The following is a 57,671-nucleotide window of genomic DNA, read 5'->3' as shown; positions in this document are numbered from 1 at the left end:
CTTCGACATGACGCAGCGTGACGGGCAGCATCGCGGGCATGTTCGGCTCCGCGAAGCGTTCGATGATTCCGAAGGTGCCCGACGAGAACTTCGCGAGCGGCGGCATGGGCGCGGTGGTCGTCGCGAGCGGGAAGAGATCGGCGTTGGCGAGCGCGCGGCCGCTCACGTCTTTCAGATTCGACGGCGCTTCGATCGTCAGGCTCGCGCGCTCCGGCAGCGGCGCGGCGAACTCGATAGCGCTTATTTCGGCATCCTTGTTGTCGGCATCGAAGTGCGGCGCGACCGTGCCTTTGGGACCGCGCAAGACGAACTTCTCGGCATCGGCGCGACTGATCGGCGCGGTGAATGTGAGGCGCAAAGGGCGCAGCGGCGTGCAGGGCGCCTTCGCGTTTTCGCGCTCGCACGTGAAGCCCGCCTTGAACGGCTCGCGCACTGCGTAATCGAAGCGCTTCTCGACGTCGTTCGGCATGCCGCTCGGCCCCGTCACGCCCTGGCTGAAGACGAGTTGCATCTTGGTCGCGGACGGCAACGTTTGCCCGCACGCGAGCGTGAGCACGCGGTCGGTTTCCTTTTCATAATGAAAGTGTTCGATGAGCGCGTTGCGCGTCGCGGTGTCGGTCATGCGCACGGGAATGCGGTTGCCGAGCGCGCTCGATTCGCACCAGACGTGATCGAGCACCGAGGTTTGCGTCGCCGGACCGTTCAGGCGCAGCACGAAAACCTGATCTTCCTCAATATCGCCATAACTCGGCTCGATGCGCGTGACGAACGGCCCGCCGGTCTGGAACGTGAAGTGACTCGGACCCGCGAGCGCGTTGCCATCGACGGATTTGATGCCGGCGTTGAGATCGACCGCGCAGCGCACGCCGGGCGGCAGGTCGGCGTTGAAGTCGAAAGCCCAGGTTTTCTGGTCGATCCAGCGCGCGCTGCCCGCCGTGGCCGCAGCCGGCGCGCCGTCACACGCGAGCTTGGCCGGTGCGGCGGCGTTCGGGTTGCCGAGCGGGGTCATCGCTTCGTCGAACTTGACGACGACCTGCCTCACTTGCGCGACCTTGCCTTGCGGCGACACGCTCACGGCGCGCGCGGCATCGGCCCGATGAATCGCGACGCTGGACGCCAGCGCGGCGAGTACGGTGGTTGCGGCCAGAATCCATTTTTGTTTGTTGACGACGCGGCTCATCCACACGCTCCGGTTTTCCCCGACGCGCGATTTTACTGGAGGCCTACGGCATCCTTTCTGCGGATTGTCGGCGTATCGACGCTTTTCGACGAATTCGCCTCGCGCGGTCAGGTCGTGCCGAGATGCCGCGCGCTCACGCGCCGCCAGTAGAGCAAGAGGCCGACGCCCGCGACGCCGAGACTCAGCGAATTGGCGATCCAGAAGCCGCGCGCGCCCTGCAGCGACGCCGGAACCGCGCCGCCGACATCAAAGCCGAGCAGGTAGCCGCCGCCGAGCCCGATGCCCCACAGCGCGACCGCATAGATGGCGGTCGGCACGATGGTCACCTTGTACGCGCGCAGGATGAACGCGGTGGTGATCTGCAGCGCGTCGCAGAGGTGATAGAAGAAGATGATGAGCACGAGCGGCATCGCGGCGGCGATGACGTTCGGATCGGGCGTGTAGGCGGCGATCACGTGCGGACGCGCGGCCAGCAGCACCACGCCGTAGACGAAGGCCAGCACGCACGCCATGCCGATGCCGTGGCGCGAGATCGACGCGGCGTCGTCGAAACGCCGTGCGCCGAGCGCTTGAGACACCAGCGTCGACGATGCAATGCCGATGGAAAGCGGCGTCATGTAGAGCACCGCGCCGAGATTGCCCGCGATCTGATGGCCCGCGAGCGTCGTCGTGCCGAAGCGCGAGATGAAGAGCGCCATGAACGTGTACGACGTCACTTCGATCAGATAAGAGAGGCCCATCGGAATGCCGAGCCGCAAGAGCGCGACTTGCCGCCTGAACGCGGGCCACGTGAAGCGCGCGAAGATGCCGAACGGGCGAAAGAATTCGAACTTGACGAGCACCGCCATGCCGACGACGGCGAGCGCCCAGTTGATCAGCGTGCTCGCGAGCGCACAGCCCGGCCCGCCGAGCGCCGGCACGCCGAAGCCGCCGAAGATGAACCAGCTGTTGAGCGGGAACTTGAGCATCAGGCTGCCGACCTGCAGGAACATCACGAGGCGCGGCTTGCCTACCGCGTTCGTCAGCGAGCTATAGACGCGGAACACGAGGCTCGCCGGCAGCCCGAACGACAGAATGCGCAGATAGTCGACCGTGCGGTCGTGCAGCGCGGGCGGCGCCTTCGCGAGACTCAGCAGCGGTTCGGGAAAATAGAGCAGCGCGAAGCCGATGACGGTCAGCGCCGCGGCGAGCCACAACGCCTGGCGCGTCTCTTCGCCGATCTCGCTTTCGCGGCCCGCGCCGAAGAGCTGCCCGGCGATCGGCTGCAGCGCGACGAGAATGCCCGTCAATCCGATGTACACGGAGATGTACACCGACGAGCCCAAGCCGAGCGCGGCGAGATCGGTGGCGGAGAAGCGGCCGACCATCGCGGTATCGATCACGCCGAACGCGATTACCGCGAGCTGGCCGATCAGCACCGGCCATGCGAGCGACGCGATTCTGCGCACGTCGCTCCACATGCCGGTCGTGCCGCTGTGAAGAGGAGATATCGTGGTCATGTCCTTTATTGCGGACGGCGCAAACTTCTCGGGCGCAGCGGTTTTTTCGCCGGGGGAACCGGTCGTTCGATGCGCACGTAGAGGCGGAAGCGCTCATCGCGGTCGGCGACGCGCCGGCCTTCCCAGACGAGCTTCCATTGATACGCCGACATCGACGACGGATCGCCGTAATCCGCGCGATCCTGACGCAGGATCACGTCGCAATCTTCGTCGAACGCAAACTGCATGCCGCCGAAATACGCGAAGGTGGCGATTTGCGCATCGCCGAGCCGCGCGGGCGAAATGCAGTTGTAGTCGGGCGGCAGATGCGCGGCGATCTGCTCCGCGACATCGCGATACGTCCGGCTGTAGTTGACCACCGGCAGCCACAAGGTCATGAGCAGCACCCACATCAGCGTGGTGCCCGCGCTCGACAGCACGACGCTGCGCCACAGCACCTTCGGATGACGCGTGAGACGCCAGCGGGCCAGCATGAACCAGCAGACCGTCACCGCGACCGCGCAGATAAACGAGATCAGCTTGAATTCGGGATGGAAGCCGGGCGCGAGGCGCGCGAGATTGCGGGCCATCGGCGCGGGAAAGCCGATCATGCCGGCCGTCCATACGAGCCAGACGAGCGAGCCGATGATCGTGAAGCTCAGCATCGCGAACCAGTCGATTGCGTTGATCGCGCCGCGCTTGAGCGTCGGCAGCGCGAAGGTCGCGAGCACGGAGAGCGGCGGCAGGAGCAGCATGAAGAGCCGGTTGGTTTCGTGCGCCTGAAGCACGACCAGCACGAGCAGCGGCCCGATGATCGACAGCGGAACCGCGACGTGCGGCGAGCGGCGCATGCCGCCCCAGCTCACGAACGCCCAGATCGCGAGCGGCCACGCGGGCCACGTGAAAAGCGGCAGGTTCTTTATCGCGTAGCCGAATTCCAGCGAAGGCGGCCCCGTGAACGTATGAAAGCTGTTGCGCCACCATTGACGCAGCCACCATTCGCCGTCATCGGGGAAGAAATGTAGCGTCGGCAGCACCCAGGCGGCGATTAGCACGACCGCGACGGGCAAGCCGAAAATCAGCAGCGGCGCGGCGCGCACCTGACGCACGATGACCGTCATCGCGAGCGTGCAGAGCAGCAGCGCGAACACCAGCACCGGCGAACTCGACAGCCCGACGATGCCGATCGCCGCGCCCCAAACGAGCGCGCCGTGTATAGGCTTGTCGAGGCTGCGCACGAGGCCGTAGATGAGCATCGCGGTGCCGGCGAACTGCGCGAGCTGCGGCGTGGTTTCGTGGCCGCGCTCGGCGAGGCCGAAGCAGGCGAGCAGGATGAGCAGCGCGCCATCGGCGAGCGTGCGGCCGTAATCGCGCGGTTCCGGCTCGCCGCCGAACGCGTATTTGAAGGGCTGGGCCTCATCGCGCCGGCCGAGCAGATAGGCCGAGTACCACACGAACGCGCACGTGAGACAGAAGAGCAGTCCGGTGATGACCCGCGAGGCGTTGCTGGCATCGACCCACGGACTCAACACGCGAATAAACGATGCGCCGAGCCAGTACATCAGCGGGCCGTCGCCGGTGGCTGCCTTGCCGAGCAGGTTCGGCAGGAGCCAGTCGCGGGCGTCGCCGTTGGCCATCGTCCACATGACGCCGAAGCCCGCCGCGTCCTCGTTCTTCCAGGGATCGCGTCCGAAGAGGCCGAACGATGCGTATGTGATGCAGATGGCGAGCAGCAGCCAGCGCGGCAGGGCGCTGGTGGCGGAGGCGGTCAGACGAACGACAGATCGCATGCGAGAAGGCTTGATGGAAGGACGGGCCGTTGGGACGTGCGACGACGGTGCAGCGGGGCCGGAGCATCCGGCATTGTAGTCGTGTCGGGGTGGAGCGCGCGCGACGCGAGCCGATTGCGCAACGTTGCGCTACAGCGCTCATCGAATAACGCGCAGCGACAAAAAAGGGCAGCCGAAGCTGCCCTTTCTTTGAAACTCGAAGCCCGACTTACTTCTTGGTGGAGAAGCGTGCGAACTTGTTGTTGAACTTCTCGACGCGGCCGGCCGTGTCCATGATCTTCTGCTGGCCGGTGTAGAACGGGTGCGATTCCGACGACACTTCGATCTTCGCGAGCGGGTAGGTCTTGCCGTTGAATTCGGCGGTTTCGCGCGTCTGGATGGTCGAGCGGGTCACGAAACGGAAGTCGTTCGACATGTCGACGAACAGGACTTCGCGGTAATCCGGGTGAATGCCTTCTTTCATGGTCTTTCCTGGTATCTGGCGGTAGCCAACCCGCCGCACCGTTTTCTACGGTGGCCTTCGCGAGTCACTTGCCTGGGGTCGAAAAACGGCGATTATGCCAGAAAATCAGTCGGTTGACACTTTTCCGGTCACGCCGACGACGCAGCCAGCGCGCCGACGCCCGCCGGATCCTGCCGGTAATAACGCGCGAGCAGCCGATACAGCTCCGGGTACTCGGCCTCGAACGCCTCGGGCGTGACGAAGAGCGCCTCGCTGCACACCGCGAAAAACTCCGACGGATGATCCGCCGCATAAGGATCGATCAGCGATTCGCGCTCGAAGCGGCTCCAGCGCCGCTGCGGCACGCCATCGACGCGGGCGCAGAAGTGGTCGTAGGCGTTGTCGAACACGTCGGACCACGCGGCGTTGTCGAGCGGCGCGTGCCAGCGGCGAAAGAGCGGCGGATGCCCGTCCGCTTCGCCGTTGAGCATGTCGATCTTGTGCGCGAATTCGTGGATGACGACGTTGTACGCGTCGGACGAATCGGCCATCTGCGTGTCTTCCCACGAGAGCACGACCGGCCCGCCTTCCCACGCTTCGCCGCTCGCATCGTGCTCGATTTCATGGACGACGCCGGCTTCGTCCTCCACCGTCTTCCTGATGACGAACTCGCCCGGATACACGATCACGCCGACCCAGCCGCTATATAAGTCGAGGTCGAGATTGAGCACCGGCAGGCACGCTTGCGCGGCGATGGAAACGATCATCGCGTCGGTCAGCTCGAGCCCATGCGCGGTGGAGAATTCCTTCTGCGCGATGAAAAGGCTCGTCGTCTCGCGCAGGCGCTGGCGATCGGCGTCGCTCAGATGGCGATAGAACGGAAAGGCGTCGAGCGTGCGCTGCCAGAGCGTGTCGTCGATTGCGTACTTGCGCAGCGCGCGCTCGCGGCGTTGCGCGCCGAACCAGCGGGTGAAGAGGTTGGCCATCGGTCGGGCGGATCGGGGAAGATAAACCGGATTGTACGAAGGACTCTGCGCGCGAAAGCCAAAAAAAACCGCCTGACGATGCAGGCGGTCTTTTGTGCGTGACGCAGCGCGATGGATCAGCTTCCGCCGCGGCGCATCATGTCGAAGAACTCGGAATTGCTCTTCGTCTGACGGATCTTGTCGAGCAGGAATTCCATGGCTTCGACTTCGTCCATGTCGTGAATGAACTTGCGCAGCACCCAGACCTTCTGCAGCAGATCCGGCTTGATGAGCAGTTCTTCGCGGCGCGTGCCCGACTTGTTCAGGTTGATCGACGGATAGACGCGCTTTTCCGCGAGGCGGCGTTCCAGGTGCACTTCCATGTTGCCGGTGCCCTTGAACTCTTCGTAGATCACGTCGTCCATGCGGCTGCCGGTTTCGATCAGCGCGGTGCCGATGATCGTGAGCGAACCGCCTTCCTCGATATTGCGCGCCGCGCCGAAGAAACGCTTCGGACGCTGCAGCGCGTTGGCGTCGACACCGCCCGTCAGCACCTTGCCCGATGCCGGCACGACCGTGTTGTACGCGCGTGCGAGACGCGTGATGGAGTCGAGCAGAATCACGACATCGTGCTTCATTTCGACGAGGCGCTTCGCCTTCTCGATCACCATTTCGGCGACCTGCACGTGACGCGCGGCGGGTTCGTCGAACGTGGAGGCGATCACTTCGCCCTTCACCGAGCGCTGCATTTCCGTGACTTCTTCGGGGCGCTCGTCGATGAGCAGCACGAACAGCACGACGTCCGGATGATTCGCCTTCACCGCATGCGCGATGTGCTGCAGCATGACCGTCTTGCCCGACTTCGGCGATGCGACCAGCAAACCGCGCTGACCCTTGCCGATGGGCGCGATCATGTCGATGATGCGGCCCGTGACGTTTTCTTCGCCGCGCATTTCGCGTTCGAGCGGCAGCGGCTTGTTCGGATGCAGCGGCGTGAGGTTCTCGAACATGATCTTGTGTTTCGAGGCCTCGGGCGGCTGCCCGTTGACTTTGTCGACCTTGACGAGCGCGAAATAACGCTCGCCGTCTTTCGGCGTACGCACTTCGCCTTCGATCGTGTCGCCGGTATGCAGATTGAAACGGCGGATCTGCGACGGGCTGATATAGATATCGTCCGTACTCGCGAGATACGAAGTCTCGGGCGAGCGCAGGAAACCGAAGCCGTCCGGCAGCACTTCGAGCGTGCCGTCGCCGAAAATCGTGTCGCCCGCCTTGGCGCGCTTTTTAAGAATCGCGAACATCAATTCCTGCTTGCGCAGGCGGTTCGCATTTTCGATCTCGAGGCCATTGGCCATCTCGATCAGTGCAGACACGTGCTGAGACTTGAGCTCGGATAAATGCATACGGATTTCCCGCCAGGGAGAAGAGGTGCAACAGAAAGATTTGGGGAAGAGGTGAGCGGAACCGCTCTAGGACTTAATACTTCTTGAAGTCTTGTAATTCTAGCATAGCACACGCCGCGCGAGCCTCGGAAAGGCCGGGGGCGGGGCTTTTCAGCCGATGTTGTCGTGCGACAACATCGGCGGGTGCGATCGTACCGGAGCCGCCGCGATGAAGCGAAAGCGGCGCCGACGATGCCGTTACAGGTTGCTGTCGAGGAACGCGGTCAGTTGCGACTTCGACAACGCGCCGACCTTTTGCGCGGCGACCGCGCCGTTCTTGAACAGGATCAGCGTGGGAATGCCGCGCACGCCGAACTTGACCGGCGTGGATTGATGCTCGTCCACGTTGATCTTCGCGATCTGCAGACGATCGCCATAATCCTTGGCGACTTCGTCGAGGATCGGGGCAATCATCTTGCACGGACCGCACCACTCGGCCCAGAAGTCGAGAAGGACAGGTTTATCCGACTTGACGACGTCCTGTTCGAAAGAAGCGTCGCTGATGTGCTTGATTGATTCGCTCATTGTCTGAATACCTCAATTGAATCGAGGCCGCGTTGGAATGCTCGCCACGATACACCAAAACTGAAAAGGATTTTCGCTGCACAGGCGCAACGAACTCCGCTCTCCGGACGCCGTGCCGCCTGTCGGCGCAACTGACGGTGCAATGCGCCGGTCACGAATAAGTCATGTGCCATCTTAGCCTACTTTGCTATCCGTTGCCGATGCCCGATAGGTCGATGGCACAGCGGGCTGACATCACCGATCTGAGGGCGAAACCGCGCTGCGCAAGAGGACACCGACGGCGGGCTTCCGGGCCGTGCGCGGGGCGTGATACAATTCGACGTGACGGGCCTCCTCGCATGGTGGCGCGGTCAACCTGGTCAGGTCGGGAACGAAGCAGCCACAGCCGTTTTCCACCAGTGCCGAGGGTCGGGCTCGTCACCTTCCGCTTTTTTCTGCGCGCTTTTCTTCTGTAGTTTCTCCCCCATCTATATCGTTATCTTCGGCCCGGGCGGCGGCTTTATCGCGCGCGTTTGCGTTTTCGTCTTCGTGCCGGAAGAGACCTTCCCGACGCCTGCATCGCCCGTCCGAACGGCGTTTGCCCCAAGTCGTTGCTGATACAATTTCGCGCATGACCTATCAAGTTCTCGCACGCAAATGGCGGCCGAAATCGTTCGAGTCGCTCGTCGGCCAGGAGCATGTCGTTCGGGCGCTCACGCACGCGCTCGACGGCGGCCGCCTGCATCACGCGTATCTCTTTACAGGCACGCGCGGCGTCGGCAAGACGACGCTCTCGCGCATCTTCGCGAAGGCGCTCAACTGTGAAACCGGCGTGACGTCGAAGCCGTGCGGCGTGTGCCGCGCGTGCCGGGAAATCGACGAGGGCCGTTTCGTCGATTACGTTGAAATGGATGCGGCAAGCAACCGTGGCGTCGATGAAATGGCCGCCTTGCTGGAGCGCGCGGTCTATGCGCCCGTCGATGCGCGCTTCAAGGTCTATATGATCGACGAAGTTCACATGCTGACGAACCACGCCTTCAACGCGATGCTGAAGACGCTGGAAGAACCGCCGCCGCACGTGAAGTTCATTCTCGCGACCACCGATCCGCAGAAGATCCCGGTCACGGTGCTCTCGCGCTGCCTTCAGTTCAATCTGAAGCAGATGCCGGCGGGACATATCGTTTCGCATCTGGAGAACATTCTTCAGCAGGAGCAGATCACGTTCGAGCCGCAGGCGCTGCGGCTTTTGTCGCGCGCGGCGGACGGCAGCATGCGCGACGCGCTTTCGCTGACCGATCAGGCTATCGCGTATTCGGCGAACGAGGTCACCGAGGAAGCCGTGCGCGGCATGCTCGGCGCGCTCGATCAGAGCTATCTCATTCGCCTGATCGATGCCCTCGCCGCGAGCGATGGCGCAGGCGTGCTCGCCATCGCCGATGAAATGGCGCTGCGCAGCCTGTCGTTTTCGACGGCGCTGCAGGATCTGGCGAGCCTGCTGCATCGGATCGCATGGGCGCAGTTCGCGCCGTCGTCGGTGCTGGACGAGTGGCCGGAAGCCGCGGACATCCGGCGCTTCGCGGAAATGCTTTCCGCCGAGCACGTGCAGCTGTTCTATCAGATCGCGACGGTGGGGCGCGGCGAACTGGGCCTCGCGCCCGACGAATACGCCGGCTTCACGATGACGCTCCTGCGCATGCTGGCGTTCGAGCCGGCGGGCGGGCCGGGCGGCGGCGGAGTCGCCGTCAGCGCGCCGCAAGCGGCGAAGGGACAGCGAAGCGCCGCGCTCGCCGGATCGATGGCCGAGCGTGCGGTCGCGCCGGCGCCGGTTTCGGCGAAAGCGACGAATGTTGCAGCGGCTGATCGGCCTGAACCTGCGGCTGGCGTGAAGCCGTCGCGGGCGGAAGAGCCGGCTGCGCAAAGTGCGGCGGATGCGCCAGCCGCGGTCGCAACGGCTACTGACGCCCCGCTGGTCGTCGCGACGCGCGCAGTCGAGCAGAGTCACGCGACGGACGAACCGCCCGCCGCATCCGCGCCGCTTCCCGCAGCCGCCCGGCAGGCAGCGGACGCCGCCGCGAATCAAACGCAAAGCCCAACCGAAGCGCAGCCGGCCAATCCCGCCGTGTCGAGCGCCAGAAGCGGTGCAAGCGCCGCGCTCGAAGTGCTGCGCAGCGCGGGCATGAAGTTATCGTCGGATCGCGGGGCGCGCGGGGGATCGGCGGTTTCCGCAAATGCTCCGGCAGCCACGAAGCCCGCCGCGCCGAAGCCCGCCAGCAAGCCGGCCGTGCAAGTCCCGGTGCCGACCCCGCGTCGCGACACACCCACGCCGCCCGCCGCCGCGTCCCAACCGCAGCCCAAGGCCGCCGCGAAGGTCGTCCCGCCTTGGGAGGACATGCCGCCGGACGACTATCCGCCGGCGTTGTCGGAAGATGACTACTTCATGCCGCCCGATGACGGCTTCGTGCCCGCGTTCGACAGCGGTCCCGACGACATGCGCTTTAACGCCAGTCCCGCGCCCAAGGCCGCGCCGAAAGTCGATACGACGCCGCTGCCGCCCGCCGTGCCGCTCGATGCCCTCGGCGTCGCGGTCGAATGGGCCGCGATTGCCGTCGAACTGCCGCTCAAGGGCGTCGCTTACCAGCTCGCGTTCAATAGCGAACTGACCGCCTGCGACGCAAATTCCGTCACGCTTTCGGTCGCGGTGCAGATGTACGCCGACAACGCGCACGTCGCGAAGCTCAAGGCGGCGCTCGCCGACAAGCTCGGCCGCACGGTCGAGGTCAAGGTCGACGTCGGACCGGTGCGTCGCACCGCCGCCGCGCTCGATGCCGTCGAACGCGCGAAGCGCCAGCAGGAAGCCGAGCAGGAGATCGAGCGCGATCCGTTCGTGCAGTCGCTGATCCGCGATTTCGGCGCGAGCATCGTCGAAGGTTCGATCAAACCGCTCGCATCGGGCGCGTCCGCACAGCAGGCCCAGCAAGCACAGTAAGAAAAGGCGCGCCGCCGTACGTGGCGGCGCGCTTGTCGCCATCCGCATATCCGCTTTTCAGGAAGGAGCCGAACCATGATGAAGAACCAACTCGCCGGGCTGATGAAACAAGCTCAGCAGATGCAGGAAAACATGAAGAAGATGCAGGACCAGCTCGCGCTGATCGAAGTCGAGGGCCAGTCGGGCGCCGGTCTCGTGAAGGTGACGATGACCTGCAAGAACGACGTGAAGCGTGTGTCAATCGACCCGAGCCTGCTCGCCGACGACAAGGACATGCTCGAAGACCTCGTCGCCGCCGCGTTCAACGACGCCGTGCGCAAGGCCGAAGCCACCACGCAGGAAAAGATGAGCGGCATGACGGCCGGCATGCCGATGCCGCCCGGCTTCAAGCTGCCGTTCTAAATCCGCGCGCCTCCGAGCGGGGCGCGTCATGAGGACACATGAAACAACCTTCCGCCCTGTCGGCGCTCGTGGCAGCGCTGCGCGCGCTGCCCGGCGTCGGTCCCAAGTCGGCGCAGCGCATGGCGTATCACCTGATGCAGCACGACCGCGCGGGCGCCGAGAAGCTCGGCCAGTCGCTCTTGTTCGCGACCGAGCATCTGCGCCACTGCGAGAAGTGCAACACGTTCACCGAGGCGGCCATCTGCGAAGTCTGCCTCGACGAAGAGCGTGATCCGGCCTTGCTGTGCGTCGTCGAAACGCCCGCCGATCAGATCATGCTGGAGCAGACGCTCACGTATCGCGGGCTCTATTTCGTGCTGATGGGCAGGCTCAGCCCGCTCGACGGAATCGGTCCGAAGGAAATTCACTTCGACCGGCTCATCAACCGCGCGCTCGACGGCGTCGTGCAGGAAGTGGTGCTCGCCACCAACTTCACGAACGAAGGCGAAGCCACCGCGCATTACCTCGCGCAGACGCTCAAGTCGAAAGGGCTGAAGGTGACGCGGCTCGCGCGCGGCGTGCCGGTGGGCGGCGAACTCGAATACGTCGATGCGGGCACCATCGCGCGCGCGATGATCGATCGCCGTTCCGTATGAATCAGCAGGATCAATCCACCATGACAGAATCCGAAGCACTCGCGCTTGCCACGCATCGGCATTACAAGGGCGGGCTTTATCGCGTGATCGGCGTCGCGCGGCATTCCGAGACCGAAGAAGAAATGACGGTCTATGAACATCTCTGGCCGCATGAGCGCGGCCTGTGGGTACGGCCGACCGCGATGTTCGACGAGTCGCTCGAAGACGGCACGCCGCGCTTCAAGCCGCTCTGAAGTCGTGCAAGGAAAGGCCCTCGTGACATAAACAAATCGAACAGGCGGGCCGGTGCTCCAACACCGGAGCCGACACAAGGAGACGAGAATGACCGCAACGACCGGGCCGCTTGCCGGTGTCAAGGTGCTCGAACTGGGCACGCTCATCGCCGGGCCGTTCGCCGCGCGCTTCATGGGCGAGTTCGGCGCGGATGTCATCAAGATCGAAGATCCGAACGGCGGCGATCCGCTGCGCAAGTGGCGCAAGCTGTATCCCGAAGTGGGCGGCACGTCGCTGTGGTGGGCGGTGCAGGCGCGCAACAAGAAATCGGTGACGGTCAATCTCAAGGCGGAAGAGGGCAAGGAGATCGTGCGGCGGCTGGCGAAGGAAGCCGATATCGTCGTCGAGAACTTTCGGCCCGGTCTGCTCGAAAAGCTCGGCCTCGGCTATGAAGTCCTGTCCGCCGAGAACCCCGGCCTCGTGATGGTGCGGCTCTCCGGCTACGGGCAGACCGGGCCGTATCGCGATCGGCCGGGCTTCGGCGCGATCGCCGAATCGATGGGCGGCCTGCGTCATATCACCGGCTATCCGGATTTGCCGCCGCCGCGCATCGGCATTTCGATCGGCGATTCCATCGCGGCGCTGCACGGCGTGATCGGCGCGTTGATGGCGCTGCATCATCGGCAAGTGAACGGCGGCAAGGGGCAGGTGGTGGACGTCGCGCTCTATGAAGCCGTCTTCAACATGATGGAGAGCGTCGTGCCCGAATACGGCGTCTATGGGCTCGTGCGCGAGCGCACGGGCGCGTCGCTGCCGGGCATCGTGCCGTCGAATACGTATCCGTGCCGCGATGGAAGCATCGTGATCGGCGGCAACAGCGATCCGATCTTCAAGCGCCTGATGACCGCGATCGACCGCGCGGATCTCGCCGACGATCCCGCGCTCGCCTCCAACGATGGCCGCGTGCCGCGCACGCAGGAAATCGACGACGCCATCGCCGCCTGGCTCGCGACGCGCAGCATCGACGAAGCGCTCGCCGTGCTCAACGCCGCCGACGTGCCCGCGGGACGCATCTACAGCGTCGCCGACATGTTCGCCGATCCGCAGTACATCGCGCGCCAGATGCTGCAACGCTTTCCGTGGCAGGACGGTCGCGAGATCACGCTGCCGAACGTCACGCCGAAGCTCTCGGAAACGCCCGGCGAGACGCGCTGGCTCGGTCCTCGACTCGGTGAACATACCGATGAAGTACTTCAAACGCTTGGGTATCATCCTGACGATATCGCGCGGCTGAGAGCGGCCAAGGTCATCTAGGCGCGCACACGCCGCGCAAACGAAAAAAACATCCGGCAACGAACGTTGCAAGGAATAGGAGACGAACAACGATGAAGCGCAGAACGTTCATCGCGAGCAGCGCCGTGCTCGCGAGTGGTGCAATGTCGGGCTTGCCGCTCGCGTTTGCACAAGGCAAGCCTGAGCAGACCAAGGTTTCGATCGCGGTCGGCGGCAAGAATCTCTTCTACTATCTGCCGCTCACCATCGCGGAGCGACGCGGTTACTTCAAGGACGAAGGGCTCGAGATCGAAATCGCGGACTTCGCGGGCGGCGCGAAGGCGTTGCAGGCGGCGGTCGGCGGCAGCGCCGATGTCGTATCGGGCGCATTCGAACACACGCTTCTGTTGCAGGCGAAGAACCAGTATTTCCGCGAGTTCGTGCTGCAAGGCCGCGCGCCGCAGATCGTGCTCGCCGTATCGAAGAAGGCGATGCCGAACTACAAGTCCGTCGCGGATTTAAAGGGTAAGAAGATCGGCGTGACGGCGCCGGGATCGTCGACATCGATCATGGCGAGCTTCGTGCTCGCGAAAGCGGGGCTGAAGGCGAGCGATGTGTCGTTCATCGGCGTGGGCGCGGGAGCGGGCGCGATCGCCGCGATGCAATCCGGCCAGATCGATGCGATGGCCAACCTCGATCCCGTGATGACGAAGCTCGACCGCGCGGGCGATATCCGCATCGTCTCGGACACGCGCACGCTCGCCGATACGAAGACCGTGTTCGGCGGCAACATGCCGGCGGGCTGTCTCTATACGTCGCAGAGCTTCATCAACAAGAATCCGAACACGACGCAGGCGCTCACCAACGCGATGGTCCGCGCGCTGAAGTGGCTGCAGACGGCGTCGGGCAAGGAATTGATCGCGACGGTGCCGGAAGGCTATCTGCTCGGCGATCGCGCGCTGTATCTGGATTCGTGGCAACACGTGAAGGAAGCCATGTCGCCGGACGGGCTGATGCCGGAAGACGGCCCGGCGACGTCGCTGAAGACGCTGCAGGCGTTCGACGAAACCGTGAAGGGCAAGCCGATCGACGTCTCCAAGACGTGGACCAACGACTTCGTGAAGAAGGCGCTCGCGACCGTCAAGGCGTAAGCGATGAATTCACCGTCGACTCACGCGCTCGCGCTACAAGATGTGACCTGCACGTTCGCCTCGCGGGAGAGCCGCAAGGACCGCTACACAGCCGTCCGGGATACGAATCTCGTCATCGCGCCGGGCGAGTTCGTGTCCGTCGTCGGCCCGACGGGATGCGGCAAGTCCACGCTGCTGAACGTATCGGCGGGATTGTTGCAGCCTTCGTCGGGCTCGGTGAGCGTGTTCGGCGAGCCGCTGAAGGGCATCAACCGGCGCGCGGGCTACATGTTTCAGGCCGACGCCCTGATGCCCTGGCGCTCCGCGCTCGACAACGTGACCGCGGGCCTCGTGTTCCAGGGCGTGCCTCAGGCCGAAGCCCATGCGCGCGGCGAGGAATGGCTCAAGCGCGTGGGCTTGGGCGGCTTCGGCGACCGCTATCCGCATCAACTGTCGGGCGGCATGCGAAAGCGCGTCGCGATGGCGCAGACGCTGATTCTCGATCCCGACATCATCCTGATGGACGAGCCGTTCTCCGCGCTCGACATTCAGACGCGCCAGCTCATGGAGAACGAGTTGCTCGATCTGTGGGCCGCGAAGCGCAAGGCGGTGCTTTTCATCACGCACGATCTCGACGAGGCCATTTCGATGTCCGATCGCGTCGTCGTGCTGTCGGCGGGACCGGGGACGCATCCGATCGGCGAGTTCACGATCGACTTGCCGCGTCCGCGCGATGTCGCCGAGATTCGCTCGCATCCGCGTTTCGTGGAATTGCATGCGCAGATCTGGGGCGTGCTGCGCGAGGAAGTGCTCAAGGGTTATCAGCAGCAGTTGAGGCAAAACGATCATGTGGAATAGGCTGCGCCCGAATCGAACGAATCTGACGGCGTGGCAGTGGTTGCTGCTCGTCGCATGCTTTTTCCTGTGGTACGTGCTCACCAGTCCGACGCTCCTGCCGCCTTTCTATTTCGACGATGCGAACAAGGCCGCCTTCTTCTTCGGCGAGCCGCAGAAGGTGCTCGTGCGCATCTGGGAATGGTTCACGGGCGGCGAGATTTACATCCACTTGTGGGTGACGCTGATCGAAACGGTGCTGGCGTTCGTCATCGGCACGGTGTTCGGTCTCGGAGTCGGGCTCTGGCTCGCGCTCGCCCCGACGATGAGCGCGCTGCTCGATCCGTACATTAAGGCCGCCAACTCGATGCCGCGCGTGATTCTCGCGCCGATCTTCGCGGTGTGGTTCGGGCTCGGCATCTGGTCGAAGGTCGCGCTCGGCGTGACGCTCGTGTTTTTCATCGTGTTCTTCAACGTCTTTCAGGGCGTGAAGGAAGTGAGCCCGGTCGTGCTCGCCAACGCGCGCATGCTCGGCGCGAACCGCAAGCAGTTGTTGCGTTACGTGTATCTGCCGAGCGCGACGAGCTGGGTTTTTTCGAGCCTGCATACGTCGGTCGGGCTTGCGTTCGTGGGCTCGGTAGTGGGCGAGTATCTCGGATCGGCGCGCGGCGTCGGCTATCTGATTCTCCAGGCCGAAGGCACCTTCGATATCAACACGGTGTTCGCCGGCATTCTCGTCTTGACGGCGTTCGCGCTCGTCCTCGATGGACTCGTCGCGCTGGTCGAAAGGCGGCTGATGAAGTGGCAGCCGAAAAGCGGCGAGACGGAGAAGCTGTAAGCGTCTCGCGCCGGGCGCAATGTCGTTTTTGGCAACGAAGCGCCGGCCGGCCGGCGAGCCTTCGCGCATTGCTGTAATATGCCGCTCGACTTTCCGTGTTCGGGGTCGTGACGCACGGCCCCGTCTGGCTCCTGCTTCTGTGCGAGCTTGCATCGCCGGCACGGCGCCTTTTCATGCGATTGCGCAAGACGAGAATGAGATTGGAAACCAGCAGTGCGGTGGCAGTGGCGTTGCCGCCGCCAATCGGAGATAGCCTGATCGGGCTCGTGCTCGTCAACAATCTCATCCGCAACGGTTATCGGCCGGTCGTGTTCGGCTGGGTGGCGGAACATCTCGCGGACTGGCTTCCCGGCGTGGACGTGCGCAAACCGGAAGGCCACACGGGCGCCTTCGACACCGTGATCGAACTCTGGAAGACCGACTACGCCGCGGCGCTCAGCCGCTCGGGCCGCACGCTCAGTCTCGACCGTTTTCCCGAATACAGCGGCAGCAAGCACATGGTGGAGCGCATCGTCGATGTCGCGACGCATGTGCTGCAGCTTCGCGACGTGACGCGCTCGAACGGGCTCGTCGTGCCGGCCGGCGTCATGCGCGGCCGGTTCGCGAATCGCGTCGCCATTCATCCGACCGGCAGCCATCCTGAAAAGATGTGGGAACGCGACAAGTTCCTCGCGCTGTCGCGCGCGCTGATGCGTCGTCAACTCTTGCCCAGCTTTTTGGTTTCGCCGTCCGAAATGAGCGGCTGGGACGATGTCGCGCGCGAAGGGCACGAAGTCAACGCGCTGCCGCGTCTTGGCGATGTCGCGACGTGGATCGCCGAATCGAGCTGGTTCATCGGCAACGATTCAGGATTGGGGCATCTGGCGTCGTCGCTCGGCGTGCCGACGCTCACGCTCTTCATGCGCCGCGGCCTCGCACGGTCGTGGCGGCCGGGCTGGGGACCGGGCGCCGTGGTGCTGCCGCCCGCGCTGGTGCCGTCCGCTGCGCTCAGAGAACGGCTCTGGAAGCGGCTTTTGACCGTGCGTCGCGTGATGTCCGCCTTCAACGCCTTGCAGGGCGCGAGCGCCCGCGAAGCACATCAGGCGAGACCGGCCGCGCGGCGCGACGTGGATACGGCGCAGGCCACGATACTTCCCGACGCCTGACCCTCACATTTCGATCACGATCTTCCCGGCCACGCGACGGTTCATCATGTCGTCGAGCGCTTGCGGCGTTTCATCGAGCGCATAGCGTTTCGTCACGACGGGGCGCAGCTTGCCTGCCTTGATCCAGTCGACCATCGTGGCGAAGTCCTTGTCGGCAAGCTGCGGTTCACGGCGCATGTGATCGCCCCAGAACACGCCGACGATGCTCGCGCCTTTCAGCAGCGCGAGATTCAACGGCAGCTTCGGAATTTCCCCATTCGCGAATCCGACGACGAGATAGCGCCCGCGCCAGCCGATGCCGCGAAAGGCCGGCTCTGCATAGCCGCCGCCGACGGGATCGAATACGACATCCGGGCCTTCGCCGCCCGTCAGCGCCTTGATGCGCTCGCGCAAGTCTTCATTCGCGTAGTCGATGACATCGTCCGCGCCGTGCTCCTTGCAGAACGCGAGCTTCTCCGCGCTCGACGCCGCCGCGATCACGCGCGCGCCGACAATCTTGCCGATCTGCACCGCCGCGAGGCCGACGCCGCCCGCCGCGCCGAGCACGAGCAGCGTGTCGCCGGCCTTGAGCGCGCCGCGATCGACGAGCGCGTGGTACGACGTGCCATACGCGATGGTGAACGCGGCGGCATCGGCGAGATCGACGTCATCCGGCAGCGCGATGCACGCGCTCTCGTTCGCGCGCACCTGTTCGGCGAACGCGCCTTGCGCCGTGTACGCGGCGACGCGCATGCCGGGCCGAAAGCGCGTGACGCCCGCGCCGGCTTCGCGCACGACGCCCGCCAGCTCCGCGCCCGGCGTGAAGGGCAGCGGCGGCTTGAACTGATACTTGTTCTGAATGATCAGCACGTCCGGAAAATTGACGCTCGCTGCCTTGACGTCGATGATCACTTCGCCCGCTTCGGCATGCAGATCGGGCAGCGTCTCGATGGTCAGCGTGCTGGGTAATCCATGCTGATTGCAGCGAACGGCGCGCATAGCGTCTCCTTCGTTTTGAACACGCAGTTTATGACACAGTGAGTGCTTCGGACGAGCCGGGTGAGTCGTCCGCGCGCCATGTTTCCTCGGTTACAATCGTCGGATGCGAATCCTACTCAGCAACGACGACGGTTATCTGGCGCGCGGCATCAACGTGCTGCACGACGCCTTGCAGCCGCTCGGCGAAGTGACCGTGATGGCGCCGGAGCAGAACTGCAGCGGCTCGTCGAACTCGCTCACGCTGTCGCGGCCGTTGAGCATTCATCGCGCGGCCAACGGTTTCAATTTCGTGAACGGCACGCCGACCGATTCCGTGCATATCGCGCTCACGGGCATGCTCGACGAGCAGCCGGATCTCGTCGTGTCGGGCATCAACAACGGGCAGAACGTCGGCGAGGACACGCTGTATTCCGGCACCGTCGCCGCCGCCACCGAAGGCTTCATGTTCGGCATTCCGGCCATCGCGTTTTCGCTGGTCGGACGCGACTGGCTGCATCTCGAAGATGCGGCGCGCGTGGCGGCGGAAATGGTCGCGCATTTCCTCGATCATCCGATGCCCGGCCATCCGTTGCTGAACGTCAATATTCCCAGCTTGCCGTACGACCAGCTCGGCGAATGGCGCGTGACGCGTCTCGGCAAGCGCCATCCTTCGCAGCCTGTCATCCGCCAGACCGATCCGCGCGGCAATCCGATTTATTGGATCGGCCCCTCGGGCGATGCGCTCGACGCCAGCGAAGGCACCGACTTCCACGCCGTGGCGAACGGCTTCGTCTCCATCACGCCGCTTCAGCTCGACCTGACGCACACGAGGCTCATGGCCGAGACGCGCGAATGGGCGCGCGCCGGGAGCCGCCGCTCATGACCGACGAGCGCGCCAAGCGCTTCCCGCTGGCGCTCGCGGATCTGGTACGCGAGCCGCGCAAGCCCGCCGGCCGCGCCGATGCGTCGCGCGTGAAGCCGGCGGCGGGGGCATCGTCGGGCAAGCCGGGCGGGTTGCGGTCGGCGGCCGTTGCGCAGAAGAGCGGGGCGACTGCGCCTTCGTCTGCATCTGCGCCGGCTTTTGCATCGAAGGCGACGCCCGGCATCGCGAAACCGGTTCCCGCTACCGTACGCAGTCCCGCGCAGGCGCCGCATCCGCGCACGAGCGCACTGCGCACCGCGCAGCGCACCGTCGAGCGCGATGCCGCCAATGGCAGCGCGAACGGCGTGACCCGCAAAGGTGCGCCCAACGTCGCGCTGACGAGCACGCAGACGCTGACGTCGGAACGGGTGCGCGAGCGCATGGTCGAACGGCTGCGCGCGAACGGCATCACCGATCCGCGCGTGCTGAACGCCATGTCGGTCGTTCCGCGCCACATGTTCGTCGATCCGGGGCTCGCCGCTCAGGCTTACGAGGACGCCGCGCTGCCGATCGGTCATCACCAGACCATCTCGAAGCCGTCGGTCGTCGCGCGCATGATCGAACTCGTCGCGGCGGGGCGCACGCTCGAGAAGGTGCTGGAGATCGGCACCGGCTGCGGCTATCAGGCGGCGGTGCTGTCGCAGGTCGCGAAAGAGGTGTATTCCATCGAACGCGTTCGGCCGTTGTCCGAACGCGCGAAGCTCAATCTTCGGCCGCTGCGCGTGCCGAACATCCGGCTGCACTATGGCGACGGCCGTCTCGGTCTGCCGGCGGCGGCGCCGTTCGATGCGATCGTGATCGCATGCGCGGGCCTCGACGTGCCGCAGGCCTTGCTCGATCAACTGGCGGTCGGCGGCAAGCTCGTCGCGCCGGTCGGATCGCAGGCTGCGCAGTCGCAAGTGCTGACGCTCGTCACGCGCGTTTCGGCGACGCAGTGGCGGGAGTCGCAGCTGGATCGTGTTTTCTTTGTACCTTTAAAATCCGGAGTGATTTGACACCGATGAGTATCTTGCGTGCTTTGCGAGAAGGGAGCGCGGACGTTCGCCTGACGGCGGCGCAGCGCGGCGTCTGCGTGCTGGCGCTCTCCGTGCTGGCCGCCTGTTCGACGCGCATGGACATGGCGCCGGTGGTCGACAGAACGGGCGCACCCATTCCCACCGATGCGGCCCAGGCCGCCGCCGCCGCAAACGTTCCGCCGCCGCCCGGCTATTACCGCGTGAAACCGGGCGACACCCTATATCGGATCGCACTGGAAAACGGTCAGAATTATCACGACATCGCCGCGTGGAATAACCTGACCAACCCGAATCAGATCGAAGTGGGCCAGCTCGTGCGCGTCGCGCCTCCGGGGGCGAACCTCGCCGCCGCGACGCCTGGCGTGGCGACGGCTCCGATCGGCGGCGGCGCGGTGCAGTCGCAGCCGCTCGGCGGCGCGCAGCAGCCGGGCGTGACGGCCGGCGCAACGCCGGGTGCCGCGGCACAGCCGCCGTACTACGGTCCGAGTTCGGGCATGGGCGCGGCGCCGGGCGCAGCGGCCAGCGTGCCGGGCGTCGACAACAGTGCGGCCGCGGCCACGCAGCCGGCGTTCATCTGGCCGGCGCGCGGTCCGATCATTGGTACGTTCGACGAAGCGAAGAACAAGGGCTTGAATATCGGCGGTGCGGCGGGAGACGCGGTCAACGCTTCGGCGGATGGACGCGTCGTCTACTCCGGAAATGGGCTGCGCGGCTACGGCAATCTCATTATCATCAAGCACGACGCTACTTTTCTCACGGCATATGCACATAACCGCGCTTTGATGGTAAAAGAAGGAGACGCGGTGACTAAAGGGCAGAAGATCGCTGAGATGGGCAACAGCGATTCGGACCGTGTGATGTTGCATTTCGAAGTTCGCCGGCAGGGTAAACCTGTTGACCCACTGAAGTATTTGCCGCCGCAATAAAGCGAGCCATCATGCCGAAAACGAAGCGCCGCCTGCCGCAAGCCGAGACTGAGACGATCAGCCGACCTTTGCAAGTGTCGGCGGAAGACGGCGCTTCGGCCCATGATGACGACGCCGAGAACATCGAGGTCGATGTCGATTCCGAAGAAGAAGGCGGAAGCCGGGACAAGGGCGAACAAAGCGCCGAAAGCGCAAACGATTCCGCCCCGGACGCCGACGACTTCCGCTCGCTTCTGCAGGCCGAACTCACGGCCGACACCATTCAGCATTACCTGAACCGCATCAGCGTGAAGCCGCTGCTTACCGTCGAGGAAGAGCAGCGCTATTCGCGTCTCGCGAAGGCCGGCGAGTTCGAGGCGCGGCAGGTGATGATCGAGCGCAATCTGCGGCTGGTCGTCAGCATCGCGAAGGGATATCTGAATCGCGGCGTGCCGCTGCTCGATCTGATCGAAGAGGGCAATCTCGGCCTCATGCACGCCATCGAGAAATTCGACCCGACGCGCGGTTTCCGTTTTTCGACCTATGCCACGTGGTGGATTCGCCAGAGTATCGAACGCGCGATCATGAATCAGGCGCGCACGGTGCGGCTGCCGGTGCACGTGATCCGCGAGCTGAATCAGGTGCTGCGCGCGAAACGCCATCTGGAAAAAAATTCCGCCAATTCGAGCGATGCCGTCGCGCCCGAGCGCCGCGACGCGAGCATCGACGACATTGCGTATCTCACGGGCAAGACGCCGGAGGAAGTCACCGACATCCTCGCGCTCAACGAACACACCGCGTCGCTCGACGCGCCGCTCGATCTCGATCCAGGCAGCAGCCTGCTCGACCTGCTGTCGGACGACCAGAGCCAGTCGCCCGATGCCGAAGTGCAGCATCGCGAACTGGAATCACTTACGCGGCTGTGGCTGTCGCGTCTGTCGGACAAGCATCGTCACGTGATCGAACGACGTTTCGGACTCAATCACATCGAGCCCGCGACGCTCGAAGAACTCGCCGACGAAATGGGACTCACGCGCGAGCGCGTGCGTCAGATCCAGCAAGAGGCGCTCGTTCGGCTGAAACGCTTTTTCGCATCCAACGGCGTTCGCAAGGACGCTGTGCTTTAACGCTTTGATCGGCGCCCGGGAGGGCGTCGCATCGCCGTATTTCGCAGGATTCAATGACACCGATTCTCGTATTCGACATCGAGACGATCCCCGATGTCGACGGCATTCGCCGTCTCGAAGATTTACCCGACGACCTCTCCGACCGTGAAGTCGCGGATCACGCGTTCGCCGCGCGCCGCGAGCGTGTCGGCAACGACTTCCTGCCGCATCATCTGCAGCGCGTCGCGGCCATTTCGTGCGTGTTCCGCGACAACAACGGCTTTCGCGTGCGCTCGCTCGGCACGACGACCGACGGCGAAGCGGCGCTCATTCAGTCGTTCTATCGCGTGATCGAGAAGTACACGCCGCAACTCGTGTCCTGGAACGGCGGCGGCTTCGACCTGCCCGTGCTGCATTACCGTGCGCTCGTGCATGGCATCGCCGCGCCGCGCTACTGGGACCTGGGTCAGGACGACCGCGAGTTCAAGTTCAACAACTACATCAGCCGCTATCACATGCGGCACATCGACCTGATGGACGTGCTCGCGATGTATCAGGCGCGCGCGAACGCACCGCTCGATGCGCTCGCGAAGCTGTGCGGCTTTCCCGGCAAGCTCGGCATGGACGGCGGCAAGGTGTGGGACGCGTATTGCGACGGCCAGATCGACGAAATCCGCAACTATTGCGAGACCGATGTCGTCAACACGTATCTGATGTATTGCCGATTTCAGATGATGCGAGGCGGTTTCACGCCCGACGAGTACACGGACGAAATCAACTTCGTGAAAAACGCGCTCGCGCAGGAAGCCTCGCCGCACTGGGCCGAGTATCTCGCCGCGTTCGGACAATGACTTCGTGACGTTCGTCTACAATCTCGCATTTGCCATCACGTCAGTCAGGAAGTACGCAGGTGTCTGAAGCCGCTCGAAAAAATCCGCATCGCCGCCGTGCCGCGCCGGCGAAGTCCGTCACGCCCGATCCCTCGTTCGTCGCGCCTGAAATCGAAATCGAGTCGCTCGATATGGAAGCGCGCGGCGTCGGCCGCACGGTCAACGAGGACGGCGAGCCGGGCAAAGTGATCTTCGTCGAAGGCGCGCTTCCCGGCGAACGGGTGAGCTATTCGAGCTACCGCAAGAAGCCGAGTTTCGAGCAGGCGCAAGTCGTCAAGGTGTTGCGCGAGAGCGTGATCCGCGCGAAGCCGAAGTGCCAGTTCTTCGGCACCTGCGGCGGCTGTTCGATGCAGCATCTCGACGTGCGCGCGCAGATCGCCGTCAAGCAGCGCGTACTCGAAGACAATCTCCAGCATCTGGCGAAGCTGCGCGCCGAGACCATGTTCCGTCCGATTCACGGGCCGTCGTGGGGGTATCGCTATCGTGCGCGGCTGACGGTGCGGCACGTCGAGAAGAAGGGCGGCGTGCTCGTCGGCTTTCACGAGCGCAAGAGCAGCTATGTCGCCGACATGACGAGCTGCGAAGTGCTGCCGCCGCACGTTTCCGCGATGCTCGTGCCGCTGCGGCATCTGGTGGCGGGGCTGTCGATCCGCGATCGCATGCCGCAGATCGAACTGGCGGTGGGATCGGACGTGACGGCGCTCGTGCTGCGCATTCTCGAGCCGCTCACGGAAGCCGACGAAGCGCTGATCCGCATCTTCGCCGACGAACACAACGTGCAGTTCTGGCTGCAGCCGAAAGGTCCTGACACGGTTTATCCGTTCTATCCGCTCGACCGCGAACTGGCGTACACGCTGCCGGAATTCGATATTCGCATGCCGTTCAAGCCGACGGATTTCACGCAGGTCAATCACCAGATCAACCGCGTGCTGGTGGCGCGTGCGTTGAGCCTGCTCGCGCCGGAGCCGTCGGACCGCGTGCTCGACCTGTTCTGCGGTATCGGCAATTTCACGCTGCCGCTCGCGCGCGTGTCACGCGAGGTCGTCGGCATCGAGGGAAGCGAGGCGCTGACGGCGCGCGCGCTCGAGAACGCGAAGGCGAACGGCGTCGACGGGTACACGTCGTTCGCGTGCCGCAATCTGTTCGAAGTCACCGCCGACGATTTCCGCGCGCTCGGCGCGTTCGACAAGTTCCTGATCGATCCGCCGCGCGAGGGCGCGCTGGCGGTATCGAAGGCGCTGGCGGATATCGCGCAAAGCGGCGACGGACCGCTGCCGAAGCGCATCGTCTATGTGTCGTGCAATCCGGCGACGCTCGCGCGCGATGCAGGCCTGCTCGTCCACGAGGCGGGTTATCGCATGAAGGGCGCGGGCGTGGTCAACATGTTCCCGCATACGTCGCACGTCGAATCGATCGCCCTGTTCGAGCGCGACTGACGCATCGCCCGTTTTCAGCAGACGCAAAAAAACCGGCCCGAAGGCCGGTTTTTTCATTGCAACAGGCGTTCGCCCGATCAGTTGCGGTTGCCGCCGAAGATGCCGAGCAGCGCCAGCAGGTTCGTGAACACGTTGTACAGATCGAGGTAAATCGCGAGCGTCGCGCTGATGTAGTTCGTCTCGCCGCCGTTCACGACGCGCTGCACGTCGAACAGCATGTACGCCGAGAAGATCACGATGGCGAGCACGGAAACCGTCATCATCAATGCCGGCAGTTGCAGGAAGATGTTCGCGAACGCGGCCAGCAGAATCACCAGCACGCCCATGAACAGCCACTTGCCGAGGCCCGAGAAGTCACGCTTGCTGACCGTGGCGATGGTGGCCATCGCGGCGAAGATCACGCCCGTGCCGCCGAACGCCATCATGATGAGCTGCGGCCCATTCGAGAAGCCGAGAATGAAGCTCAGCAGCCGCGAAAGCATCAGGCCCATGAAGAAGGTGAAGCCGAGCAGGACGACTACGCCCATGCCGCTTTCCTTCGTCTTTTCGATCGCGAACATGAAACCGAACGCGATGGCCAGAAACGCGATGAAGCTCATCGCGGGGCTGGTGGCGGCGAACAGCGAGAATCCCGTCGCCACGCCGACCCAGGCGCCGAGAACCGTCGGCACCATGGAAAGCGCGAGCAGCCAGTAAGTATTGCGCAGCACCTTGTTGCGCACCTCGACCGAGGTGACACTGCCGTTACGGCCAAAGCTGTAGGGCGATTCGTTCATGGTTTCTCCTTGCTCCAATTGTCTGTCGTTCGTTCAACGGCGAGATGCGTCACATGCGGATGATACGGTCGCCGACTTAAGCCATTCTTAGCGCGTCGGCGCCGGTGATGTGGCGCCTCTAATTGCCACGCCGCCTTTTGCTCCAATATGACCCCGGCGCGCGCCGAATTCAATGGCTCGCCGCCGAATTCGACACAGTCTGCCACGGCGGTCCTCGCACCGTTTGATCCTTACGATGCCGTAAGGTTTCAATCGCAATCATACCTTGCTTCGTGCTACAATTGTCGATTCGTTTTAATCCGTAAACCGTTCATTTTTTGGAGTTTTTCATGGCGATCGAGCGCACCCTGTCGATTATCAAGCCGGACGCAGTGGCAAAGAACGTTATCGGCCAGATCTACAGCCGTTTCGAGAACGCTGGTCTGAAGATCATTGCGTCGCGCATGGTTCACCTCTCGCGCGCAGACGCGGAAAAGTTCTACGCTGTGCACGCTGCACGTCCGTTCTTCAAGGACCTCGTGGAATTCATGATCTCGGGTCCGGTCATGATCCAAGTGCTGGAAGGCGAAAACGCCATCCTGAAGAACCGTGACCTGATGGGCGCGACCGATCCGAAGAAGGCGGATAAGGGCACGATCCGCGCCGACTTCGCGGACAGCATCGACGCGAACGCCGTGCACGGCTCGGACGCGGCGGAAACGGCAGCGCAGGAAGTCGCGTTCTTCTTCCCGGGAATGAACGTCTACTCGCGTTAATCACGCCTGAGACATGCGTTGGTCGCCGCGCCGGACCAACGGCGCGGTCAATCGCGCCGAACGCAGAAATAGTTGTTAAAAAGCAGGAATTGGCGCGAACGGTCCCGGACAACGGTTTGAGCACATCGCCAAACCGGTCCGGGCTTCGCAATCTGGAAATGGCAGAACTCGACATGACGAGCAGCAGCACCGTCAATCTTCTCGATCTCGACGCCGCCGGGCTGGTCGCCTATTGCGGCAGCCTCGGCGAAAAGCCGTTTCGCGCCAAGCAATTGCAGCGCTGGATCCACCAGTTCGGTGCCGACGACTTCGACGGCATGACGGATCTCGCGAAATCGCTGCGCGAAAAACTCAAAGGCCGCGCCACGCTGGCGATGCCCGACATCATCCGCGACCACGTTTCCTCCGACGGCACGCGCAAGTGGCTGATCGACGTCGGCAACGGCAACGCGGTCGAAACCGTGTTCATCCCCGAAGAAACACGCGGCACGCTGTGCGTGTCGTCGCAGGCGGGATGCGCGGTCAACTGCCGGTTCTGTTCCACCGGCAAGCAAGGCTTCTCCCGCAATCTGACGACGGCGGAAATCATCGGCCAGCTGCGCATGGCGGAGTTCGCGCTGCGCAAGTCGCTCGGCCGCGACGTCGGTGGGCCGGGCAAGGGCGAGCGCGTCGTCACGAACGTCGTGATGATGGGCATGGGCGAGCCGATGCTCAATTACGACGCCGTCGTGCCGGCCATGCGCCTGATGCTCGACGACAACGCCTACGGCCTGTCGCGCCGGCGCGTCACGCTGTCCACGTCCGGCGTCGTGCCGATGATGGACCGGCTCGCGGCGGATTTGCCCGTCGCGCTCGCGGTGTCCCTGCACGCGCCGAACGATCCGTTGCGCGACATGCTGGTGCCGCTCAACAAGAAGTACCCGCTACGCGAGTTGATGGCCGCGTGTCAGCGCTACCTGAAGGTCGCGCCGCGCGATTTCATCACGTTCGAATACTGCATGCTGGACGGCGTCAATGACACGGAAGCGCATGCGCGCGAACTGCTCGCCGTCACGCGCGACGTGCCGTGCAAGTTCAACCTCATTCCGTTCAACCCGTTCCCGGAGTCGGGCCTGACGCGCTCGAAGAACGAGCAGATCAAGCGGTTCGCGCAGATTTTGATCGATGCGGGCGTCGTCACGACCGTGCGCAAGACGCGCGGCGACGACATCGACGCGGCGTGCGGCCAGCTCGCGGGCGCGGTGCAGGATCGCACGCGGCTTGCAGAGCGCACGAACCGCGCGGGAAGCAAGGTCATCGAGGTGCGGGCGGTCTGACGGCATCGAATAAGGTCGCCGCACCGGACGCACGCAGACAAGAATGAAGCCAGCGCTCCACAGGGCGCGCAAAGCCGAACATTTTGTTATAAAGCGGTCTGCCATAGCGCCGCAGTTGTATCGTTCAGTGCTTTTTGCACTTCACGGCGCAACAGCGCTATATAGCGATTCGATACGAGGAATTTGGGATGAGTGAGCCGCAACACCCGACGCCTTTCGGCAGTCATACCGGCGATCTTTCTGGCGATCAGCACGACGCCCGAACGCGAGTCGGCGGGGCGGCATCGGACGAGCGCCAGGCGGGGCCCCTGGACTCGCTGCCGGCAGTGGGCGCGCGTCTCGCGCAGCTTCGGCAGGCGAAGGCATGGTCGATCGACGATGTATCGGCGCGCCTGAAGGTTTCGCCGCAAAAGCTGGCCGCGCTCGAAGAAGGCGACATCAGCCATTTGCCGGACCGCACGTTCGCGGCGGGCATCGTGCGCAGCTACGCGAAGATTCTCGGCGCCGATCCGGCACCGTTCACGCAGGCGTTTCGTCGTGACGGCGTGCCGGTCGAGCACAATCTGAAGGTGCCGGCGTCGTCCGGCGCGGGTTTGCCGCGTGGGCGCGTGTCGGTGCCGCTCGGCAACTCTTCGGGCCGCAAGCGGTCGTGGCTGTGGGGCGTGGCGGCGGTGGTCGTCGTGCTCGCTGCGCTCGTCATGTGGCATACGGGCGGCGATTCTTCGGCGTGGCTGGCGCGGCTGAAGGCCGGCGCGACTTCCGCCGCGACGTCGAGCGAGAAGCCCGCCGCGTCGCAAACGGCGACGCCGGACGAAGCAGCCGCGGCCAATACCGGCGAGGCATCGCTGCCTGAAGTGGCGGCAGCGCCCGGCGAACAGCCGATGCCGCGCCCGCTGGGCACGAACGCGCTGCCGGCGTCCTCGTCGACGATCGCGGCGGTGCAGGGCGCGAGCGCCTCGGCAGCGGCTCCGGCGGCGCCGGCTCCGGCTCCCGCATCGGCGGGCAAGACTGCGGCGGCGGCGACTGCGGCATCGGCCACGGCCGCTCCGGCTGCGACGGTCGGCAGCACGGGCACGGGCGCGAATGCCATCGAACTCAAGGTGAAGGAAGACAGCTGGTTCAGCGTGCGCGGCAAGGACGGCAAGGAAGTGTTCTCCGGGCTGGTCCGCGCAGGCAGCACGCAGCGCGTTCAGGGCGAGGCGCCGTTCAAGGTGACCGTCGGCAACGCGAAGGGCGTCGAATCGCTGTCGATCGACAATCAGCCTGTCGATGCCAAGAAGTACTCCGCCGCACGCGGAAACGTCGCGCGCCTGTCGTTGCCCTAAAACGGCAACGAGAGCGGTCTAGAGTTAGCGTCGGCGGTTCAGCGCGGGAAAACGAGGGGCGTCACGGGTCGAGCCGTGCCGCCCGTTTGAGGTTTCAAACAAGCGACGGTCGCTGCGAGCGCAGCCGCCGGTTGCCAAAGGGTTTTTCGATGCAATCCGAAGCTCAATCCCTGATCAGCAGCAAGATTTGTTCGACCGAGCCGGTCTTCGGCGGTCCGTTGCCGCGCCGTTCGTCGCATGCGGTCGACGTGCGCTGGGGCGGCCAGCTCGTGACGATCGGCGGCGACGCGCCCGTGCGCGTCCAGTCGATGACCAACACCGACACCGCGGATGCCATCGGCACCGCGATCCAGATCAAGGAACTCGCGCAGGCGGGCTCCGAACTGGTGCGCATCACGGTGAACACGCCGGAAGCCGCGGCCGCCGTGCCGCATATCCGCGAGCAACTGGACCGCATGGGCGTGACGGTGCCGCTCGTCGGCGACTTCCACTACAACGGCCACTTGCTGCTGCGCGACCATCCCGCTTGCGCCGAGACGCTGTCGAAGTACCGCATCAATCCGGGCAACGTGGGTCAGGGCGCGAAGCGCGACACGCAATTCGCGCAGATGATCGAAGCCGCGATCAAGTACGAGAAGCCGGTTCGCATTGGCGTGAACTGGGGCAGTCTCGACCAGGACCTGCTCGCGCGCATGATGGACGAAAACGCCGCCCGCGCGCAGCCGTGGGAACTGCAAAGCGTGATGTACGAAGCGCTGATCCAGTCGGCGATCGGCTCGGCGGAACGCGCTGTCGAACTCGGGCTGGGCCGCGACAAGATCATTCTGTCGTGCAAGGTGAGCGGCGTGCAGGATCTGATCGCCGTGTACCGCGAACTGGCGAAGCGCTGCAGCTTTGCGCTGCATCTCGGGCTGACCGAGGCCGGCATGGGCTCGAAGGGCATCGTTGCTTCGACGGCGGCGCTTTCCGTGCTGCTGCAGGAAGGCATCGGCGACACCATCCGTATTTCGCTGACGCCCGAGCCGGGCGGCGCGCGCACGGGCGAAGTCGTCGTCGGCCAGGAAATTTTGCAGACGATGGGCCTGCGCTCGTTCACGCCGATGGTCATCGCGTGTCCCGGCTGCGGCCGCACCACGAGCACGCTGTTCCAGGAGCTGGCGTCGCAGATTCAAAGCTATCTGCGCAATTCGATGCCCGTCTGGCGCGACCAGTACCCCGGCGTCGAAAAGATGCACGTCGCGGTGATGGGCTGCATCGTCAACGGGCCGGGCGAGTCGAAGCACGCGAACATCGGCATCAGCCTGCCGGGTTCGGGCGAGAATCCGGCCGCGCCCGTGTTCATCGACGGCGTGAAGGTCAAGACGCTGCGCGGCGAGCGCATCGCCGAGGAATTCCAGCAAATCGTTAGCGACTACGTCGAGCGCACTTACGGCCAGCGCGTCGAGACGTCCGCGGCATCACTATAAATACAGATGACTGAACAGAAGAAACGGCTCGCGAAGCTGAGCGGCGTGAAGGGCATGAACGACATCCTCCCGCAGGATGCCGCGTTGTGGGACTTCTTCGAAAGCACCGTCAAGTCGATGCTGCGCGCATACGGCTATCAGAACATTCGCACGCCGATCGTGGAGCATACGCAGCTTTTCACGCGCGGAATCGGTGAAGTGACCGATATCGTCGAGAAGGAAATGTACAGCTTCACCGACGCGCTCAACGGCGAGCATCTCACCATGCGCCCGGAGAACACGGCGGCCGTGGTGCGCGCGACCATCGAGCACAATCTGCTGTACGACGGCCCGAAGCGCCTGTGGTACATCGGCCCGATGTTCCGCCACGAGCGTCCGCAGCGCGGGCGGTATCGGCAGTTCCATCAGGTCGGCGTCGAGGCGCTCGGTTTCGCAGGTCCGGACACGGACGCCGAAATCATCATGATGTGCCAGCGCCTGTGGGACGACCTCGGGCTGACGGGCATCCGCCTCGAACTGAATTCGCTCGGTCAGGCGGACGAGCGCGCGGCGCATCGCGAGGAACTGATCGCGTATCTCGAAAAACACGTCGATGCGCTCGACGAGGAAGCGAAGCGCCGTCTCTACACGAACCCGCTGCGCGTGCTCGACACGAAGAATCCGGCGATGCAGGAAATCGCGCAGAACGCGCCGAAGCTCGTCGATTTCCTGGGCGACGAATCGCGCAAGCACTTCGAGGGCGTGCAGCGGCTGCTCAAGGCGAACAACATTCCGTTCACCATCAATCCGCGTCTCGTACGCGGCCTCGACTACTACAACCTGACCGTGTTCGAGTGGGTCACCGACAAGCTCGGCGCGCAAGGCACGGTGGCGGGCGGCGGCCGTTACGATCCGCTGATCGAGCAACTCGGCGGCAAGCCGACGGCGGCATGCGGCTGGGCGATGGGCGTCGAGCGCATTCTCGAACTGCTGAAGGAAGAAGATCTGGTGCCGGAAGCGGAAGGCACGGATGTCTACGTCGTGCATCAGGGCGAACAGGCGGCGGAGCAGGCGTTCATCGTCGCGGAACGGCTGCGCGACACGGGCCTCGACGTCATTCTGCATTGCAGCCCGGACGGCGCGCCCGCTAGCTTCAAGTCGCAGATGAAGAAAGCGGATGCGAGCGGCGCGGCGTTCGCGGTCGTGCTCGGCGAGGACGAGTTGGCGCAAGGAACGATCGGCGTGAAGCCGCTGCGCCGTATCGGCGACGAATCGGCCGATGGGCAAAAGAACGCGCAAGTGAACGTTCCGGCGGAAGACTTGACCGAATACCTAATCAATGCGATGGTTGCATCCGCCGACGACGAGGATGCCTAAAAGATAGGCATTGATCGGGTCGAATGGCTACGCGCATCGTGGAGATCGGTTCGATCCCGCCATCGCGCACGGCATGATGGGCAATGAGACGCAGGAAGGAATAGCTGGACGATGAGTTACCACGACGAACAAGAATCACTGGAAAGTGTCAAGGCCTGGTGGGCCAAATGGGGTAACACCACGACGTGGATCGTGCTCGTGGCGCTGATCGCCGCGGCCGCTTTCAACGGCTGGAACTACTGGCAGCGCCATCAGGCGGCCGAGGCTTCGGTGCTCTACGACCAGCTTCAGCAGGCCGCGAACGGCAACGATCAGAAGCTCGTCGCGCGGGTGGCCTCGGACATGGAAGACAAGTTCGGCAGCACGGCTTACGCGCAGATGTCGGCGCTGACGGCGGCCAAGGCGCTGTACACGGCAGGCGACACGGCCGGCGCGAAGGCGCAGTTGCAGTGGGCCATCGACCACGCGAAGGACGACGAGTACAAGCAGATCGCGAAGCTGCGCATGGCGCTCGTGCTGCTCGACGAGAAGAATTACGACGCCGGCCTGAAGCTGCTCGCCGATGCCCCGCTGGAAGCGTTCAAGGGCGTCATCGCCGACCGTCGCGGCGATTTGCTCGCGGCGCAAGGCAAGCGCGACGATGCGCGCATCGCATACAAGACGGCGCTCGACACCTTGCCGAAGAACGACACGGCCACGCGGCAACTGGTCCAGTTCAAGCTCGATGCGCTTGGCGGCTGACCGCCCGCGGCTTCGGGCCGCGCGTCGTTCGAGCGTCGAAGCAATGTCGCCCATCAAGCCGCCGCGCCGCGCGTCGCCTTCGAGCGAATCGCGGCTGCGCCGGTCAACCGAATTCACCCATTCATATTCCGTCCACCGATGATTCATTTGAAACGCTACGCCGTGCCTTTCGCCTGTGCGATGACCGTCCTGCTGGCCGCCTGCGCATCGACCAAGGATGAGCGCCGCGTGCCGACACCGCTCGTCGACATCAAGCCGGTGCTGAACGTCAACCAGGCGTGGAAGGCGAGCGTCGGCAAGGCCGGGCGCTACCTGTTCGCGCCGGTCGCCGTGGGCGACGCGGTCTACGCCGCGGGCGAGAACGGCAGCGTCGCGAAAATCGACGCGAAGACCGGCCAGGAAGTCTGGCGCACGAAGCTCAAGGACGATCTGTCGGCGGGCGTCGGCAGCGACGGCAATCTGACGGCGGTCGGCGGCCTCAAGGGCGCGGTGTACGCGCTCGGGCCCGACGGCAAGCAACTGTGGACGGCCACGGCGCCGGGCGAAATCATCTCGCCGCCGCTCGTCGGCAACGATCTCGTGGTCGTGCGGACCATCGACGGCAAGGTCATCGCGTTCAGCGCGCAGACGGGCGAGCAGAAGTGGATCTTCCAGTTGCGCGCCGTTCCGCTGAACCTGCGCGTGGCTGCCGGCATGACGTTCGCCGGCAATCAGGCGGTGCTCGCGGGCTTCCCCGGCGGCAACTTCGCCGCGATCAACCTGCAAACGGGCGATGCCTTCTGGCAAGCGCCGGTGTCGTATCCGAAGGGCGTGACCGAAGTGGAGCGCATCAACGACGTGACCGGCGCGCCGGGCCTCGTCGGCGCGCAGACGTGCGCGGTGACGTTCCAGGGCAAGATCGGCTGCTTCGACGCGAACTCGGGACGTTCGGTCTGGGAACGGAATTTTTCGAGCGATAGCGGTCTCGCGCAGGATGAGCAAATTGTCGCAGCCGGCGACGACTGGTCGGTCATGAACGCCTTCCGCGCGTCGGACGGCACGCCCGTCTGGAAGAACGACAAGCTGAAAAACCGTCAGGTCAGCGTGCCGTTCATCCTGGGCCGCACGGTCGTCGTCGGCGACTACAAGGGCTTCGTGCATTTCCTGAACGTGGACAACGGCGAGATCGTCGGCCGCGCACCGACCGATGGCAGCGAAATCACGGCCGCGCCGGTGCTGGCGGGCAATACGCTCGTCGTCCAGACGCGCGACGGTGGGATTTACGGCTTCCGTCCGCAGTAAGCTTCACGGCGCTCCGTCCCGGCGGGCCGGAGCGCGAGCAGTACAGGCGCCGTCAGCGAACGGCGCCGCCCGCCCGGGCAGCGTTGCAACAAGAGAGCGCGACACGCGTTTCGCGCTCGACAAGACAGGGCCGCCAGACAGGGCACGAGAAGAAAGCGCGCCAACGCCGCGCGACAACAGCCCGTGGGAAAGAACAACCGGCAATACCGGCGCATCGCGCCGAAGGCCTGACAGCGGCGTGAGCCGCGAAGCGGCAGGCCGAATCCATGCTAATTTTCGACAAGCGCAGTCTTTGCGCAGCGCATGCGGCGAACACGCTGCACCGCACGTTTCGCACTTCGCCTTGCGTTCAACTGTGAACAACATCTGATGAAACCCGTGATTGCCCTCGTCGGGCGCCCCAATGTGGGGAAATCGACTCTTTTCAACCGGCTGACGCGTTCGCGCGATGCGCTCGTCGCCGACTTGCCCGGCCTCACGCGCGACCGCCATTACGGCGAAGGACGCGTCGGCGGCGAGCGTCCGTATCTCGTCGTGGATACGGGCGGCTTCGAGCCGGTCGCGAAGGACGGCATCCTGCACGAAATGGCGCGCCAGACGCGACAGGCCGTGGAGGAAGCGGACATCGTCGTGTTCATCGTCGATGGACGCAACGGGCTCGCGCCGCAGGACAAGTCGATCGCCGACTATCTGCGCAAGACCGGGCGGCCGCTTTTCCTCGTCGTCAACAAGGCCGAGGGGATGAAGTACACGGCGGTCGCGTCGGACTTCTACGAGCTGGGCCTAGGCGACCCGCGCGCGATTTCGGCGGCCCACGGCGACGGCGTCACCGAGATGATCAACGACGCGCTCGACATCGCCTATGCCGATCAGCCGGAGGAAACGGAAGAAGAGAAGGCGCAGCACGGCGTCAAGATCGCGATCGTCGGACGGCCGAACGTCGGCAAGTCGACGCTCGTGAATACGCTGATCGGCGAGGAACGCGTGATCGCGTTCGACATGCCGGGCACCACGCGCGATTCGATTTATGTTGATTTTGAGCGGCAAGGCCGCAAATACACGTTGATCGATACGGCGGGCCTGCGACGCCGCGGCAAGGTGTTCGAGGCCATCGAGAAGTTTTCGGTGGTGAAGACGCTGCAATCGATCTCGGATGCCAACGTCGTGATTCTCCTGCTCGACGCGCAGCAGGACATCTCCGATCAGGACGCGCATATCGCGGGTTTCGTGGTGGAGCAGGGACGCGCGCTCGTTGTCGGCGTGAACAAATGGGACGGGCTGGACTCGCATGTGCGCGAGCGCACCAAGGCCGATCTCACGCGCAAGCTCAAGTTTTTGGACTTTGCTAAATTTCATTACGTCTCGGCGCTCGAGAAAACGGGCATCGGCGCGTTGATGAAATCGGTCGACGACGCCTATGCCGCCGCGATGGCGAAGCTGCCGACACCGAAGCTCACGCGTGCGCTCATCGAGGCCGTGGAGTTTCAGCAGCCGCGCCGTCGCGGGCCGGTTCGGCCGAAACTGCGCTACGCGCATCAGGGCGGGCAGAATCCGCCGATCATCGTCGTGCACGGCAATGCGCTGGATGCGATCACCGATACTTATAAACGGTATCTGGAAGGGCGTTTCCGCGAAACTTTCGGACTGGCCGGCACTCCATTGCGCATAGAGTTCCGCTCGAGCAAGAACCCTTACGCGGACAAGGACTGAGAGCCGCGCGGAGCAAGCGTTTCGGCCGGATTGGCCAGATGGCCGATCTGGTGCGGAAACGAAAATCGGCTATAGTGTAGCGATTGTCGGCGGATCTCTTTTTCTTCGTCCACAATACTTCTAACCTGCAAAAAAACACGGAGTTTGCTATGAGCAACAAAGGGCAATTGTTACAAGACCCGTTTTTGAACGCACTGCGTAAAGAGCATGTGCCGGTGTCGATCTATTTGGTCAACGGCATCAAGCTTCAAGGGAACATCGAATCGTTCGACCAGTACGTCGTGTTGCTCCGAAATACGGTCACCCAGATGGTCTATAAGCACGCCATTTCCACGGTCGTGCCTGCCCGCCCGGTGAATTTCCACCCGGACGCTGAATCGTCCTAACCTCGTTGCGACCGGCGCGCCGTTGCTATTTCAATGCGAACATTAAGCAACTCGCCGGTCGCTTCAAAAACTGTCCAAATCTAATTTGATCAACGCAGCGCTCGTCGGCATCGACTTCGGAAAGATCGATTTCGAAGCCAGTCTTGAAGAACTCAGTCTGCTCGCAGAAAGTGCGGGCGCCCATCCTGCCGTTACGCTCACGGGCCGTCGCTCGAGCCCGGACGCCAAAATGTTCATTGGCAGCGGAAAGGTCGAAGAATTGCGCCTTTCCTGCGAAGCGAACGACGTCGAACTCGTCATTTTCAATCACGCCCTCGCGCCCGCGCAGCAACGCAATCTCGAGATGGCGTTGAACCGCCGCGTGGTGGATCGCACGAGTCTCATTCTCGATATTTTTGCGCAACGCGCCCGCAGCCACGAAGGCAAGCTGCAGGTGGAACTCGCGCAATTGCAATATTTGTCCACGCGGCTGATTCGCGCATGGACTCACCTCGAGCGTCAGAAGGGCGGTATCGGCTTGCGCGGCCCCGGCGAAACGCAGCTCGAAACGGACCGCCGGCTGATCGGCGAACGCATCAAGGCGCTCAAGACGCGTCTTGCCAAATTGCGCCGTCAGCACGGCACGCAGCGTCGTCAGCGGCAGCGTAACCAGACGATGTCGGTGTCGCTCGTCGGTTATACGAACGCGGGCAAGTCCACGCTGTTCAACGCGCTGACGAAAGCCCAGGCGTATGCCGCCAACCAGCTGTTCGCCACGCTCGATACCACGTCGCGCCGCGTGTTCCTCGGCGAGGAAGCGGGGCATGTAGTCGTGTCGGATACGGTCGGCTTCATCCGCGAGTTGCCGCACCAGCTCGTCGCGGCTTTCCGCGCGACGCTCGAGGAAACCATCCACGCGGATTTGCTGCTGCACGTGGTCGATGCATCGAGCGCCGTGCGCCTGGATCAGATCGATCAGGTGAACGAGGTATTGCGGAGCATCGGCGCGGACGGCATCCGCCAGGTTCTCGTCTTCAACAAGATCGACGCCGTGCCCGAACTCGCGGCCCGCGGCGACGCGGTTGAAAGGGATGAGTATGGTAATATTTCGCGCGTCTTTTTGAGCGCACGCACGGGTCAGGGACTCGACGCGCTGCGCGCCGCCATCGCCGAAATCGCTACGGCGGAATCAGGCGAATCCGAAGAAAGCATGCCGAGCGTATTCGCCGAAACGGGCGAGCCGGCACAGACGTCAGAAGCCACGCAATCCACGCAGTCCGGGCCGACCGAAACACACGACGCGAACGCGCAGCCGGAAGACCACCGGCCAGCCGGAGAACGCGAAGGCCACGAGGTTCCCGAGCACGGACACTGAACTGCTCCGTATTACCGACGCGGCATCGAACCGGCTGTCTAATGGTGAATCACCGAGTGAACGATTACAACGAGCGGACTAACAGGCAACGCATGCGTGCCGTCTTTTCGATCAACGATCCGCGCTGGGGGCGGGGCGACGGCGATGGCGTGAAGAACGACTCCAAGCGTCCGCAGGACGGCAAGCGCGGCAACGGCAAGGAAGAAGGCCCGCCGGATCTCGACGAAATGTGGCGCGAGTTCAATCGCCGGATCGCGGGCATCTTCGGCCGCAAGCCCGGCGGCGGCATGCCGCGCGACAACGGACGCGGCACGCGCATCGGCGTGGGCATCGTCATTGGCGTGCTCATCGCCATTTATCTGGGCAGCGGCGTGTTCGTCGTGCAGGACGGGCATGTCGGCGTGGTCTCGCAGTTCGGCCAGTATCGTCAGACGGTCACGCAAGGCATCCACTGGCGTCTGCCTTATCCGTTCCAGTCGCACGATATCGTCGATACATCTCAGGTTCGTTCCGTCGAAATCGGGCGCGGCGCGGCGCTGTCGCAAGGCAACGTGCGCGACGCATCGCTTCTGACGAACGAGGCCGACATTCTCGACGTGCGCTTCGCGGTGCAGTACCAGATCAAGTCGCCGACCGACTTCCTGTTCCGCAGTCTCGATCCCGATCAGAGCGTCACCGAGGCGGGCCAGGCCGCGATCCGCGAAATTGCCGGCGCCGCGATGACCGACGACCTGCTTTACAAGGACCGCGAAGCATTGCGCGCGCGTCTTGCCGAAGCCATCCAGCGCTCGCTCGACGCGTACCGCACCGGCCTGCAAGTGACGGGCGTCACCGTGCAGAGCGTGCAGGTGCCGACGCAGGTGCAGGCGGCGTTCGAGGAGGCATCGCGCGTGCGTCAGGACAACGAACGCGCCCGCGATACCGCCGAGGCCTACGCGAATCAACTGCTGCCGCGCGCGAAGGCGGATGCGGCGAAGACGATCGCGGAAGCGAACGCATACAGCAACCGCGAAGTCACGCAGGCTCAGGGCGACGCCGAGCGTTTCAAGGAGGTCTTCGCGGAATACTCGAAGGCGCCGGCGGTCATTCGTCAACGCATGTACCTGGACACGATGCAGCAGATCTACTCGCGCACCACGAAGGTATTCGTGGACAGCAAGGCAGGCAATAACGTGATTTATCTGCCGCTCGACAAACTGGTCGATGCGAATCGCCAGCAGGCGAAGGACGCAGCGGGCAACGCGGGCAATGCCGCCGCGGCGAGCGCGCCGAATGCGTCCACCGTGCCGGATGCGCAGGTGCGTTCGCAAAACGCGGCGTCCGCGCCGTCGACGGCAGCGCCTGCCAGCGTGGCAAGCGGCGCCAGTGCGGCCAGCGGCGACCCGCTGCGTTCGCGCGATGCGTTCCGCTCGCGCAGCCGTCAAGACGACTTGCAGTAAGGAGCGCGAACATGAATCGAATCATTGCGCTCGTCGTCGCGGTCGTCATCGTGCTGTTCATCGGTTCGTCGATGGTCTTCACTGTCGACGAACGGCATGCCGCCGTCGTCGCCGCTCATGGCGACAGCAATCCGCGTCTCGACGGCCCCGGCCTGCACTTCAAGCTGCCGCCGCCGTTCCAGACGCTCACGCTCATCGACACCCGCACGCTCACCATCGACGAGAGCGGCGCTGACCGTTTCACCACGTCGGACAAGAACGAAGTGCTGGCCAATACGGTGGTCAAGTACCGCGTGGCCGATCCGCTCAAGCTCTTCGTCAGTAACGAGAAGAACACGCAGACCGCGCAGGAGCGGCTGATCGCGCTGGCGCGCACGGCGCTTGCGAGCGCGTTCGCGAATCGTTCGCTGACCGATGCGCTCGGCAATCAGCAGGCGATCGAAACGGAAGCGCTGAAGGCGGTGGAAAGCGCGGCGGCCGCGTTCGGCGTGCAGCTCGTCGATTTGCAGATGACGCGCATCGACTTTCCGTCGGCGGTGGCCGATTCGGTCTACAAGCGCATGATCGCGGCGCGCCAGCAGGCGGCGGCGACCGAGCGCGCGAAAGGCACGGCGGATGCGGACAAGATCAAGGCCGACGCGGAACGCGAGCAGCAGCAGATTCTCGCCGACGCCTACAGTCAGGCGCAATCCATCCGCGGCGAAGGGGACAGCAAGGCGGCGGCCATCGCAGCCGACGCCTATGGCCGCGATCCCCAGTTCTACCAGTTCTATCAGAGCCTCGAGGCTTACAAGAAGACGTTCAAGTCCGGCGACGTGATCGTGGTCGACCCGAGCAGCGATTTCTTCCGTTTCATGAAGAGCCCGAACGGCGGCGCGGATACGTCTGCTGCCGCGGCGAAACGCTGACGCACCCGCGCCGCGCGTCACGAAGCATGAACGATCGCGCGGCGCCTTCTTCCCATAGACATGGTCGAGACGATACTGCTCGCTCTTGCGTTGATGCTGATTATCGAAGGCATGTTTCCCTTCGTGTTTCCCACGGCCTGGCGCGACACGTTCCGCCGTATCGCCGAGCGGCCGCCGCATCACATCCGCATCGGCGGGCTGATCGCCATGGCGCTCGGTCTGATCCTGCTGTGGATCGCCACGTGATTCCGTCCCAGGAACAAAGCGCCCGGCGGCGATCCGCCATTTAGCCTATCTTTTCCCTATTCGCCCATGCGACCCGCGCCGCGAAGCGCGACCAAGCAGGAAACGTATCGATGTCCACCTGGTTACTTCCCGAAAATATCGCCGACGTGTTGCCGTCGGAGGCCCGCAAGATCGAAGAGCTGCGCCGCCGCCTGCTCGACCGGTTCCGCTCGTACGGTTATGAACTCGTCATGCCGCCGATGCTCGAATATCTCGAGTCGCTGCTGACGAGCGGCGGAAGCGACCTCAATCTGCGCACGTTCAAGCTCGTCGATCAGTTGTCCGGCCGCACGCTCGGACTGCGCGCGGACATCACGCCGCAGGTCTCGCGCATCGACGCGCATTTGCTGAACCGGCAGGGCGTCACGCGTCTTTGCTACGCGGGCGTCGTGCTGCACACGCGTCCGCGCGGGCTGCACGCGACGCGCGAGCAGATCCAGATCGGCGCGGAAATCTACGGTCACGCCGGGCTCGAGGCGGACCTCGAAATTCAGCAACTCATGCTCGATTCGCTGCATCTCGCGGGCCTCTCGAAAGTGCGTCTCGATCTGTGCCACGCGGGCGTGCTGGCCGCGCTGCTCGAGCTTGAGCCGGCGGCGGCATCGCTCGGAGAAGCGCTGTACGACGCGCTCGCCAGCAAGGACGTGCCGCGCCTGAACGAACTGACCGCGCATCTCGGCCATGTGCCGCGCGATGCGTTGCGCGCGCTGCCGTCGCTGTATGGCGATGCTTCCGTGCTCGAAATGGCGCGTGCGCGTCTGCCGAATCTGCCGGTGATCGCCCGCGCGCTCGACGACCTCGCGTTCCTCGCCGCCCGGGCGGACGGCGCCGAATTGATGATCGACCTCGCCGATTTGCGCGGCTACGCGTACCACAGCGGCGTGATGTTCTCCGCTTACGTCGACGGCGTGCCGAACGCGGTTGCGCGCGGCGGCCGTTACGACGACGTCGGCTCCGCATATGGCCGCGCACGGCCAGCGACGGGCTTTTCGCTGGACCTGCGCGAAGTGGCGCGCATTTCGCCCGTCGATGCACGCGGCAGCGCGATCCTCGCGCCGTGGAAGCACGAAGAACCGCTGCGCGCGGCCGTCGCGGCGCTGCGCGATGCGGGCGAGGTCGTCATTCAGGCGCTGCCGGGCCACGAACACGATCTCGACGAATTCGCGTTCGATCGCGTGCTCGTCGAGCGAAACGGGCAATGGGCGGTCGAGGAGCGCGTGAATCCGGCTCCTGCCGGCGCCTGACGGCCAAGGACTTTCGCCTTCGTGCGTCTAATCGCGCAAAGGCGACCGAATCGCGGAACGCATCCCGAAAAACTCGGAAACGACCGCGAACATAGGTAAAATGCGTTTTTAACCAGCTAACGAATCAACATGTCTGCCAGTGCAGTGAATGTGAACCCGGGGCGCAATGTCGTCGTGGTGGGCACCCAGTGGGGTGACGAAGGCAAGGGCAAAATCGTCGACTGGCTGACGGACCACGCCCAGGGCGTCGTGCGTTTCCAGGGCGGTCACAACGCCGGCCACACGCTCATCATCGGCGGCAAGAAAACCATCTTGCGCCTCATCCCCTCGGGCATCATGCGCGCGGGCACGGCCTGCTACATCGGCAATGGCGTCGTGTTGTCGCCGCAAGCGCTGTTCAAGGAAATCGACGAACTGGAAGCCGCGGGCATCGACGTCTGCAAGCGCCTGTTCATTTCCGAAGCCGCCACGCTCGTTCTCCCGTACCACGTCGCCATCGACCAGGCGCGCGAAGCCAAGCGCGGCGCCGGCAAGATCGGCACGACGGGACGCGGTATCGGTCCGGCCTACGAAGACAAGGTCGCGCGCCGCGGTCTGCGCGTGCAGGATCTGTTCGACGCGCCGCTCTTCGCCGAGCGTCTGCGTGAAGTGCTGGACTTCCACAACTTCGTGCTGACGAAGTATCTGGGCGCAGCGGAAGTCGATTATCAGGAAACGCTCGATACGATGCTCGGCTACGCCGACCGTCTCGCGCCGATGGTCACGGACGTCTCCCGCCGTCTCTACGACGAAAACCACGCCGGCCGCAATCTGCTGTTCGAAGGCGCGCAAGGCACGCTGCTCGACATCGATCACGGCACGTATCCGTATGTCACGTCGAGCAATTGCGTCGCGGGCGCGGCGACGGCGGGCGCGGGCGTCGGTCCGCAAAAGCTCAACTACATGCTCGGCATCACGAAGGCGTATTGCACGCGCGTGGGCGCGGGCCCGTTCCCGAGCGAACTGTACGACGCGGACAATCCGAATCGCCAGGAACAGGTCGGCGTGACGCTCGCCACCGTCGGCAAGGAATTCGGCTCGGTCACCGGCCGTCCGCGCCGCACAGGCTGGCTGGACGCCGCCGCGCTGCGCCGTTCGATCCAGATCAACGGCATCACGGGTCTGTGCATGACCAAGCTCGACGTGCTCGACGGTCTCGAAGAAGTGAAGCTGTGCGTCGGCTACACGCTCGACGGCAAGCCGATCGACATCCTGCCGCGCGGCGCATCGGAAGTGGCGCGCTGCGAGCCGGTCTACGAGACGTTCGGCGGCTGGAAGGAAAGCACCGTCGGCATCACGCAGTGGGACAGCCTGCCCGCGAACGCGCGCGCCTATCTCACGCGCGTGCAGGAAGTGGCGGGCGTGCCGATCGACATGGTGTCGACCGGTCCCGACCGCGACGAAACCATTCTGCTTCGTCATCCGTTCAAGGTCTGAGCGCACCACGCTTCGACCCTAGCCGGACGCTGTAAAAGAATGTGGCCGCTTAGCGCGGCCACATTTCGTATATAACCGCAGTACGCAATTGAAAGAGCCTCACCATGATCGCGATGACCGACCCGCGTAACGACGAAAAGAACCTCTGGGTCAACTGGGACGAATATCACCGGTTGATCGAACTTCTCGCGCTGAACGTGCACGAGTCGGGATGGAAGTTCGACAAAATCCTGTGCCTGGCGCGCGGCGGCCTGCGCGTCGGCGACCAGCTTTCGCGCATCTACGACCTGCCGCTCGCCATTCTCGCGACGAGTTCGTATCGCGAAGCGGCGGGCACGCAGCAGGGCGATCTGGACATCGCGCAGTACATCACGATGACGCGCGGCGAGTTGTCGGGCAACGTGCTGCTCGTCGACGATCTCGTCGATTCCGGCGTCACGCTCGCGCGCGTGCAGGATCATCTGAAGGAGCGTTATCCCGCGATCACGGCGGTGCGCTCCGCGGTGCTGTGGTACAAGGCGTGCTCGAAGGTCAAGCCCGACTATCACGTGCAGTTTCTCGAAACGAACCCGTGGATACATCAGCCGTTCGAGGAATGGGACACCGTGCGTCCGCATAATCTCGGCGCGTGGATCAAGCGCGGCACGCAAAACGGCCGCGTGTAACACGTATCGAAGCATCGAAACATCGCCGTTGCGCCGGGCGTTTCGCCCGAAGCAACGGCGTTTTGCTTTTTCTGCGGCCGCTCGAAGCAAACGCGATGTAACGCACGCGCGATCCCGCCGACACCCACGGGGCACGATGCTAAACTCTCACTCGCGTCTCTCGTGGCGCGTCCGCAACATGCGAGAGGGCGTCTATGCGTGCGACGTTAGATAGAATGGCGTTCGGTTTTCTTCCGCTCTGGACGGATATCTCGCTTTTATGACTAACATGACTCACGCGCAAGAGCGCAAACAGCCTTTGCCATCGCTTGCGCTCGCGGCCATCGGCGTCGTCTTCGGCGACATCGGCACGAGTCCCCTCTACGCTCTGAAGGAAGCCTTTAGCCCGACGCACGGCATCGCGCTTTCGGAAGCGTCCATCCTCGGCGTCATCTCCTTGCTGTTCTGGGCCATCGTCATGGTGGTGGCCGTCAAATACGTGCTCTTCGTCATGCGCGCCGACAACAACGGCGAGGGCGGCGTCTTCGCGATGATGACGCTCGCGCTGCGCAGCGTGAAAGATCCCGGCCGTCTATCCGGTGTGCTGATGATGCTCGGCATCTTCGGCGCATGCATGTTTTATGGCGATGCCGTCATCACGCCGGCGATGTCGGTGATATCGGCGGTGGAAGGTCTCGAGATCGCCGCGCCGAAACTCTCTCCCTACGTGATCCCCATCACGATGGTGATCCTTGTCATGCTGTTCTGGATCCAGCGTCATGGCACCGCCGTCGTCGGCAAGCTCTTCGGGCCGATCATGCTGGTCTGGTTCCTGACGCTCGCCGGGCTGGGCGCTTATCACATCGCGATCGCGCCGGGCGTGCTGGTCGCGCTGAATCCGTATTACGCGTTCTCGTTCATGGCCGATCACGTGTTGCAGGCGTATATCGTGCTGGGCTCGGTCGTGCTGGTGCTGACGGGCGCGGAAGCGCTCTACGCCGACATGGGTCACTTCGGCGTCAGTCCCATTCGTTACGGCTGGTACGGGCTCGTGATGCCGTCGCTTTTGCTGAATTATTTCGGGCAAGGCGCGCTCTTGATGCATTCGCCGAAGGCCATCGAAAGCCCGTTCTTTCTGCTCGCGCCGGACTGGGCGCTGCTGCCGCTCGTGATTCTCTCGACGATCGCCACCGTGATCGCATCGCAAGCCGTGATCTCGGGCGCGTATTCGCTGACGAGTCAGGCCATTCAGCTCGGCTACGTGCCGCGCATGAAGATCCTGCATACGTCCGAACTGGCGATCGGGCAGATCTATATTCCGCTCGTCAACTGGATGCTGCTCTTCATCATCCTGTGCATCGTGGTCGGGTTCAAAAGCTCGGAGAATCTGGCCGCCGCTTACGGTCTCGCCGTGACCGCGACGATGCTCGTGACCACCATCCTCGTGTCCGTCGTGATGACGAACCTGTGGGGATGGAACCGCTTTCTCGTCGGCGCGATGATCGCCGTGTTTCTCGTCATCGATATCGGCTTCTTCGGCGCGAGCCTCTTGAAGATCGAGCAGGGCGGCTGGCTGCCGCTGTGCATCGGCGGGGCGCTCTTCTTCCTGCTGATGACCTGGTACAAGGGCCGCATGATCGTGAAGGATCGCACGGCCGCCGACGGCATCCCGCTCATGCCGTTCCTGCAGGGTCTGCTTGCGCATCCGCCGCATCGCGTGTCGGGCACGGCCATCTATCTCACCGGCAGCGATTCGCTCGTGCCCGTGAGCCTCTTGCACAATCTGAAGCACAACAAGGTGCTGCACGAGCGGACCATCTTCCTCAACTTCATTACGCGCGATATCCCTTATGTGGACGACGCGCATCGGCTGGAAGTGAAGGACGTGTCGGGCGGGCTCTTTCTCGTGAAGGCCGCGTATGGTTTCAATGAAACGCCCGACGTGAAGGCGGTGCTCGAACAGATCACGCGCACCCACGCGATGACCTTCGAACTGATGGACACGTCGTTCTTCATGGCGCGCGAAACGGTGGTGCCGACGGAACTGCCGGGCATGTCGGTGTGGCGCGAGCGCGTGTTCGCGTGGATGCATCAGAACGCCGCGAAGCCGACCGATTTCTTCAGTATTCCCGCGAATCGCGTCGTGGAACTGGGGACGAAGATCGAGATCTGAGCGCGTCCGCGTTTCGTTCCAGCGATAAAAAACCCACGCCGAAGCGTGGGTTTTTTACTTGCCAGCGTACTTCCTCACCGTTTCAGTTTTGCGAAAGCAGCAGCCATTGCGCCGGCCGGTTCCTGCTCGCGGCGTTGACCGGAGCGCGCATCCCGCCCGCCGCCTGAAGAACGCCGATCCTGTCCGCCGCGCGCCGATGATCCGGCGCCACCGCCCGTCGATGCCGGCGCGAAATCGTCGTCGAGGCGCATGGTCAGCGAAATGCGCTGGCGCTTCACATCGGTTTCGAGCACCTTCACCTTGACGACCTGGCCCGCCTTCACGACTTCGTGCGGGTCCTTGATGAACTTGGTCGACATTGCCGATACGTGCACGAGGCCATCCTGATGCACGCCGATATCGACGAACGCACCGAACGCCGCCACGTTCGTCACGACGCCTTCCAGCACCATGCCCGGTGCGAGATCGGAGATTTTCTCGATGCCTTCGCGGAAGGTCGCGGTCTTGAACTCGGGGCGCGGATCGCGGCCCGGCTTTTCCAGCTCGGCGAGAATGTCGCGCACGGTCGGCAGACCGAAACGATCGTCGACGAACTCGGCCGGCGAAAGGCCCGCGAGCGCTTCGCGCTTGCCGAGCACATCGCCGACGTGCTTGTTGATCCTGGCAAGAATGCGCTGCACGACCGGATACGCTTCCGGGTGCACCGAAGAGCGGTCGAGCGGATTCTCGCCGTTGTTGATGCGCAGGAAGCCGGCGGCCTGCTCGAACGTCTTGTCGCCGAGCCGCGGCACCTTGCGCAGATGCTCGCGCGACGGGAACGGCCCGTTCGCATCGCGATAGTCGACGATATTGCGCGCGAGCGTCGCGTTCAGTCCCGACACGCGCGCGAGCAGGGCGACGGACGCCGTGTTCGCATCGACGCCGACGGCATTCACGCAGTCCTCGACGACCGCATCGAGCGAGCGCGCCAGTTCGCGCTGATTCACGTCGTGCTGATACTGCCCCACGCCGATGGCCTTCGGCTCGATCTTCACGAGTTCGGCAAGCGGGTCCTGAAGACGCCGCGCGATCGACACCGCGCCGCGCAGCGAGACATCCAGCTCCGGAAACTCCTTCGCCGCGAGTTCCGATGCCGAATACACCGACGCGCCCGCTTCCGAAACCACGATCTTTTGCAGCTTCAAATCCGGATGCTTCGCGATGAGTTCGCTCGCGAGCTTGTCCGTCTCGCGCGACGCCGTGCCGTTGCCGATCGACACCAGTTCGGCCTGCGTTTCACGCGCGATCCGCGCGAGCTTCGCAAGGGAGCCGTCCCAGTCGCGGCGCGGTTCGTGCGGATAGATGGTGTCGGTCGCGAGCAGCTTGCCGGTGCGATCGACGACCGCGACCTTCACGCCCGTGCGCAGGCCCGGATCGAGACCGATCACCGCCTTAGGACCGGCCGGCGCGGCGAGCAGCAAGTCCTTCAGATTGCGCGCGAAGACGCGAATCGCTTCGTGCTCGGCTTCCTCGCGCAATTGCGTGAGCAGTTCGTTTTCGATGTGCGGCTGCACCTTCACGCGCCAGCACCAGCGGCAGACGTCGGAGAGCCATTTGTCGGCGGCGCGCCCGCGATTCGCGATGCCGAAGTGCTGCGCGATCATCGCTTCGCCCGGATGCGGCACTTGCACGTCCAGTTCCTCCCCGAGGCCGAGCTTCACGGACAGCACGCCCGCGTTGCGTCCGCGGAACAGCGCGAGCGCGCGGTGCGACGGCACGGTGCGGATGGTCTCGCTGTAGTCGTAGTAATCGCGGAACTTCTCGCCTTCCTCGCCTTCCTTGCCGTCCATCACGCTCGACATCACGAGCCCCTGATTGAACAGATAGTCGCGCAGCTTGCCGAGAATTTCGGCCGTTTCGCCGAACTGCTCGGAAAGAATGTCGCGTGCGCCGTCCAGCGCGGCTTTGGTGTCGGCGACGCCTTTCTCGGCATCGACGAACTTCGCGGCTTCGGCTTGCGGATCGAGCGTCGGGTCGGCGAGCAGCGCCTGGGCGAGCGGTTCCAGACCGGCTTCGCGGGCGATCTGCGCGCGCGTGCGGCGCTTCGGCTTGTACGGCAGATAGAGATCTTCGAGCACCTGCTTGCTGTCGGCGCCTTCGATCGCGCCGCGCAACTCGCCGGTCAGCTTGCCTTGCTCGTCGATGCTTTGCAGGATCGCCGCGCGGCGGCCTTCCAGCTCGCGCAAGTACAGCAGGCGTTCTTCGAGCGTGCGCAGTTGCGTGTCGTCGAGATTGCCGGTCACTTCTTTCCGATACCGGGCGATGAACGGGACAGTCGAACCTTCGTCGAGAAGCTGCACGGCGGCGGCGACCTGGCGCGGCTGCACGGTGAGTTCGGTGGCGATGCGCTGTACGATCTTGAGTGCTACGGTTTCCGTCATGATTCTGCGCTGTCTGCTGGCTCGTCAGGGATGCGGCGGCGGCGCGAGGACCGGCGTGCGTGGAACTGCGTGGGCGTGCGGCGGGCAAGCGCCACCGGGTGCCGTGACGAGCGATGGGCCGGGTTGCTGAGCGGGGCATTTTGCCATAAATGCCGGAGCGCTCCGGCGCGCGGTGATAGAATTTCGGGACCGCGCAAGCCCTTTATCCACCTTCGCGCACCTGATTCCCTATCACGTTGTCGTTCATCAATTTGCTCAACTTTCGCCTTCCAAAGGCCGCGCCGATGGCCGTGGCCGTATCGTCGATCGGCGTTCTCGTCGCTCTCGTGACGCAGCCGGGAATCGCGCAGACGGCGAGGCCGATCGATCCGTCGACCTCGGTGAGCGCGCAGCCGCTCGATTCGGCCAGCAGCGCCGACAAGGCGGACGAGGCGCTGCGTGCCGAATATGACCGGCGTCAGAAGGCGCTCGACAAGCGCACGTCGGAGAACGATTACCGCTACGGCGTCAAGCAGCACGACTGCTACAGCAAGTTCTTTGTCAACCATTGCCTCGACAATGCGCGCACCGAAATGCGCGAGACGCGTCAGCAGATCCGGCAGGAACAGCTCGCGCTCGACGACGAACAGCGCACCGAGCGCGCGAAAGAGCGCGACCGGCAAAGCGCGCTGAAGCAGGCGCAATACGACGCGGAAGCGCCGCAACGCGCGGCCAACGAGAAGGCGAATCAGCAGGCGTACGAGGACAAGCAGCGGCAGAATGCGCTCGCCGCCGCGCAACGCACGGCCGAAGCGCCGCAGCGTGCGGCCAACCAGGCGGCCTACGACCAGAAGCAGGCGGATTACCAGAAGAAACTCGACGAGGCGCGTGCGCGCGGCGTCGCGGAAGCGCAGGAACGCGACCAGAAAGCGCAGCGTTTCGAGCAGAAGCAGCAGGAAGCCGCGCAGCATCGCGCCGAAGTGGAAGCGCGCCAGAAGGAAGCCGCGCGCAAGCAGCAGGAAAAAGCACAGCAGGCACAGCAGGCGCAGCAGGAACAGCAGCGTCAGGAACAGTTGAAACAGCAGCAACAGCAGCAGGGCAAGTAACGCCAGATCGATAGATCGGAGCCGGGTGCCCAAGCACTCGCTCTGGCCGACAGGAGGCGAGCATGCAGCAGCGCTTGAACGCACCCCGACAATCCGCCGTCGATGCCGCTTTGCTTCGCGATCGCATCGCGCAGTTGCAGGAAGAGCATCACGGCCTGGACACGCTGATCGGCAAGCTGTCCGGCATCGACGACCTCGAGTTGCGCCGCCTGAAAAAGCGCAAGCTCAAGGTCAAGGACACGATCCTTCTGCTGCAATTGCAGTTGGACACGGACCCGCACTGAACCGCCTGACGACGCGCCGAAGCAGCCGTTCGCCGGCGGTACGCACCGCCGGCGGCGCGGCGCATCGCACGAAACCCGCAGTATCCGCAGGATCTAGCTCCTTTTGAACACTCCCGTCCACACTCCCGATCCCGAGAGCACGCCGTTCGCGCTGACCGACAAGCGCCGCGTCGAACTCGATGCGATTTTCTCCGCCGATGGCCTGCTCGCGCGCGCCATCGACGGCTACCGGCCGCGCGCATCGCAGATCGAAATGGCGTGCTCCGTCGCGGCCGCGATGGAAGCCTCCGGCCGCGCGATGCCGGAGCCCGCGATGTTCGAAGCGCAGCGCCGTCCGGCGCGCAAGCTCGGGCCATCGGACAAGCCGCACGCGCCCGACGAGCCGCCCGCCGACGACGTCGGCATCGCGAGCGCGAAGGCGGCGATCGACGGCGGCGAAAACACGCTGATCGTGGAAGCCGGCACGGGCACCGGCAAGACCTACGCGTACCTCGTCCCGGCGATGCTCTGGGGCGGCAAGGTCATCGTCTCGACCGGCACGAAGCATCTGCAGGACCAGCTTTTCCAGCGCGACATCCCGACGGTGCGCGACGCGCTCGCCGTGCCCGTCTCCGTGGCAATGCTCAAGGGCCGCGCGAACTACCTCTGTCATTACTATCTGGAGCGCACCGCCGACAACGGCCGCCTGCCGTCGCGCCAGGACACGTCGCATTTGCAGGAGATCGTGCGCTTCGCGAAGATCACGCGTACCGGCGACAAGGCCGAGCTTGCGAGCGTGCCCGAGAATTCGCCGGTCTGGTCGATGGTCACGTCCACGCGCGACAACTGTCTCGGCCAGGAATGCCCGCATTACAAGGATTGCTTCGTGATGCAGGCGCGCAAGGAGGCGCAGCAGGCGGACGTGGTCGTGGTGAATCACCATCTGTTTTTCGCCGACGTGATGCTGCGCGACACCGGCATGGCCGAGCTTCTGCCGATGGCGAACACCATCATCTTCGACGAAGCGCATCAGTTGCCCGAGACCGCGACGCTCTTCTTCGGCGAGACGCTTTCGACGACACAGTTCCTCGAGCTTGCGCGCGACACGGTCGCCGAAGGGCTGAGCCACGCACGCGACGCCGCCGACTGGACCAAGCTCGGCGCCGCGCTTGAACGCGCCGCGCGCGACCTGCGGCTCGCGTTCAAGGAAGATTCGGCGCGCTTTTCGCTCGGCCAGCTTCCGGACAATCATCCGCTCTTCGACGCGCTCGACACGCTGGAGACGCATCTCGATGCGCTCGCCGCGGCGCTGTCGTCGCATGCGGAGCGGGCGGAATCGTTGCAGGCGCTCGTGCGACGCGCGCGCGAGTTGCAGGATCAGCTTTCGGGCTGGACCACGCCGCCGACGCCGCTGGAGCGCGCCGTCGTGGAAGACGAGGCCACCGCGAAGGAAGCCGCGAAGGAGGAGCCGAACGAGATGGTGCGCTGGATCGAAGTGTTCTCGCACACGGTTCAGTTGCACGAGACGCCGCTATCGGTCGCGCCGATTTTCGCGAAGCAGCGCGCCGGCGTGCCGCGCGCGTGGATCTTCACGTCGGCGACGTTGTCGGTGCGCGGCGACTTCACGCACTACGCGGCGCAGATGGGTCTGAATTCGCGCCGCTCGATGACGCTGCCGAGTCCCTTCGACTACCCGTCGCAAGGGCTGTTGTACGTGCCGCGCAATCTGCCGCAGCCGTCGTCGCCGCAATTCACCGACGCCGTCTTCGAAGCCGCGCTGCCGGTGATCGAGGCGGCGGGCGGCGGCGTGTTCGTGCTGTGCACCACGCTGCGCGCGGTGGATCGCATCTCGACGCGCCTGCGCGATGTCATGGAGCGTCGCGGCTGGGACAATCCGCTGCTCGTTCAGGGCGATGCGAGCCGCACTGAACTGCTCGACCGTTTCCGCGCGTATGGGAACGCGATTCTCGTCGGCAGCCAGAGCTTTTGGGAAGGCGTCGATGTGCGCGGCGATGCGCTCTCGCTCGTCGTCATCGACAAGCTGCCGTTCGCGCCGCCCGACGATCCCGTGCTCGCCGCCCGGCTCGACGCGCTCACGAAGAAAGGGCTGAGCCCGTTCGCGGTGCATCAGTTGCCGCAGGCGGTCATTACGCTCAAGCAGGGCGCGGGCCGTCTGATTCGCGCGGAAACGGATCGCGGCGTGCTGATGATCTGCGACACGCGTCTCGTCGACAAACCCTATGGCCGGCGCATCTGGCAAAGCCTGCCGCCGTTCAAGCGCACGCGAGAACTCGACGTGGTGCGCGCGTTCTTCAGCGATTCGCCGAATTCGGCAGTGGAACTGGCCGACTAACGCGGTTGGCGATGCGCTCGATATTGGCGATCGCCTGAGCGATCCGCGCGCTGGCGTCGGGTCCGGACGGCGTGGGCTTCGGTGCGTGCCGGAAGCGCATCGATTGGCTGCCGTAGGCGTCGCCATACGTGGGCTTTGCTTGTTGCGGCCTGCGGTTCGCGGGGCGGTCGTTCGCTTTGGGACGAGGCTTCTCTGCCACGGCCGGCGCGCCCGCGATATCCGCGACGATGCGCGCGTTCGTGCTCGTGCCCGCCTTGATGCGGATGCCGTTCGCCGCGAGCACGCCGTTCACTTCGGCCAGCAAAGGCTTGGCCAATCCCTGCGACTGCAGAAAATCCCGGAATTGCTGGATCGCGCGTGCGTCGGGCGCGGGTCCGCTCGCGGCATCGATGCGCGTGAAGCGCTGCACCGCGATGCTGTCGATGAGCGCGTCCGCGCATCCGCGATCGGACAAGCCGAGCCAGCTCTGAACCAAGCACACGCGCAACATGCGCTCGACGGCATCGGTGCAAAGCTGCGCATCGCCGTCCTTTGCGCCGTTTGCGCAGTGCCGTTCGACGATCGCGCACAAGCTCGGCCACGGCAGGAGATGGTCCATCGTGTCGAGGAATTCGTCGCGCTGGGTGCGCATCGGAAGAGTCGTCGGAAGCGTTTCGTCGCCGGTAGCGGGTGTTGCCATGCTGATCTCGTGTCAAAACCTGTCATGCTCAGACGACGCGCCATCGCGCGTTCGATGCCTGACTGAAATCTGAGGATTGCTAAATTTTGTTGCCAAAGCTCAAAATTTTGAGCAAAAAAATAGGGCGATCGAACGCCCTTGTCGAAAGGCCGGCGCGAGGCGCCGGCTGTTTCCGCGAAGATTACCAGATCTGATACCAGGGCTTGTCGGTGCCCGCGCGGCGCTTGCCGGTGACATACGGGCTGTCCGGGAACGTCGCGGCGAGCACGCGCTTGGTGTCGTCGGCGAGTTGCGGCTGGTCGAGACGCTGGTACGACATCATCATGATGTGCAGCGCGTCTTCGGTTGCCGGCGCGTTCTTGTATTCGCGAATGGCGAGCTGCGCGCGGTTGATCGCCGCCACATACGCGCCCCGGCGATAGTAATAATCGGCGGCATGCACTTCATGTGACGCGAGCGCGTTCACGATATAGCGCATGCGCTGCGCGGAATCCGGCGCGTACTTGCTTTGCGGATATTTGTCCACGACGACCTTGAACGCGTCATACGACTCGCGCAGCGACTTGGGATCGCGCTCGCTCATGTCCTGACCGGAGAAGCGGCCGAAGAGACCGAGGTCGTCGTTGAAGTGGATCATGCCCTTGAGATAGTACGCGTACGAGATCTCGGGATGATCCGGATGCAGACGGATGAAGCGGTCGATGGCCTGGTCCGCTGCGGCGGTTTCGCCGTCCTTCCAGTTGCAGTACGCGACGTTGATCTGCGCCTGCTGCGCGAAGTGGCCGAACGGATCACGCCCTTCGAGCGCCTCGAAGTACTTGGCGCACTTGCCCCAGTCGCTGCCGGATAGCGCGTCCTGGGCCTCCGTATATAATTTGTTGTTGTTCCAGAGTGCCGTTTCGTCGGTCTTCTCAGGCAGGCCGTGACAGGCCGTGACGATGGCGACGCTCGCGGCCAGCGCCAGATACTTGATCGATTGCCGCATCGATTGATGAATGGTGTTGAAGGCTCGCATCAGTGCTTGCTTGTCCTGGCTATTACTGGCTGATTCTCGCTGTTTGCAGCTGTGATTCCGGTGCAGTCTCTCCGCGCGGCATGCCCTTCGGTGCCGTTGGATGCCGTCCGGTCGACCGCGACTCGCAGAATGCGCGATGACGTTGAAACGTCATTGAAGGCATCGACCACGCGCTACTTCACCGGAACAGTTCTTCGGGATGTTCCCGTAAATCTTCTTCAAATGACCCGCTCAAGTACTCGTCGTACCAAAGAACAACTCAAAGATTATAGCCGATGCGATGCAGCCGACGACTCGGCATTGCCCGAATCGGCGCGCGGCGCGGACCCGGCGGCATCCGCCGTCGACACGCGCACGGCCCGCGTCCCCGACGAACTCGCGGGCGACCGGCTCGACAAGGTGCTCGCCAAGGTCTTCCCGGAGTTCTCGCGCAGCCGCTTGCAGGGCTGGATCGAGGAAGGGCGCGTGCTCGTGGATGGCGCGAACGCCAAGGTGCGCCAGCCGGTGCCGCTCGGCGCGACCATTTCGCTCGTGCCGGACCTGCTGCCCGAGCAGCTAGCGTTCACGCCGGAGCCGGTGCCCCTGCATATCGTGTATGAAGACGACGCGCTCGTCGTCGTCAACAAGCCGGCGGGCATGGTCGTGCATCCGGCGGCGGGCAACTGGAGCGGCACGCTCCTGAACGGCCTCTTGCATCGATACGGCGACGCCGCGGCCGGCCTGCCGCGCGCGGGCATCGTGCATCGGCTGGACAAGGAAACGTCCGGGCTGATGGTCGTCGCGCGCACGCTCGAAGCGCAAACCGACCTCGTGCGCCAGTTGCAGGCGCGCACGGTGAAGCGCCGTTACGTCGCGTTCGTGTGGGGCAACATGCGCGAGGACGGCACGATCGACGCGCCCATCGGCCGCGATCCGCGCGAACGCACGCGCATGGCCGTCGTGCAGAGCGCGGCGGGCAAGCCGGCGCGCACGCACTTTCGGACCATCGACCGCGCGGTCTGGAAGGGCCAGCCCGTGAGCGCGATCCACTGCGATCTCGAAACCGGCCGCACGCATCAGATTCGCGTGCATTGCGCGCACGTCGGCCATCCGCTTCTGGGCGACCCGGTCTACGGACACGCGCGCGGCAAGCGTTCCGTGACGCCGCTGCCGAACGGCTTCGCGCGTCAGGCGCTGCACGCGTGGCGGCTCGGGCTGATTCATCCGCTGACGGGCAAGGACGTGCACTGGCGCGCGGACGTGCCCGACGACATGGCGACGCTTTCCGCCGAACTGGGCTTCGGACGCGACGACGACATCGAATTCGACGAAGAAGACGACGACTTCGCGCAGGTCTACGAGATCGGCGATGACGACTGGGACGAAGACGACGATTACGAGGACGACGAAGCATGACCGATTCCCACGCCCGCGCTGAGGCCGCACTGGACCCCCGGCATTGCCTGTGGCCGGACTGGCGCGTGTCGCCGCGCGTTCGCGCATTCGTGACGACGCGCGCAGGCGGGGTGAGCGCCGCGCCCTACGATGGCGGCGCGCCCGGCGCGGGTGGCCTGAATCTCGGCCTTTCCACCGGCGATGCCCCCGACGCCGTGCAGGAAAACCGCCGCCGCGCGCTCGCGCTCACCGGCGCGCCGCATGCGGCGTGGCTCCAGCAGATTCACGGCGCAGCGGTCGAAGACGCGCACGCGGTCATCGGCGCATCGAAGCCCGTCAGCGCGGATGCGAGCGTGACGGATCGCGCGGGCGTCGTGTGTGTCGTTATGACGGCCGATTGCCTGCCCGTGCTTTTCTGCGACGACGAAGGCCGCGCGGTCGGCGCGGCGCACGCGGGGTGGCGCGGACTGGCTGCGGGCATCATCGAAAAGACGGGGGAGCGCGTTGCCGCGCTGGCGGGCGCGCCGGCATCGAAACTGAATGCGTACCTCGGGCCGGCCATTGGACCGGCGGCGTTCGAAGTCGGCGAAGACGTGCTGGATGCGTTCGTCGCCGCGTCAGACCCGATTCATCGCGATGCCACCGCCGCCGCGTTCCGGCCGACAGGCAGCGACGGCAAATACATGGCGGACATTTATGCGCTCGCGCGCCTGCGACTCGCCGGCCTGGGCCTCGACGCGGCGCGCATTCATGGCGGCACGCATTGCACGGTCACGGAAAAAGAGCGATTTTATTCGTATCGGCGCGACCGCATAACCGGCCGCATGGCAGCAATGATCTGGCTTGCCGATTAATTCATCCGCAATTTGATTGACGATTTTCAACCCCGGCGGGGAAGCCTTTTCTCCGATGGGGGAAAACGATAATTATAAAAATATCGCACTGCGGCAAAATCGGGACGAAGCATTGACATGCTCGACACCCTAGAGCAAGAATGTTCCCGGAATTCATTCAATCGGGCACGGCGTAGCAAGGCAATTCTTGCCACGCGCATTTGAGGCGCACCCATATTTGCGCGCTGGTCGAGACGCCCGGCAATGCCTGCATCACAATCAGTCTTGCGAGACTCAGAGGTCAAAGGCGGGTATGGCTTCCAAAACTTCTTCTTCATCTTCCCGCTCCAGTACGGCCGACAGCAACGCGGCACCTTCATCAGCCGAAGCGACTGGCGTACAGCAGGCGTTCGAGCAATGGCTCAACGCGTGGCGATCCGTGGCCGATCCCGGTCAATGGGCCAAAATCACTGAGCAGACGAATCAGGCGGCGAGCGCATTTACGGCGAACGCGGCCGATGGCGCCAAAGCCGGCATGCCAGGATTGGGTGCTTTGCCGTTTCCGGGTTTCGGCGGCTTTCCGAATGCCTTTCCGAACGGATTTCCGACTGCGTTTCCGACCATCGCCAGCATGCCGCAGATGCCGGACATGACGAAGATGAACGGTCTCGCGGAATTCGCGAAGCTCGCGAGCAGCATGCCGGGTTTCGGCGCGGCGATGCAGGGCTTGCCGACCTTGCCGAAAATTCCGACCGCCGCCATTCCGCCCGAACGGCTGCATCAGCTGCAAAGCGATTACACGCGCGATGTCGCCGAACTCCTGAAGCAGGCGAGCGAACAGAACATCGACGCATCGGCGCTCAAGGACCGGCGCTTCACCGACACCGCGTGGCAATCGACGCCCGCGTTCGCATTCACCGCCGCGTGGTATCTGCTGAACGCGCGCTATCTGCAGGAACTCGCCGACGCGATCCAGAGCGACCCGAAGACGCGCGAGCGCATCCGCTTCGCCGTGCAGCAATGGGCGGCGATGGCTTCGCCGAGCAATTTCCTCGCGCTCAATCCGGAAGCGCAGAAGGCGCTCATCGAAAGCAAGGGCGAGAGTCTGCGCCAGGGCATGCTGAATCTGCTCGGCGACTTGCAGCGCGGCAAGATTTCGCAATCGGACGAATCGCGGTTCATGGTCGGCAAGAACATCGCGACCACCGAAGGCGCGGTCGTGTACGAGAACGAACTCGTGCAACTGATTCAATACAAGCCGCTCGCGCCGAAGGTCTATGCGCGGCCCTTGCTGATCGTGCCGCCGTGCATCAACAAGTTCTATATCCTCGATCTCTCGCCGGAAGGCTCGCTCGTGCGCTACGCGCTCGAATCGGGGCAGCAGGTGTTCATCCTGTCGTGGCGCAACGCGAACCAGTCGATCGCGCACAAGACCTGGGACGACTTCGTGCAGCAAGGCGTGATCGAAACGATGGCCGTCGTGAAGGACATCACGCGCGCGGACAAGATCAACACGCTCGGCTTCTGCATCGGCGGAACGCTGCTCGCGACGGCGCTCGCGGTGGAGAAGGCGCGCGGCAACGAGCCGGCGGCATCCATGACGCTGCTCACGTCGATGCTCGATTTCTCCGACACCGGCGTGCTCGACGTATTCGTCGACGAGGCGCACGTGCAGATGCGCGAACAGGCGATCGGCGGCAAGAACGGCGCGCCGGCGGGACTGATGCGCGGCATCGAGTTCGCCAACACGTTCTCGTACCTGCGGCCGAACGATCTCGTGTGGAATTATGTCGTCGACAATTACCTGAAGGGCCGCACGCCGCAAGCGTTCGACCTGCTGTTCTGGAACAGCGATTCGACGAATCTGCCCGGCCCGATGTGCGTCTGGTATCTGCGCAACACGTACCTCGAGAACAAGCTGCGCGAGCCGGGCGCGCTGACCGTGTGCGGCGAGTCCATCGACTTGTCGAAGCTGGACGTGCCGACGTTCATCTACGGTTCGCGCGAAGACCATATCGTGCCGTGGAAATCGGCGTATGCTTCGGCGCCCATCCTTTCGGGGCCGCAGACGTTCGTGCTCGGCGCGTCGGGGCATATCGCGGGCGTGATCAATCCGCCGTCGAAGAACAAGCGCAGCTTCTGGCAGATCGACAGCGCCGACGGCAAGCTCCCCGACGACCCCGACGCGTGGTTCGAAGCCGCGAGCGAGCATCCGGGAAGCTGGTGGCCGACGTGGTCGGAATGGCTCGCCGCGAACGCGGGCGAGCAGGTGAAGCCGGGCGCATCGCTCGGGTCGAAAGATCATCCCGTTATCGAGGCCGCGCCAGGCCGTTATGTGCTGGAGCGCGACAGCTGATCGGCGCGCAGGCGGGAATGGCGACTGTGCGCGAAGCCGCATAGGCACTCACGAAACGGCATTAACATTCGATGCCAAAGGAAACTGAAATGACTGACGTAGTGATCGTATCGGCCGCGCGTACAGCGGTCGGCAAGTTCGGCGGCTCGCTCGCGAAAATCGCGGCGCCG

The 57,671-nt window shown here is 64.2% G+C and carries 50 protein-coding genes and 1 other RNA gene (1 of these 51 running past the window's edge); 39 read left to right on the top strand and 12 right to left on the bottom strand.

The genetic code is table 11. The features are described 5' to 3' along the window. From AWB72_RS26050 to trxA, 7 genes are all read right to left on the bottom strand, one after another. Positions 1-1,180, bottom strand: partial view of an Ig-like domain-containing alpha-2-macroglobulin family protein gene (locus AWB72_RS26050; protein ID WP_040050156.1) — the 5' end (the start) only. 4,862 nt of this gene lie to the left of the window's left edge; the window shows 1,180 of its 6,042 coding nt (coding positions 1-1,180); it begins with the start codon at positions 1,178-1,180; the stop codon falls past the left edge of the window. Between the two features lie 107 nt (positions 1,181-1,287). Beyond that, positions 1,288-2,640, bottom strand: a complete 1,353-nt coding sequence (locus tag AWB72_RS26045; protein WP_040050155.1) for an MATE family efflux transporter — start codon at positions 2,638-2,640, stop codon at positions 1,288-1,290. 44 nt (positions 2,641-2,684) lie between these two features. Further along, complete coding sequence (locus AWB72_RS26040) at positions 2,685-4,448, bottom strand: ArnT family glycosyltransferase (protein WP_040050154.1); 1,764 nt, start codon at positions 4,446-4,448, stop codon at positions 2,685-2,687. Between the two features lie 208 nt (positions 4,449-4,656). After that, the gene (locus AWB72_RS26035) at positions 4,657-4,911 is read right to left on the bottom strand and encodes a type B 50S ribosomal protein L31 (protein ID WP_040050153.1); all 255 of its coding nucleotides are present in this window, start codon (positions 4,909-4,911) and stop codon (positions 4,657-4,659) included. Between the two features lie 128 nt (positions 4,912-5,039). After that, positions 5,040-5,876, bottom strand: coding sequence for a M90 family metallopeptidase (locus AWB72_RS26030; protein WP_040050152.1), 837 nt, complete (start codon positions 5,874-5,876; stop codon positions 5,040-5,042). A gap of 116 nt (positions 5,877-5,992) precedes the next feature. After that, positions 5,993-7,258 (bottom strand): transcription termination factor Rho, encoded by a 1,266-nt coding sequence (gene rho / locus AWB72_RS26025; RefSeq protein WP_040050151.1) that lies wholly within the window; start codon positions 7,256-7,258, stop codon positions 5,993-5,995. A gap of 237 nt (positions 7,259-7,495) precedes the next feature. Next, a complete protein-coding gene (trxA, locus tag AWB72_RS26020) occupies positions 7,496-7,822 on the bottom strand; it encodes a thioredoxin TrxA (RefSeq protein ID WP_008349330.1) in 327 nt (108 codons plus the stop codon). A gap of 323 nt (positions 7,823-8,145) precedes the next feature. Here trxA and ffs point away from each other — a divergent pair. The 10 genes from ffs to AWB72_RS25970 all read left to right on the top strand — a co-directional run bounded on the left by ffs (position 8,146) and on the right by AWB72_RS25970 (position 17,256). Next, positions 8,146-8,244: signal recognition particle sRNA small type (ffs, locus tag AWB72_RS26015), an RNA gene on the top strand. 188 nt (positions 8,245-8,432) lie between these two features. Next, a complete protein-coding gene (gene dnaX, locus AWB72_RS26010; protein ID WP_087128957.1) occupies positions 8,433-10,787 on the top strand; it encodes a DNA polymerase III subunit gamma/tau in 2,355 nt (784 codons plus the stop codon). A gap of 75 nt (positions 10,788-10,862) precedes the next feature. Then, entirely contained in the window at positions 10,863-11,189 is a 327-nt protein-coding gene (locus AWB72_RS26005; RefSeq protein ID WP_014191628.1) for a YbaB/EbfC family nucleoid-associated protein, read from the top strand. 38 nt (positions 11,190-11,227) lie between these two features. Next, positions 11,228-11,824, top strand: coding sequence for a recombination mediator RecR (gene recR, locus AWB72_RS26000; RefSeq protein WP_040050149.1), 597 nt, complete (start codon positions 11,228-11,230; stop codon positions 11,822-11,824). Positions 11,825-11,844: 20 nt separating this feature from the next. After that, on the top strand, positions 11,845-12,057 hold the full coding sequence (locus AWB72_RS25995) for a DUF1653 domain-containing protein (protein ID WP_040050208.1): 213 nt from the start codon (positions 11,845-11,847) through the stop codon (positions 12,055-12,057). An 88-nt stretch (positions 12,058-12,145) separates the two neighbouring features. Then, positions 12,146-13,351 carry a CaiB/BaiF CoA transferase family protein gene (locus AWB72_RS25990; protein ID WP_040050148.1) on the top strand — a complete coding sequence of 402 codons (1,206 nt, stop codon included), beginning with the start codon at positions 12,146-12,148 and terminating at the stop codon, positions 13,349-13,351. A gap of 71 nt (positions 13,352-13,422) precedes the next feature. Next, complete coding sequence (locus AWB72_RS25985) at positions 13,423-14,460, top strand: ABC transporter substrate-binding protein (protein WP_040050147.1); 1,038 nt, start codon at positions 13,423-13,425, stop codon at positions 14,458-14,460. Between the two features lie 3 nt (positions 14,461-14,463). Further along, entirely contained in the window at positions 14,464-15,297 is an 834-nt protein-coding gene (locus AWB72_RS25980; RefSeq protein WP_040050146.1) for an ABC transporter ATP-binding protein, read from the top strand. Beyond that, positions 15,287-16,111 (top strand): ABC transporter permease, encoded by an 825-nt coding sequence (locus AWB72_RS25975; protein WP_040050145.1) that lies wholly within the window; start codon positions 15,287-15,289, stop codon positions 16,109-16,111. Before AWB72_RS25980 ends, AWB72_RS25975 begins: the two co-directional genes overlap by 11 nt. A gap of 194 nt (positions 16,112-16,305) precedes the next feature. Beyond that, a complete protein-coding gene (locus AWB72_RS25970; protein ID WP_040050207.1) occupies positions 16,306-17,256 on the top strand; it encodes a glycosyltransferase family 9 protein in 951 nt (316 codons plus the stop codon). Between the two features lie 3 nt (positions 17,257-17,259). Here AWB72_RS25970 and AWB72_RS25965 read toward each other — a convergent pair whose 3' ends face one another. Further along, positions 17,260-18,234, bottom strand: a complete 975-nt coding sequence (locus AWB72_RS25965) for an NADPH:quinone oxidoreductase family protein (protein ID WP_040050144.1) — start codon at positions 18,232-18,234, stop codon at positions 17,260-17,262. Between the two features lie 103 nt (positions 18,235-18,337). Here AWB72_RS25965 and surE point away from each other — a divergent pair, with 103 nt between their 5' ends. From surE to rlmD, 6 genes are read left to right on the top strand one after another with little or no spacing between them, the layout of a single operon-like run. After that, positions 18,338-19,096: a 5'/3'-nucleotidase SurE gene (gene surE / locus AWB72_RS25960; RefSeq protein WP_040050143.1), complete on the top strand. Its 759-nt coding sequence runs from the start codon at positions 18,338-18,340 to the stop codon at positions 19,094-19,096. Next, complete coding sequence (locus tag AWB72_RS25955; protein ID WP_040050206.1) at positions 19,093-20,130, top strand: protein-L-isoaspartate(D-aspartate) O-methyltransferase; 1,038 nt, start codon at positions 19,093-19,095, stop codon at positions 20,128-20,130. Before surE ends, AWB72_RS25955 begins: the two co-directional genes overlap by 4 nt. A 5-nt stretch (positions 20,131-20,135) precedes the next feature. Next, the gene (locus tag AWB72_RS25950) at positions 20,136-21,077 is read left to right on the top strand and encodes a peptidoglycan DD-metalloendopeptidase family protein (RefSeq protein WP_040050142.1); all 942 of its coding nucleotides are present in this window, start codon (positions 20,136-20,138) and stop codon (positions 21,075-21,077) included. A gap of 11 nt (positions 21,078-21,088) precedes the next feature. Beyond that, positions 21,089-22,183, top strand: coding sequence for an RNA polymerase sigma factor RpoS (rpoS, locus tag AWB72_RS25945; protein ID WP_040050141.1), 1,095 nt, complete (start codon positions 21,089-21,091; stop codon positions 22,181-22,183). 53 nt (positions 22,184-22,236) lie between these two features. Then, the gene (locus AWB72_RS25940) at positions 22,237-23,013 is read left to right on the top strand and encodes a 3'-5' exonuclease (RefSeq protein ID WP_040050140.1); all 777 of its coding nucleotides are present in this window, start codon (positions 22,237-22,239) and stop codon (positions 23,011-23,013) included. 59 nt (positions 23,014-23,072) lie between these two features. After that, positions 23,073-24,488: a 23S rRNA (uracil(1939)-C(5))-methyltransferase RlmD gene (rlmD, locus tag AWB72_RS25935; RefSeq protein WP_040050139.1), complete on the top strand. Its 1,416-nt coding sequence runs from the start codon at positions 23,073-23,075 to the stop codon at positions 24,486-24,488. A gap of 77 nt (positions 24,489-24,565) precedes the next feature. Here rlmD and AWB72_RS25930 read toward each other — a convergent pair whose 3' ends face one another. Beyond that, positions 24,566-25,264 carry a Bax inhibitor-1/YccA family protein gene (locus AWB72_RS25930; RefSeq protein ID WP_040050138.1) on the bottom strand — a complete coding sequence of 233 codons (699 nt, stop codon included), beginning with the start codon at positions 25,262-25,264 and terminating at the stop codon, positions 24,566-24,568. Positions 25,265-25,593: 329 nt separating this feature from the next. Between AWB72_RS25930 and ndk the strand changes: the two genes are divergently transcribed. From ndk to AWB72_RS25845, 17 genes are all read left to right on the top strand, one after another. Next, positions 25,594-26,019 carry a nucleoside-diphosphate kinase gene (ndk, locus tag AWB72_RS25925; RefSeq protein ID WP_040050137.1) on the top strand — a complete coding sequence of 142 codons (426 nt, stop codon included), beginning with the start codon at positions 25,594-25,596 and terminating at the stop codon, positions 26,017-26,019. 173 nt (positions 26,020-26,192) lie between these two features. Further along, positions 26,193-27,335, top strand: coding sequence for a dual-specificity RNA methyltransferase RlmN (gene rlmN, locus AWB72_RS25920; protein WP_040050205.1), 1,143 nt, complete (start codon positions 26,193-26,195; stop codon positions 27,333-27,335). 188 nt (positions 27,336-27,523) lie between these two features. Next, positions 27,524-28,660 carry a helix-turn-helix domain-containing protein gene (locus AWB72_RS25915; protein WP_040050136.1) on the top strand — a complete coding sequence of 379 codons (1,137 nt, stop codon included), beginning with the start codon at positions 27,524-27,526 and terminating at the stop codon, positions 28,658-28,660. Between the two features lie 149 nt (positions 28,661-28,809). Continuing rightward, positions 28,810-30,126, top strand: a complete 1,317-nt coding sequence (ispG, locus tag AWB72_RS25910; protein WP_040050135.1) for a flavodoxin-dependent (E)-4-hydroxy-3-methylbut-2-enyl-diphosphate synthase — start codon at positions 28,810-28,812, stop codon at positions 30,124-30,126. 6 nt (positions 30,127-30,132) lie between these two features. Beyond that, a complete protein-coding gene (gene hisS / locus AWB72_RS25905) occupies positions 30,133-31,482 on the top strand; it encodes a histidine--tRNA ligase (RefSeq protein ID WP_087128956.1) in 1,350 nt (449 codons plus the stop codon). A gap of 111 nt (positions 31,483-31,593) precedes the next feature. Continuing rightward, the gene (locus AWB72_RS25900) at positions 31,594-32,223 is read left to right on the top strand and encodes a tetratricopeptide repeat protein (protein ID WP_087128954.1); all 630 of its coding nucleotides are present in this window, start codon (positions 31,594-31,596) and stop codon (positions 32,221-32,223) included. Between the two features lie 138 nt (positions 32,224-32,361). Next, on the top strand, positions 32,362-33,504 hold the full coding sequence (gene bamB / locus AWB72_RS25895; protein WP_040050132.1) for an outer membrane protein assembly factor BamB: 1,143 nt from the start codon (positions 32,362-32,364) through the stop codon (positions 33,502-33,504). A 369-nt stretch (positions 33,505-33,873) separates the two neighbouring features. Next, the gene (gene der / locus AWB72_RS25890; protein WP_040050131.1) at positions 33,874-35,214 is read left to right on the top strand and encodes a ribosome biogenesis GTPase Der; all 1,341 of its coding nucleotides are present in this window, start codon (positions 33,874-33,876) and stop codon (positions 35,212-35,214) included. Positions 35,215-35,363: 149 nt separating this feature from the next. Then, the gene (gene hfq / locus AWB72_RS25885) at positions 35,364-35,600 is read left to right on the top strand and encodes an RNA chaperone Hfq (protein ID WP_006999489.1); all 237 of its coding nucleotides are present in this window, start codon (positions 35,364-35,366) and stop codon (positions 35,598-35,600) included. 70 nt (positions 35,601-35,670) lie between these two features. Next, positions 35,671-36,954, top strand: a complete 1,284-nt coding sequence (gene hflX, locus AWB72_RS25880; protein ID WP_244285757.1) for a GTPase HflX — start codon at positions 35,671-35,673, stop codon at positions 36,952-36,954. A 56-nt stretch (positions 36,955-37,010) separates the two neighbouring features. Continuing rightward, positions 37,011-38,393: an FtsH protease activity modulator HflK gene (gene hflK, locus AWB72_RS25875; protein ID WP_040050204.1), complete on the top strand. Its 1,383-nt coding sequence runs from the start codon at positions 37,011-37,013 to the stop codon at positions 38,391-38,393. 11 nt (positions 38,394-38,404) lie between these two features. Then, on the top strand, positions 38,405-39,301 hold the full coding sequence (gene hflC / locus AWB72_RS25870) for a protease modulator HflC (RefSeq protein ID WP_040050129.1): 897 nt from the start codon (positions 38,405-38,407) through the stop codon (positions 39,299-39,301). Between the two features lie 60 nt (positions 39,302-39,361). Next, entirely contained in the window at positions 39,362-39,547 is a 186-nt protein-coding gene (locus tag AWB72_RS25865) for a DUF2065 domain-containing protein (protein ID WP_244794619.1), read from the top strand. Between the two features lie 110 nt (positions 39,548-39,657). Beyond that, positions 39,658-40,830, top strand: a complete 1,173-nt coding sequence (locus AWB72_RS25860) for an ATP phosphoribosyltransferase regulatory subunit (RefSeq protein WP_040050127.1) — start codon at positions 39,658-39,660, stop codon at positions 40,828-40,830. Positions 40,831-40,959: 129 nt separating this feature from the next. Next, positions 40,960-42,306 carry an adenylosuccinate synthase gene (locus AWB72_RS25855; protein WP_040050126.1) on the top strand — a complete coding sequence of 449 codons (1,347 nt, stop codon included), beginning with the start codon at positions 40,960-40,962 and terminating at the stop codon, positions 42,304-42,306. 104 nt (positions 42,307-42,410) lie between these two features. Continuing rightward, positions 42,411-42,971 (top strand): phosphoribosyltransferase, encoded by a 561-nt coding sequence (locus tag AWB72_RS25850; protein WP_040050125.1) that lies wholly within the window; start codon positions 42,411-42,413, stop codon positions 42,969-42,971. A 259-nt stretch (positions 42,972-43,230) separates the two neighbouring features. Continuing rightward, positions 43,231-45,123, top strand: coding sequence for a potassium transporter Kup (locus tag AWB72_RS25845; RefSeq protein ID WP_040050124.1), 1,893 nt, complete (start codon positions 43,231-43,233; stop codon positions 45,121-45,123). A 74-nt stretch (positions 45,124-45,197) separates the two neighbouring features. On the opposite strand, the gene AWB72_RS25840 is transcribed toward AWB72_RS25845, so the two are convergent. Beyond that, on the bottom strand, positions 45,198-47,543 hold the full coding sequence (locus tag AWB72_RS25840) for a Tex family protein (protein WP_040050123.1): 2,346 nt from the start codon (positions 47,541-47,543) through the stop codon (positions 45,198-45,200). Between the two features lie 284 nt (positions 47,544-47,827). Between AWB72_RS25840 and AWB72_RS25835 the strand changes: the two genes are divergently transcribed. From AWB72_RS25835 to yoaA, 3 genes are all read left to right on the top strand, one after another. Next, a complete protein-coding gene (locus AWB72_RS25835; RefSeq protein ID WP_040050203.1) occupies positions 47,828-48,628 on the top strand; it encodes a flotillin family protein in 801 nt (266 codons plus the stop codon). 62 nt (positions 48,629-48,690) lie between these two features. Then, positions 48,691-48,912 (top strand): DUF465 domain-containing protein, encoded by a 222-nt coding sequence (locus AWB72_RS25830; protein ID WP_052449838.1) that lies wholly within the window; start codon positions 48,691-48,693, stop codon positions 48,910-48,912. A gap of 103 nt (positions 48,913-49,015) precedes the next feature. Continuing rightward, complete coding sequence (gene yoaA, locus AWB72_RS25825) at positions 49,016-51,244, top strand: DNA repair helicase YoaA (RefSeq protein WP_040050122.1); 2,229 nt, start codon at positions 49,016-49,018, stop codon at positions 51,242-51,244. On the opposite strand, the gene AWB72_RS25820 is transcribed toward yoaA, so the two are convergent. Together AWB72_RS25820 and AWB72_RS25815 are read right to left on the bottom strand one after the other, a co-directional pair. Next, positions 51,204-51,923 (bottom strand): transposase, encoded by a 720-nt coding sequence (locus tag AWB72_RS25820; RefSeq protein ID WP_052449837.1) that lies wholly within the window; start codon positions 51,921-51,923, stop codon positions 51,204-51,206. The genes yoaA and AWB72_RS25820 overlap by 41 nt on opposite strands. Before the next feature lie 181 nt (positions 51,924-52,104). Further along, the gene (locus AWB72_RS25815) at positions 52,105-52,938 is read right to left on the bottom strand and encodes an outer membrane protein assembly factor BamD (RefSeq protein WP_040050121.1); all 834 of its coding nucleotides are present in this window, start codon (positions 52,936-52,938) and stop codon (positions 52,105-52,107) included. 222 nt (positions 52,939-53,160) lie between these two features. Between AWB72_RS25815 and AWB72_RS25810 the strand changes: the two genes are divergently transcribed. From AWB72_RS25810 to phaC, 3 genes are all read left to right on the top strand, one after another. Further along, a complete protein-coding gene (locus AWB72_RS25810; RefSeq protein WP_052449836.1) occupies positions 53,161-54,333 on the top strand; it encodes an RluA family pseudouridine synthase in 1,173 nt (390 codons plus the stop codon). Continuing rightward, a complete protein-coding gene (gene pgeF / locus AWB72_RS25805; RefSeq protein ID WP_052449835.1) occupies positions 54,330-55,166 on the top strand; it encodes a peptidoglycan editing factor PgeF in 837 nt (278 codons plus the stop codon). The genes AWB72_RS25810 and pgeF overlap by 4 nt, the downstream gene beginning before the upstream one ends. Positions 55,167-55,458: 292 nt before the next feature. Continuing rightward, complete coding sequence (phaC, locus tag AWB72_RS25800) at positions 55,459-57,501, top strand: class I poly(R)-hydroxyalkanoic acid synthase (RefSeq protein WP_040050120.1); 2,043 nt, start codon at positions 55,459-55,461, stop codon at positions 57,499-57,501. Positions 57,502-57,671 lie beyond the last annotated feature (170 nt).

This window comes from Caballeronia concitans, assembly GCF_001544615.1.
GTDB lineage: Bacteria > Pseudomonadota > Gammaproteobacteria > Burkholderiales > Burkholderiaceae > Caballeronia > Caballeronia concitans.
Note: the sequence above shows the minus strand (reverse complement) of the source record. Positions and strands in the feature narration are given on the sequence as shown.

Coding starts and splice junctions, on each gene's coding strand:
- AWB72_RS26045 (WP_040050155.1), bottom strand. CDS start 2,640: ATGTGGAGCGACGTGCGCAGAATCGCGTCGCTCGCATGGCCGGTGCTG.
- AWB72_RS26040 (WP_040050154.1), bottom strand. CDS start 4,448: ATGCGATCTGTCGTTCGTCTGACCGCCTCCGCCACCAGCGCCCTGCCG.
- AWB72_RS26035 (WP_040050153.1), bottom strand. CDS start 4,911: ATGAAAGAAGGCATTCACCCGGATTACCGCGAAGTCCTGTTCGTCGAC.
- AWB72_RS26030 (WP_040050152.1), bottom strand. CDS start 5,876: ATGGCCAACCTCTTCACCCGCTGGTTCGGCGCGCAACGCCGCGAGCGC.
- rho (WP_040050151.1), bottom strand. CDS start 7,258: ATGCATTTATCCGAGCTCAAGTCTCAGCACGTGTCTGCACTGATCGAG.
- trxA (WP_008349330.1), bottom strand. CDS start 7,822: ATGAGCGAATCAATCAAGCACATCAGCGACGCTTCTTTCGAACAGGAC.
- dnaX (WP_087128957.1), top strand. CDS start 8,433: ATGACCTATCAAGTTCTCGCACGCAAATGGCGGCCGAAATCGTTCGAG.
- AWB72_RS26005 (WP_014191628.1), top strand. CDS start 10,863: ATGATGAAGAACCAACTCGCCGGGCTGATGAAACAAGCTCAGCAGATG.
- recR (WP_040050149.1), top strand. CDS start 11,228: ATGAAACAACCTTCCGCCCTGTCGGCGCTCGTGGCAGCGCTGCGCGCG.
- AWB72_RS25995 (WP_040050208.1), top strand. CDS start 11,845: ATGACAGAATCCGAAGCACTCGCGCTTGCCACGCATCGGCATTACAAG.
- AWB72_RS25990 (WP_040050148.1), top strand. CDS start 12,146: ATGACCGCAACGACCGGGCCGCTTGCCGGTGTCAAGGTGCTCGAACTG.
- AWB72_RS25985 (WP_040050147.1), top strand. CDS start 13,423: ATGAAGCGCAGAACGTTCATCGCGAGCAGCGCCGTGCTCGCGAGTGGT.
- AWB72_RS25980 (WP_040050146.1), top strand. CDS start 14,464: ATGAATTCACCGTCGACTCACGCGCTCGCGCTACAAGATGTGACCTGC.
- AWB72_RS25975 (WP_040050145.1), top strand. CDS start 15,287: ATGTGGAATAGGCTGCGCCCGAATCGAACGAATCTGACGGCGTGGCAG.
- AWB72_RS25970 (WP_040050207.1), top strand. CDS start 16,306: ATGAGATTGGAAACCAGCAGTGCGGTGGCAGTGGCGTTGCCGCCGCCA.
- AWB72_RS25965 (WP_040050144.1), bottom strand. CDS start 18,234: ATGCGCGCCGTTCGCTGCAATCAGCATGGATTACCCAGCACGCTGACC.
- surE (WP_040050143.1), top strand. CDS start 18,338: ATGCGAATCCTACTCAGCAACGACGACGGTTATCTGGCGCGCGGCATC.
- AWB72_RS25955 (WP_040050206.1), top strand. CDS start 19,093: ATGACCGACGAGCGCGCCAAGCGCTTCCCGCTGGCGCTCGCGGATCTG.
- AWB72_RS25950 (WP_040050142.1), top strand. CDS start 20,136: ATGAGTATCTTGCGTGCTTTGCGAGAAGGGAGCGCGGACGTTCGCCTG.
- rpoS (WP_040050141.1), top strand. CDS start 21,089: ATGCCGAAAACGAAGCGCCGCCTGCCGCAAGCCGAGACTGAGACGATC.
- AWB72_RS25940 (WP_040050140.1), top strand. CDS start 22,237: ATGACACCGATTCTCGTATTCGACATCGAGACGATCCCCGATGTCGAC.
- AWB72_RS25930 (WP_040050138.1), bottom strand. CDS start 25,264: ATGAACGAATCGCCCTACAGCTTTGGCCGTAACGGCAGTGTCACCTCG.
- ndk (WP_040050137.1), top strand. CDS start 25,594: ATGGCGATCGAGCGCACCCTGTCGATTATCAAGCCGGACGCAGTGGCA.
- rlmN (WP_040050205.1), top strand. CDS start 26,193: ATGACGAGCAGCAGCACCGTCAATCTTCTCGATCTCGACGCCGCCGGG.
- AWB72_RS25915 (WP_040050136.1), top strand. CDS start 27,524: ATGAGTGAGCCGCAACACCCGACGCCTTTCGGCAGTCATACCGGCGAT.
- ispG (WP_040050135.1), top strand. CDS start 28,810: ATGCAATCCGAAGCTCAATCCCTGATCAGCAGCAAGATTTGTTCGACC.
- hisS (WP_087128956.1), top strand. CDS start 30,133: ATGACTGAACAGAAGAAACGGCTCGCGAAGCTGAGCGGCGTGAAGGGC.
- AWB72_RS25900 (WP_087128954.1), top strand. CDS start 31,594: ATGAGTTACCACGACGAACAAGAATCACTGGAAAGTGTCAAGGCCTGG.
- bamB (WP_040050132.1), top strand. CDS start 32,362: ATGATTCATTTGAAACGCTACGCCGTGCCTTTCGCCTGTGCGATGACC.
- der (WP_040050131.1), top strand. CDS start 33,874: ATGAAACCCGTGATTGCCCTCGTCGGGCGCCCCAATGTGGGGAAATCG.
- hfq (WP_006999489.1), top strand. CDS start 35,364: ATGAGCAACAAAGGGCAATTGTTACAAGACCCGTTTTTGAACGCACTG.
- hflC (WP_040050129.1), top strand. CDS start 38,405: ATGAATCGAATCATTGCGCTCGTCGTCGCGGTCGTCATCGTGCTGTTC.
- AWB72_RS25865 (WP_244794619.1), top strand. CDS start 39,362: ATGGTCGAGACGATACTGCTCGCTCTTGCGTTGATGCTGATTATCGAA.
- AWB72_RS25860 (WP_040050127.1), top strand. CDS start 39,658: ATGTCCACCTGGTTACTTCCCGAAAATATCGCCGACGTGTTGCCGTCG.
- AWB72_RS25855 (WP_040050126.1), top strand. CDS start 40,960: ATGTCTGCCAGTGCAGTGAATGTGAACCCGGGGCGCAATGTCGTCGTG.
- AWB72_RS25850 (WP_040050125.1), top strand. CDS start 42,411: ATGATCGCGATGACCGACCCGCGTAACGACGAAAAGAACCTCTGGGTC.
- AWB72_RS25845 (WP_040050124.1), top strand. CDS start 43,231: ATGACTAACATGACTCACGCGCAAGAGCGCAAACAGCCTTTGCCATCG.
- AWB72_RS25840 (WP_040050123.1), bottom strand. CDS start 47,543: ATGACGGAAACCGTAGCACTCAAGATCGTACAGCGCATCGCCACCGAA.
- AWB72_RS25835 (WP_040050203.1), top strand. CDS start 47,828: ATGGCCGTGGCCGTATCGTCGATCGGCGTTCTCGTCGCTCTCGTGACG.
- AWB72_RS25830 (WP_052449838.1), top strand. CDS start 48,691: ATGCAGCAGCGCTTGAACGCACCCCGACAATCCGCCGTCGATGCCGCT.
- AWB72_RS25820 (WP_052449837.1), bottom strand. CDS start 51,923: ATGGCAACACCCGCTACCGGCGACGAAACGCTTCCGACGACTCTTCCG.
- AWB72_RS25815 (WP_040050121.1), bottom strand. CDS start 52,938: ATGCGAGCCTTCAACACCATTCATCAATCGATGCGGCAATCGATCAAG.
- AWB72_RS25810 (WP_052449836.1), top strand. CDS start 53,161: ATGACCCGCTCAAGTACTCGTCGTACCAAAGAACAACTCAAAGATTAT.
- pgeF (WP_052449835.1), top strand. CDS start 54,330: ATGACCGATTCCCACGCCCGCGCTGAGGCCGCACTGGACCCCCGGCAT.
- phaC (WP_040050120.1), top strand. CDS start 55,459: ATGGCTTCCAAAACTTCTTCTTCATCTTCCCGCTCCAGTACGGCCGAC.